The organism is Nocardiopsis baichengensis YIM 90130 (assembly GCF_000341205.1).
Taxonomy (GTDB): Bacteria; Actinomycetota; Actinomycetes; order Streptosporangiales; family Streptosporangiaceae; genus Nocardiopsis_A; species Nocardiopsis_A halophila.
The window spans coordinates 1-57,447 of record NZ_ANAS01000006.1; the positions used below are offsets into that span (position 1 = coordinate 1).

Consider the following 57,447-nt stretch of genomic DNA (forward strand, 5'->3'; position numbering starts at 1 on the left):
GAACAACAAGCGCTCCGGCTGGCCGCTTGACATAGAAGCGTCAACGGCAAGAAGGAGGGGGTGCGCGCCCGGGGCGGGGTCGCCGATCGCGCCGCAGCGGTCGCACCGCTCACAAGGACGCGGCCGAAGGTTCCACCACGCCAGCGGACACGACCCCGGAGGAGGCGGCCACGGCCCTGACCGGCCGCTGCGCCGTCTTCACGCAGCCGGGCCCGGACGGCGCTCACCGCGCCGCGACGGTCGCCCCGAGCGACCGGCCCCGCAGCGCGGTCGGCTCCCTGGTGCGGCCGGTCGCAGGACAGAGGCCCGCGAACCGGCCGAGACCTCAGGAGCCGGCCGGCTCCTTGGCCTCCTTGGCCGCCGCCGGCTGGAACAGGGCCGTGACCAGCTCGCTGCACCACGCCAGCAGCTCCAGGTCCCGCAGCGGCCGGCCGCCCAGACCGCCCGACTTGGGCACCGGGACCAGCAGCGTCTCCGTGGCCTCCTTGAACACCGCCTTGGGGTAGAGCCGGCGCATCCGCAGCATCTGCGACTCGCGCATCCGCGCCGGGGCGAACCGGATCTGGCTGCCCTGCAGTACCACGTCGGTGAGCCCCGCCGACTTGGCCAGCACCCGGAACCGGGCCACCTGGAGCAGGTTGTCCACCGGCCGGGGCGGCGGGCCGTACCGGTCCACCAGCTCCTCGCGGGCGGCGGCGATGTCGTCCTCGCCCACGACCCCCGCGATCCGCTTGTAGGCCTGCAGCCGCAGCCGCTCGCCCGGGATGTAGTCGTGCGGGATGTGCGCGTCGACCGGCAGCTCGACCTTGGTCTCGACCTCCTCGGCCGCCGCCCCGTCGCCCTTGAGCTCGCGCACCGCCTCGCCGACCATGCGCACGTACAGGTCGAAGCCGACCCCGGCGATGCTGCCGGACTGCTCGGCCCCCAGGATGTTCCCGGCCCCCCGGATCTCCAGGTCCTTCATGGCCACGTACATCCCCGCGCCGGTCTCGGTGTGCTGGGCCACCGTGGACAGCCGCTCGTAGGCGGTCTCGGACAGCGGCCGCTCCGGCGGGTACAGGAAGTAGGCGTAGGCCCGCTCCCGGCCCCGGCCCACCCGGCCGCGCAGCTGGTGCAGCTGGGACAGCCCGTAGGTGTCGGCCCGGTCCACGATCAGCGTGTTGGCGTTGGGCACGTCCAGGCCCGACTCGACGATGGTCGTGGAGACCAGCACGTCGAAGTTCTTCTCCCAGAAGTCCACCATGACGCGTTCGAGCTGCTGCTCGTTCATCTGTCCGTGCGCGTAGGCCACCCGCGCCTCGGGGACCAGCCGGCTCAGCGTCGCCGCGACCTTCTCGATCGAGGCCACCCGGTTGTGCACGAAGAACACCTGTCCCTCGCGCATCAGCTCGCGCCGGATCGCCGCGGCGATCTGCTTCTCCTCGTAGGGCCCGACGAAGGTGAGCACCGGGTGCCGCTCCTCCGGCGGGGTGAGGATGGTGGTCATCTCCCGGATGCCGGTCAGCCCCATCTCCAGGGTGCGCGGGATCGGCGTGGCCGACATCGCCAGCACGTCCACCTGGGTGCGGAGCTTCTTCAGCTCCTCCTTGTGCTCGACGCCGAAGCGCTGCTCCTCGTCGATGATGACCAGCCCCAGGTTCTTGAACCGGGTCTCGCCGGACAGCAGCCGGTGCGTGCCGATGACGATGTCGATCTCGCCGGTGCGCAGCCCTTCCCGGGCCGCCTCCACCTCGGCCTCGGTCTGGAACCGCGACAGCGGCCTGACCGTGATCGGGAACGAGGCGTAGCGCTCGGTGAAGGTCGACAGGTGCTGCTGCACCAGCAGCGTGGTGGGCACCAGCAGCGCCACCTGCTTGCCGTCCTGCACCGCCTTGAACGCGGCGCGCACCGCCACCTCGGTCTTGCCGTAGCCCACGTCGCCGCAGATCAGCCGGTCCATCGGGACCGACTTCTCCATGTCCTGCTTGACCTCCTCGATCGCCGCCAGCTGGTCGGGGGTCTCGGCGTAGGGGAAGGCGTCCTCCAGCTCCCGCTGCCAGGGGGTGTCCGGCGCGAAGGCGTGCCCGGGGGAGGCCTGGCGGGCCGAGTACAGCCGGATCAGGTCCCCGGCGATCTCCCGGACGACCTTGCGCGCCTTGCTCTTGGTCTTGGCCCAGTCCGAGCCGCCCATCTTCGACAGCGTGGGCGCCTCCCCGCCGACGTAGCGGGTGACCTCCTCCAGCTGGTCGGTGGGGACGAACAGGCGGTCCCCGGGCTGGCCGCGCTTGGAGGCCGCGTACTCGATGACCAGGTAGTCGCGGGTGGCGCCCTGGATCTTGCGGCTGACCATCTCGATGTAGCGCCCCACGCCGTGCTGCTCGTGCACCACGTAGTCGCCGGACTTGAGCTGGAGCGGGTCGACGGCGCCGCGCCGCCGGCTGGGCATCTTGCGCATGTCGCGGGTGGACGCGCGCTGCCCGGCCAGGTCGGTCTCGGTGAGCACCACGGTCTGCACCGACCGCCACACGAAGCCCTGCTGCAGCAGCCCGGTGGCCACCGTGGCCAGCGACGGCTCCGGCGGCCCGTCCAGGTCGGCGCTGAGCCGGGTGCCCAGACCCGCGCCGCGCAGCATCGCCGCCAGCCGCTCGGCCGGGCCGTGCCCCTGGGTGACCATCACCACGCGCCAGCCGTCGTGCAGCCAGCCCTTGACGTCGGCCAGGGCGCGCTCGGTGTCGCCGCGGTAGGCGTCGGCGTCGGAGGCCCCCACCACGAGCGTGTCCTCGTCCTCGTCCCCGGACTCGAACGGCGACAGCGTCCACCAGGGCAGCCCCAGCTCCGCGGCCTCGGAGCGCACCTGGGCGATGGACATGTACGCCGAGGCGCCCAGGTCGATCGGGGCCTCTCCGCCGGAGGCGGCGTTGATCCAGGACGCCTCCAGGAACTCCTTGCTGGTGGCCTCCAGCTCCAGTGCGCGGGTGCGGATGCGCTCGGGGTCGCAGGCCACGACCTGGGAGCCCGCGGGCAGGTGGTCGAAGAGCGGGTGCAGCCGGTCGGCCAGCACCGGGGCGAAGGCCTCCATGCCCTCCACGGCCACGCCCTCGGCCAGCTTGCCCAGCACGTCGGCCAGCTGCGGGTGGTCGGCGGCCAGCGCCGCGGCGCGCTCGCGTACCTCGGGGGTGAGCAGCAGCTCCCGGCACGGCGGGGCGAACAGGCCCTCGGCGGCGCGGCCGTCGCCGCCCTCGGGCAGCGAGCGCTGGTCGGCCACCTGGAAGTAGCGGACCTCCTCGACCTGGTCGCCCCAGAACTCCAGGCGCAGCGGGTGCTCCTCGGTGGGCGGGAACACGTCGACGATGCCGCCGCGCACCGCCACGTCGCCGCGCTTCTCCACCAGGTCCACCCGCGCGTAGCCGGCGTCGACCAGGCGGGTGACGACGTCCTCCAGCTCGACCTCGTCGCCGGGGCGCACCCGGACCGGCACCAGCTCGCCCAGCCCGGCCACCAGCGGCTGCAGCACGCTGCGCACCGGGGCCACCACGACCTTCAGCGGCGCGGTCAGCGGGTCGGAGGGGTCGGGGTGGGCCAGCCGGCGCAGGACGGCCAGGCGCTGGCCGACCGTGTCGGAGCGGGGCGAGAGGCGCTCGTGCGGCAGCGTCTCCCAGGCGGGGAACAGCGCCACGGAGTCGGCGGGCAGCAGCGAGCCCAGCGCCTCGGACAGGTCGAAGGCCTCGCGCTCGGTGGCGGTCACCGCCAGCACGGGCCGCCCGGCCCCGGCCGGGGCGTCCGCGGCCAGCGCGCCGACCAGCAGGGGGCGCACGGCGCCGGGCGCGACCAGGTCCAGGCCGGGACCGCCCCCGGTGCGGGCGGTCTCGACGGCCCGGGTGAGCGCCGGGTCGCCGGCGACGGTGGCGAGAAGTCCAGAAAGGCTCATGGCACCAATCAGGGGCGTGTGACGACAGGTCCGATCGCGCGGCGTGCTCGCGGCGCTCTGTACGGTGGCGACAGGGGCCGGGCGGCCGCGGCGGTCCGCGGCCACGGGACGCGGCCCGCGGTCGGCGGGCTCCCCCGTGCCAAGACTACTGCCGCCCCGGGACGGAAGGCAGGCGGGCCGTCGAGCCCGGCCGGGTGCGGCCGCGGCGCGTTCCGCACACTCCGACCAACACCTCACCGGCCCCCTGTGTTCCCGCCGCGGACCCGTCGCCCCCTACGCTGTCCTGCGACGGGACACCGACGGGACACCGAGACGCCCACGGGCGCGGCGCGAGCGGAGGTCGCAGTGCACACGGGCACCGACAACGGAGGAGGGGCGCCGGTCTTCACGCCGGATCCGGTCGCCCTGGCCCACCTGGAGCTGATCCTCAGCGGGGGCTACCCGCTGCCCGGGTTCATGGGCGCCGCCGAGGCGGAGGCCGCCGCCGGCGGGGGCGCCCTGCCGGACGGCACGCCGTGGCCGATCCCGGTCACCCTGCCGGTCCCCGAGGAGCTGGCCGGCGCCCGCACCGTGCTGCTGGCCGACCCGGAGGGGGCGCCGCTGGCCGAGCTCCACGTGCACGAGGCCTGGCGGGCCGGGCCGCAGGCGCCCGACGGCCGCGGCCCCGGCCCCCGCCTGGCGGGGGAGGTCCGGCTGGTCGGGCCGCCCGCCTACGGGGCCCTGCGCCACCTGCGGCTGGCCCCGGCCGAGCTGCGCGCCCGGCGCGAGGCCCAGGGGGGCGGCGGCCCGCTGCTGGCGGTGGCGGCCCGCGGTCCGCTGCACCACCGGGCGCTGGCCCGGGTCCGGGCGGCCGCCGAGCGGCTGGGCGGCGACGCCCCGGCCGAGGTGCTGCTGCTGGTCGACGCCCCGCTGGAGGCCCAGGGCCAGGCCCCCGCCGTGCTGGCCGCCGAGCCGCTGCTGCCGCCGCGCACCTGGACCGCGGCCCTGACGCTGCCGCCCGGCGCCGAGGGCGACCTGGTCGCCCCCTACGTCGCCCGCGCGTTCGGCGCCACCCACGTGCTGGCCGAGGGCGGCGGGGAGCCGGCGGGCGGCCCGCTGCCGGTGGTCGACCCGGGGCCGTGGCGCTACGACACCGCCAAGGGCGCCTGGCGCCCCGCCGCGGAGGTCGAGGAGGCCGACGCCGCCGACGAGCCCTCCGCCGAGGAGGTGGAGGAGATGCTGGCGCGCGGCCGCACCCTCCCGGCCTGGTTCACCCCCGCGCGGGTGGCGGCCGAGCTGGCGCGGCTGCGCCCGGCCCGCACCCGCCGCGGGCTCACCGTCCTGTTCACCGGCCTGTCCGGGTCGGGCAAGTCCACCGTCGCGCGCGCCGTGGCCGAGGGAATCCGCCGCTCGGGCCGGACGTTGACCCTGCTGGACGGCGACGTGGTGCGGCGCATGCTCTCCAAGGGGCTGACGTTCTCGCGGGAGGACCGCGACATGAACGTGCGCCGGATCGGCTACGTCGCCTCCGAGATCACCCGCCACGGCGGCGTGGCCGTGTGCGCCCCGATCGCGCCGTACGTCTCCACCCGGGCCGAGGTGCGCTCCATGGTCGAGGAGAACGGCGACTTCTTCCTCGTCCACGTGGCCACCCCGCTGGAGGAGTGCGAGCGGCGGGACCGCAAGGGGCTGTACGCCAAGGCCCGCGCCGGAGAGATCCCGGCCTTCACCGGGATCTCCGACCCCTACGAGGAGCCCGACGACGCCGACCTGGTGCTGGACACCACCGGGCAGGACCCGGCCGAATCCGCGGCCGAGGTGCTCACCGCGCTGCGCGCCGGCGGGTGGCTGCCCGGACCGCCGGAGTCCGGCGGCGGGCACGCCTGAGTGCGCCGACGGGGGAGCGCCACCGGGGCACGGCGCGCCCGGGGCCGCCGGCTGCCGGTGACCGCCGGTGACCGGCGGCCGTCCGGCCAGGGGCCCTTCGTGCCTGCGGCCGATGCGGAGGCCTCCCAGTGGTGATCTGCGAGCGGCCCTTTCGGAACCGGGCGTGTTGTGGAGGGCCGGACGGCGGCGCCCCCGGAGTACCCCGCCCCGGCAGATGGCCGGGAACGAACACCTCGGAAGAGTGAGGAGCCCATGAGCACCGAGTCCCCCCGAACCGGGTCAGCGGACCCGCAGGCCCCGGACGGCCCGGACGGCCCGAGCGGCCCGGACGGCCCGGAGCCGCCCGCGGCCCCGGGCCACCGGGTGCAGGAGCTGGTCGCGGTCATGGACGAGCTGCGGCGGCGCTGCCCCTGGGACGCCGAGCAGACCCACGAATCGCTGGCCAAGTACCTCATCGAGGAGGCCTACGAGGCGCTGGAGACCATCGAGCGGGGCGACTACGCCACCCTGCGCGAGGAGCTGGGCGACGTCCTGCTCCAGGTCGTCTTCCACGCCCGGGTCGCCGAGGAGCGCGGCGCGGACGGCTTCACCGTCGACGACGTGGCCGAGGGCATCATCGACAAGCTGACCCGCCGCCACCCGCACGTGTTCTCCGGGACGGCGGTCGAGGGCGCCGAGGAGGTCCGCGGGAACTGGGAGCGGATCAAGGCGGCCGAGCGCGCGGGCAAGGGGGAGCACGACGCCTCGGTGCTGGAGGGCGTGCCCTTCGCCCAGCCCGCCGCGCTGCTCGCCTACGAGCTGCAGAAGCGCGCCGTGCGCAACGGGGTGCCCGAGGACCTGGTGGGCGACGACGGCGGGAGCGGCGGGGCGCTGTTCGCCGCCGTGGACGCCGCTCGGCGGGAGGGGGCCGACCCCGAGATGGACCTGCGCTCGGCCGCCCGCCGTTTCGACGCCCGGGTGCGGGCCGCCGAGGCCAAGGCCCGCGCCGACGGCCGCGACCCGCGCGGCCTCACCGCCGAGGAGTGGCGCGGCTACTGGGACTGACGCCGTCGTCGGCGCCGCCTTCGGCGTCGGCGCCGCGGCGGGCACCCCGGGCGCCGCCGGGCAGCGCGATCAGGTCGGTGGCCTCATGGCCCGACCCGGGCTCCGGGTCGGGCGGGGGCCGTCGGCAGGCGTCGCTCACCCGCAGCCAGAGGCCGATCACCAGCCAGCTGGACACCAGCGACGACCCGCCCGCGGCCAGGAACGGCGTGGTCATCCCGGTGAGCGGGATGAGCCGGGTGACGCCGCCGGCCACCACGAGCACCTGGAAGGCGAAGAGCATCGCGAACCCGGTCACCAGCAGCTTGGTGAACACCTCGCGGGCCGCCAGCGCGGTCCGCGCCGCCCGCTCGACCAGCAGGTACAGCAGCAGCAGGACCGCCATCAGCCCGGTCAGGCCGAGCTTCTCGCCGATGCTGACCAGGATCAGGTCGCTGTCGGCGGCGAAGATCTCCCCGGCCCGGCCGGAGCCGAACCCGGTGCCCCACAGGCCGCCGTCGGCCAGCGAGAACAGCCCCTCCACCAGCTGGTAGCTGCCGCCCACCGCCGCACCGTAGACCTGCGGGTCGAAGGCGTTGAGCCAGATGTCGACCCGCTGGCGCACGTGCGGGAAGAGCCACCAGGCGGCGCTCGCCCCCGCGCCGAACATCACCAGCCCGATGCCCACCCAGGACTTGCGCCCGGTGGCGGCGTAGAGCATGGCCAGGAAGACCAGGTACATCAACAGCGAGGTGCCCAGGTCCTTGGTGCCCACCAGCACCAGGATCGCCAGCCCCCACGCCACGGTCATCGGCCCCAGGTGGCGCATGCGCGGCACGCTGAACACCTTCACGCCGCGTACCCGGATCTGCCGCTCGGCCGCCGCGAGCACCTCGCGCTTCTGCCCCAGGTAGGCCGCCAGGAACACGATGAGCGGCAGCTTGGCGAACTCGGAGGGCTGGACGGTGTACCCCGAGACCGCCACCCAGCGCCGCGCACCGTACAGCTCGATGCCCAGCCCGGGCACCATCGGCAGCAGGAGCAGGAACAGCCCGGCGGCGGCCAGCAGGTAGGGGTAGCGCTGGAGCCGGCGCGGGCGGGCCAGCAGCAGCACCGTCCCCAGGCACGTGCCCGCCCCGATGACCGCCCACATGAGCTGGCGCCAGGCCTCGGCGTGCGCGGCCCCGTCCGGGCCGCCCAGGCCCCAGATCGTGGTCAGCCCGACCCCCGTGAGGGCGGTGGCCAGGGGCAGCATGAGCGGGTCGGCGTAGGGGGCGAGGAAGCGCACCCCCATGTGGAGGGCGGCGACCGCGCCGCCGAACAGGGCCGAGTAGAGGGCGAGCCGCTCGGGCGGGGCGCCGGAGGTCTGCACTCCGGCCGTGTACATCCCCAGAACGAACAGCCCCAGGGCGGCGGCGAGCAGCCATGCCTCCGTGCGGCGCGGTCTGTGTGCAACTGCTCCGCGTCTGGCCATTCCGCCTCGCTGGGGTCCGGTCTCGCTTGCTTCCGGCGAGGGGAGCCGGACTCGGGGGCGCATCCAACTGTTCGAAACTATAGACAGGCGGTCCCGGTGTTCCCCGCAGGCGCGGCCGAAAACGGGACGGTCGGCGCCTTAGGAGACCGGCCGGTCGGTGGTCGCCTGCACCGGATGGTCCTTCAGCTCGATCGCGTTCGCCGCCCTGTGGATCCTCCCGGTGAGCCGGTTCACGGCCGGGACGTAGGGCCCGACCCGGACCGCGAGAGGCCCGGCGGCCGACGAGCAGGTCAGGGGAATCACCCGGCGTCGGTCACCGGATTCTTCTCGTCTGCGCTCGATCTGTGAGGGGCGGTCCCGAGGGCGCTCCCGAGGCCGGTCCGGGCCGCGCTCGTCAGTGCTCGGCGGGAACGGGGCCGTCTTCGGCCTCCGAGGAGGCGTGGTCGTCCCGGCTTCTGTCCCGGCTCCCGTCCCGGTGCTCGGCGCGGCGCTCGCTGAAGTGCAGCCGCCAGCAGTGCGCCACCGCGGCCGCCCACGCCAGCAGGATCCCGGCGTAGAGCGCGTAGGTGGGCAGCGGCGGGAGCTGGGCCCACTCCGCGCTCAGCACCACCCGGGTGTTGGTCAGCACGATCAGCCCGCCGACCATGGACCCCAGCGGGCGCGCCGGCACCATCCGGGCCAGCCACGCCGCCACGGGGGCGGCGAGCAGCCCGCCAAGCAGCATCACCCCCACCCACGCCAGGTCGATGCCCTCCAGCCCCAGGCCGACGGCGAAGCCGAGGCTGCCCGCGACGACCACGGCGAACTCGCCCGCGCTGATCGAGCCGATCACCTTGCGCGGCTCCAGGCGGCCGGTGGCCAGCAGCGCGGTCGTGCCGACCGGCCCCCAGCCCCCGCCGCCGGTGGAGTTCATGAACCCGGCCACCAGGCCGAGCGGGGCGAGGAAGGCCGTGCGCAGCGGCCGCGCGCCGGTGGGGCGCGGCATGTCCCGCAGGGTGAAGCGCAGCAGCAGGTACAGCCCCAGCGCCAGCAGGATGGAGGACATCAGCGGGCCCGCGGCCTCCGAGGAGAGCCGGCTCAGCAGCAGCGCCCCGGCGAACGCCCCCACCGCGCCGGGGGCGGCGATGCGCACCACCACGCGCCGGTCGACGTTGCCGAACCGCCAGTGCGCGAACCCCGAGGCCAGCTGCGAGCCCACCTGGGAGAGGTTGACCGTGGCCGAGGCCGCCGCCGGGCCGGTGCCCAGCATGAGCAGCATCGTGGTGGAGGTGGCCCCGTACCCCATGCCGAGGCTGCCGTTGATCAGCTGGGCGGCAAGTCCGACGAGTCCGAGGAGGATCAGGGTCTGCATCGCGCGCCTTCGGTGACGGTGTTCGGGGGCGGCCGCCGCGGGACGCCGCAGCCTCTTTCTCCTACTTAGTTAGTGGGAATAGTAGGCACATGGGGTGCGGCGGGGCAAGGGGCGACACGCCGGACACCGCTCCCGGGGGAGGTCGGGGCGGTTCCGGGCCGCCGTCGCGCCCGGGGCCGCACGGGGTCGCGCGGGGTCGCTAGGCTCGGAGTCGGTCCGCGGCGGCAACGCCGACCCGCGCCGCTCCCCGCGGGCCCGGTCGCCAGTCGAGCGTGAACGAAGAAGGAGGACGACCCGTGTCGTCGATCGAGGCAGTACAGGCGCGAGAGATCCTTGACTCCCGCGGGAATCCGACGGTCGAGGTCGAGGTCCTCCTCGACGACGGGACGACCGCCCGCGCAGCCGTTCCCAGCGGCGCCTCCACCGGGCAGTTCGAGGCGGTTGAGCTGCGCGACGGGGGCGAGCGCTACGGCGGCAAGGGCGTGGACAAGGCCGTCACGGCCGTCAACGACGAGGTCGCCGACGAGCTGCTCGGGTTCGCCCCCGAAGAGCAGCGCCTGATCGACCGGGCGCTCACCGACCTGGACGGCACCCCCAACAAGGCCCGCATCGGGGCCAACGCCATCCTCGGCTCCTCACTGGCGGTCGCCCACGCCGCCGCCGAGACCGCGGGCCTGCCGCTCTTCCGCTACCTGGGCGGCCCCAACGCGCACGTGCTCCCGGTGCCGATGATGAACATCCTCAACGGCGGGGCGCACGCCGACACCAACGTCGACATCCAGGAGTTCATGATCGCGCCGATCGGCGCGGCGAGCTTCCGCGAGGCCGTGCGCTGGGGCGCCGAGGTCTACCACGCCCTGAAGTCGGTGCTCAAGGAGCACGGCCTGGCCACCGGGGTGGGCGACGAGGGCGGCTTCGCCCCGAACCTGGACAGCAACCGCGCCGCCCTCGACCTGATCGTCGAGGCGATCGGCAAGGCCGGCTACACCCCCGGCAGCGACATCGCCCTGGCCCTGGACGTGGCCGCCTCGGAGTTCTTCGAGGACGGCGTCTACCGCTTCGAGGGCACCGAGCGCAGCGCCGAGGACATGGCCGCCTACTACGCCGAGCTGGTCGACGCCTACCCGCTGGTGTCCATCGAGGACCCGCTGGACGAGGACGACTGGAAGGGGTGGGCCACCCTCACCGCGTCGCTGGGGGCCAAGGTGCAGCTGGTCGGCGACGACCTGTTCGTCACCAACCCCGAGCGGCTGCAGCGCGGCATCACCGACGGCGCCGCCAACTCGCTGCTGGTCAAGGTCAACCAGATCGGCACGCTCACCGAGACCCTGGACGCGGTCGCCTTGGCCCAGCGCAGCGGCTACACCGCGATGATCTCCCACCGCTCCGGCGAGACCGAGGACACCACCATCGCCGACATCGCGGTGGCCACCAACGCCGGCCAGATCAAGACCGGCGCCCCGGCCCGCAGCGAGCGCGTGGCCAAGTACAACCAGCTGCTGCGCATCGAGGAGGAGCTGGACGAGGCCGCGGTGTACGCGGGCGCGTCGGCCTTCCCGCGCTTCAAGGCCCAGGGCTAGGCTGCCGCACCATGCCCGAGGAGCCGGAGAAGCCGAAGCGGCCGTCCGCCGCGCGCGACGCCGCGTCGCGGCGCGCGGACGGCCAGGGACCCCGTTCCGCCGGGGGCGCACGCGCCCGCGGCGGTGCGAAGGCGGGGTCCGGGGACTCCGGTGCCCGTGGACGGGCGGCCCAGGGCAAGGGCCGCCCGTCCGGCAGCTCCACCGGGTCGGCCGCATCGGCCGCGTCCTCCGAGTCCGCCAAGAAATCCGCCGACAAGTCCGCCAAGCCTGCCGGTCCCGCCAAGGCGTCGGCCGCCAAGGCGGGCACCGGGTCGGGCGGGAAGGGTGCGGAGCCGAAGGGCGGGGCCAAGAGCGGCGCCAAGGGGTCCGCGACGGGCGCTGCGAAGGGCACGGGCTCTGCGAAGAGCACGGCGAAGGGCGCGACGAAGGGCACGGGGAAGCCCACCGCGAAAAGCTCGGGCGGTGGGGGCGGCTCCGGCTCCGGCGGCGGTAAGCGCACGGCCCCGGGCGGCTCGGGCAAGGGGCCGGGCAAGGCCCCCGCGAAGGGCGGCGGCCGCCGCGGACTGCGCCCCGCGCTGACGAGCCGCGCCGCGATCCTCGCCCTGGTGGTGTGCGCCATCGCGCTCAGCCTGGCCTACCCGCTGCGCGAGTACGTGGCCCAGCGCTCCGAGATCGCCCAGCTCCGCGACGAACTCGCCCAGCGCAAGGACGAGGTGGAGGAGCTGGAGCAGCGCAAGGAGCGGCTCAACGACCCCGACTACATCGAGCGCGAGGCCCGCACCCGGCTGCACTACCAGTACCCGGGGGAGAAGGCCTACGTCGTCGTCTCCGGTGACGACCCCGAGTACGGGGAGCCGGACGGCGACGGGCCCCAGGACCCCTGGTTCACCCGGCTGTGGAAGTCGGTCAAGGCCGCCGACGACCCGGACGCCGGCCGGGAGGAGATCCCCGACGCCGAGCCCCCGGGCCGGTGAGCGCGGCTCCGCACCCGCGCACCGGCTAACCTGAGACCGCCATGAATTCCGCAGACCACACCACCGGCGGCCCCGGTGCCGCGCCCGCCGCGCCCGACCGCCCCGCAGACGTCTCCCCGGAGGACGCCCGGGCCGTCGAGCGCCAGCTGGGCCGCCCCCCGCGGGGCCTGCGCGCCGTCGCCCACCGGTGCCCGTGCGGCCTCCCCGACGTGGTGCGCACCGCGCCGCGCCTGGAGGACGGCTCGCCCTTCCCCACGCTGTACTACCTGACCTGCCCGCGCGCGAACTCGGCGATCGGCTCCCTGGAAGGCGGCGGCGACATGCGCCGCATGCAGGAGCGGCTGGCCGAGGAGCCGGAGCTGCGCGCCGCCTACGAGAAGGCGCACGACTCCTACATCGCCGAGCGGGACGCCCAGGCCGCGGCCGACGGCCTGGAGCCGCTGCCGCGCGGCATGCAGAGCGCGGGCGGGATGCCCGAGCGCGTCAAGTGCCTGCACGCGCTGGCCGCCCACGAGCTGGCCGAGCCCGGGACCAACCCGATCGGCCGGGAGGCGCTGGACGCCCTCCCGGACTGGTGGGAGAAGGGGCCGTGCGTGTGCGCCGGCCCGGAGGACGACGACGAGACCCCTGGGGGAGGCCGACCGTGACCACCGTGGCCGCCATCGACTGCGGGACCAACTCCATCCGGCTGCTGATCAGCGACGTGGCCGTGCAGGACGGCGACGAGGTCGGGCTGATCGACCTGGAGCGCCGGATGGAGATCGTGCGCCTGGGCCAGGGGGTGGACCGCACCGGCTCCTTCGCCCCTGAGGCCCTGGAGCGCACCTTCGAAGCGCTGCGCTCCTACGCCAAGCTGATGCACGAGCACGGGGTGCCCTTCGACCCCGACCACGTGCGCATGGTGGCCACCAGCGCCACCCGGGACGCCGCCAACCGCGACGTGTTCACCGCCGGCGTGCGGGAGATCATCGGCGTGGAGCCCGAGGTGATCACCGGCGACGAGGAGGCCGAGCTGTCCTTCGTCGGCGCCACCGCCGAGCTGGAGGCCGAGGGGGAGGACGGCGGCCACCCGCGCCCTTACCTGGTCGTGGACATCGGCGGCGGCTCCACCGAGTTCGTGCTGGGCCACCCCGGGGGCGCCGAGGGGGAGGGCGCCGAGGGCGTGGTGCGCGCCGCGCGCTCGGTGGACATCGGCTGCGTGCGGATGACCGAGCGCCACCTGGCCGACGACCCGCCCACCGCGGGGCAGGTCGCCGCGGCCACCGCCGACATCGACGCCGCGCTGGAGGAGGCGGCGGCGTCGGTGCCGCTGGAGGAGGCGGCGACCGTGGTGTGCGTGGCCGGAACGGCGACCACCGTGGCGGGCATCGCGCTGGACCTGCCCGAGTACGACTCCGAGCGGATCCACCTGACCCGCCTCAGCGCCGAGCGCACCGGGGAGATCGCGCGCGAGCTGCTGGCGATGCCGCACGGGCGGCGCGCGGAGCTGGGCGTGATGCACCCCGGGCGGGTGGACGTGATCGGTGCGGGCGCGCTCATCCTGGACCGGGTGCTCGCGCGCACCGGCGCCGACGCCTTCTACGCGGGCGAGCACGACATCCTCGACGGCATCGTTTGGGGACTGTGCCTGGGCGCCTTCGAGGCGTGACCGGCACCGACGCAGGGTGAGGCCGACGTCGCACACGGTCGGGCGGGTGAGCCGCGTCACCCGCCTGACCTGTGTGAAAGCCGTAACATGCGGCCTGACCAGGGGCGACGGGCCTGACGTCGGCTTTATGATGGTCTAAACCTTTCACGACCGGCGCTTCCCTGTCGGGAACCGCTTGTGAAAGAATGCACAAGCAGGCGGTGAGGGAGGGCGAGCTCCACACCGCAGCAACGAAGGCGAACTTTCCGGTCGGAAGTCGACTACGAATATGCCAGTCAACGAAGACTTACCGATCTTCGCTGCCCTGGGCAGGGGCGGGGAACGGGACTTTAGGGCGGATATGCGATGACCGAGAGCAGGAACTACCGGCTGGTCCACGGCGGCGACGGCGAGGAGCGGATCCCGCACATCCTCATCGTCGGCGGCGGCTACCTGGGCATGTACACCGCGGTGCGGCTGGAGAAGAAGCTCGGCGCCGGTGAGGCGCGCATCACGGTGATCGACCCCAACTCCTACATGACCTACCAGCCCTTCCTCCCGGAGACCGCGGCCGGCAGCATCTCTCCGCGCAACGTGGTGGTGCCGCTGCGCAAGGTCTTCAAGCGGACGAAGGTGCTCACCGGCCATGTGGTCCGCATCGACCACGCCGCGCGCACGGTCGGCTTCGAGCCCGAGGTGGGCGAGCCCCGCGAGATCTCCTACGACTACCTGGTCATGGCGGCCGGCGCGGTCTCGCGCACCCTGCCCATCCCCGGCCTGGCCGAGTGGGGCATCGGCATCAAGACCGTCGAAGAGGCGGCCTACCTGCGCAACCACGTGCTCGAGCAGCTCAACATCGCCGACTCCACCGACGACGAGGCGGTCCGGCGCAAGGCGCTGAACTTCGTCTTCGTCGGCGGCGGGTTCGCCGGGGCCGAGGCCATCGCCGAGCTCGAGGACATGGCCCGCGACGCCACCCGCATCTACCCCTCGATCAGCGTCGACGACCTGCGCTTCTACCTGATCGAGGCGGCCGACAAGATCCTGCCCGAGGTCGGACCCGACGTCGGCACCAAGGCGCTGAACCAGCTCAAGCGCCGCGGCGTGGACGTGCGGCTGCAGACCTTCCTGGAGTCGGCCGAGAAGCAGGTCGTCAAGCTCAGCGACGGCGCCGAGTTCGAGGCCGGCACCCTGGTGTGGACCGCCGGCGTCAAGCCCAACCCGGTGGTCTCGGCGAGCGACCTGCCGCTGGGCCCCAAGGGCCACGTCGACACCAGCGAGTACCTGACGGTCAACGGTGCGGACGGCGTCTTCGCCGGCGGCGACAACGCCCAGGTGCCCGACGGCAAGGGCGGCTTCTACCCGCCCAACGCCCAGAACGCGGTCCGCCAGGCCCCGGTGCTGGCCGACAACGTCATCGCCACGCTGCGCGGCAAGAGCCTGACCGCCTACAAGCACGACAACCTGGGCGCGGTGGCCGGGCTCGGCCTGCACAAGGGCGCCGCCCAGCTGTTCGGCAAGGTCAAGCTGACCGGCCGGATGGCCTGGTACGCCCACCGCGCCTACCACCTGTTCGCGGTGCCGACCTTCAACCGCAAGATGCGGGTGCTGGCCGACTGGACGCTGGGCCTGTTCCTGCGCCGCGACTACGCGGCCCTGCCCGAGATGGTCGAGCCGCGCCAGGCCTTCGAGGAGGCCGCTCAGCCGCAGCCGGTCGAGAACGGCCGCCTGCTGCGCCGGGTGAGCTGAGCCTCCGGCCCCGAGCAGGCCCCAGCAGGCCCGTACCGGCCCGCGTCCGCGACACGGCGGACGCGGGCCGGAGGCCTTTCCCGGCGGCACTCCCGGGCGGCGCCCCTGGGCGGTGCTGTCGAGCGGTGGCGCGGGACCGGTGCCCCGGGCCCCGAGGTGCGCGGCCGGTTTCGGACGTCCGGGTCCGGAAGCGGTGGGAATCCTGCGGATTCGCCCTCCACCGGTATGATGGTCGCGCCCTCGTAGCCCAATGGAAGAGGCAGGCCCCCTAAAAGGGTCACAAGTGTCGGTTCGAGTCCGACCGGGGGCACTGGGCCTCCCAGCGGCTCACCGCTCGCGCTCCATCAGGAGCTGCAGGTGGGTGAAGAGCCGCTGGTCGGGGTCGCCCAGGTCGATCCCGCTGACGGCCTCGGCCCGGCGCACCCGGTAGCGCAGCGTGTTGGGGTGGATGTGCAGCCGCTCGGCGGCGGCCCGCACGTCCCCGAACGCCTCCAGGTAGGCCAGCAGCGAGCGCACCAGGTCCGAGTCGCTCTGGGCGTCGTGCCGGATGAGCGCCTCCACCCGGGGGTCGCGCAGGCCCGGGGTGGCGCGCAGGTGCGCCAGCGTCTCGCTGACCAGCACCCGTGCCCGCACGTCGCCGATGGTGGCCACGTCGCTCTCCAGGTCGCGGGACATGGCGTCGAGCACCCGGTCGGCCTCCTGCCGGGAGAGCGGGACCGCGTCGGGCGCGTCCACCGTCGATCCCACCGCCGCCTGCACGCCCGAGCCGATCAGGCCGCGCGCCGCCTCCACCGACTTGCGGGCCAGCGCCAGCACCGAGGCCTCGGCCGAGCGCGCCCCCACGTCGGGCACCAGCACGTAGATCCGCCCGCCCAACACCGTGACCAGGGCGTTCTTGCGGTAGGCGGCGGTGTGCACGGCGATCAGGTCGGCCATCCGGCGGCGCTGCAGCTCCAGGCCGGACCGGTTGCGCTCCTCCCGCCGGCCGCCCGCGCCCAGCGAGAAGGCGGCCACCAGCGCCGGCCGCTCGGGCGAGACCTCCACCGAGTCCGAGAGCGCCGCCGCCTCGATCCGACCCTCCAGCAGCCCGGCCAGCAGGTCCTCGCGCAGCCGCAGCCCCGCGGTCACCTCGGTGCGGTGGCGCAGCATGTGCAGCGCGGTGATGCGGGCCGCGCCCAGCAGCGCCTCCTCGGCGCCCTCGGCGAAGGGGTGGGCGCCCTTCTGCACCCAGATCGTGCCCAGCGGCTGGTCCCCGGCGTGCACCCCCACCGCCATGCGGGGGCGGATGCCCAGCTCGGGGTGCTCGGCCACGTGCACCACCTCGTCGCCGGCCCGCAGCCGGGAGAAGACCCCCCACTCGCGCAGCAGCGCCAGGTACTGCTCGGGGCCCTGCCGGCCGAGCACGCTGAGCCGGCGCAGCTCGTCGACCTCCTCGCCGCTGGAGTAGGCCAGCACCCGGCTGGCGGCGTCCTCGATCGCCACCATCCCGCCGGTGAGCGTGGCGAGCGTCTGGGCCAGCGAGAACAGGTCCCCGGCCGACTCGCCCAGGTCGGTCTCGCCGGTGAGCCGGGCGTCGTCGACCACGCTGCGGCACAGCGCCTGCAGCTGGTCCCAGCGCACGTCGGGGCGGACCGCCAGCAGCGCCACCCCCGCCTCGCGGGCGGCGGTGCGCAGCAGGCCCACCTCGTCGGCGGCGGGGCGGGCCGGTGCGGGCGCGCCCCACCCCTGCGGAGGCGGGTAGCTGGGCTCCTCGGCCTGGGCCCGGGCGGCGGCGTTGACCTTGACCGCCACCCCGGCGGCGCCGCGCCGCGCGGCGGCCCGCACCAGCTGCCGGGCGGCCGCTCCGCGGGCCCCGATCAGCAGGACCAGGTCGCCGGTGAAGGCGTCCACCTCGTCTTCGGGATCGGCGATGATGACATTGTCCACTCGCACATCCAGCCCGGTGGGGGCGGCGAGCACGTCGACCAGCGGGTCGCCGACCGCTAGCAGGAGCTGACGGAGCGGCACACCAGGTGTTTCGTTCCCTTCGTCAGGGTTCTGTGTTATATGGGGCTGCTGGGGTGTTCCGGGATCGGTGAAGTCCATGGCCCTTTCAGTTTGTCGTATCGGCCAAGCCCGCGCGACAAAAAGTGGCCGCGCCCACAACGCCGGATCATGTCTGGTTCGCTTACGTTTGACCGGTTCGATGGAGATGACGACGCCGTCCCGACGGAGGTGCCCATGGATGCGGTGACGAACGTCCCCGTGCCGGCCAATGAGCCCGTGCTGACCTACGCACCCGGCAGCCCCGAGCGGGCCGAGCTGGAGACCCGCCTGTCCGAGCTGGGCAAGGAGCCGGTCGAGCTGCCGATGACCATCGGCGGGGAGCGCCGGATGGGCGGCGGGCAGCGCATCGACGCGGTCCAGCCGCACCGCCACTCCGCCGTGCTGGGCACCATGGGCAACGCCACCCACGACGACGCCCGCGCCGCGGTCGCCGCCGCCAAGGGCGCCGCCGAGGACTGGCGGAACATGCCCTTCGACGAGCGCGCCGCGATCATCCTGCGCGCCGCCGACCTTCTCGCCGGCCCCTGGCGCCAGACGATCAACGCGGCCACCATGCTCGGCCAGTCCAAGACCGCGATCCAGGCCGAGATCGACGCCGCCTGCGAGCTCATCGACTTCTGGCGGTTCAACGTCGCCTACGCCCGCCAGCTGATGGAGCAGCAGCCCTACAGCCCGGCCGGCCAGTGGAACCGCCTGGAGCAGCGGCCGCTGGAGGGCTTCGTCTACGCGATCACGCCCTTCAACTTCACCGCCATCGCCGGCAACCTGCCCACCGCCCCGGCGCTGATGGGCAACGTCGTGGTCTGGAAGCCCTCGCCCACCCAGCAGTTCGCCGCGGACCTGACCATGCGGCTGCTGGAGGAGGCGGGCATGCCCCCCGGCGTCATCAACATGGTCACCGGCGACGGCCTGGCCGTCTCCGACGTCGCGCTGGCCGACCCCGAGCTGGCCGGCATCCACTTCACCGGCTCCACCGCCACCTTCCAGCACCTGTGGCGCTCGGTCGGCGAGAACATCGCCAACTACCGGTCCTACCCGCGCATCGTCGGCGAGACCGGCGGCAAGGACTTCATCGTCGCCCACTCCTCGGCGAACCCGGACACGGTCCGTACCGCAATCGTCCGCGGCGCCTTCGAGTTCCAGGGCCAGAAGTGCTCGGCCGCCTCGCGCGCCTTCGTCGCCCGCTCGGTCTGGGAGCGCATGCGCGACGACCTGGTCGCCGAGACCGAGGCCCTGTCCATGGGCGACGTCACCGACCTGAGCAACTTCATGGGCGCGGTCATCGACCGCCGCTCCTTCGACCGCCTCTCCGGCGTGCTGGAGCGGGTCAAGGCCGACCCGACCCTGACGGTCCTGGCCGGCGGCACCGCCGACGACTCCGAGGGCTACTTCGTGCGCCCCACCATCGTCGAGGGCACCGACCCGGCCAACGACGTCTTCCGCACCGAGTACTTCGGCCCCTTCGTGGCGGTGCACGTCTACGAGGACGGCGACTACGACCGCATCCTCAAGGTCGTCGACGAGGGCTCGGACTACGCCCTGACCGGCGCCGTCATCGCCGACGACCGCGCCGCGGTGCAGAAGGCCCACCAGGCCCTGCGGTTCACCGCCGGCAACTTCTACGTCAACGACAAGCCGACCGGCTCGGTCGTGGGCCAGCAGCCCTTCGGCGGCGCCCGCGCCTCCGGGACCAACGACAAGGCCGGCTCCGCGCAGAACCTGGCGCGCTGGGCCAGCCCGCGCTCCATCAAGGAGACCTTCGTTCCGCCGAAGACCTCCGCCCACCCGCACCAGGGCTGATCGGCCCGGGCTCACCCCCCGGCCCCGGGCGGCGCCCGGGGCGGTCACCACCACGTCGGTCCCGCGGCGCAGCGTGCGGCCGGGCCCCGCTCGGGGCCCGGCCGCACCCGCCCTGGGAAGGAAATGCGAGGTCATCCATGCTTCGTACGCCACTGCTGGCCGCGGCGCGCTCCACCGCGTGCCGCCGGCTCGTCGAGCGCGCCCCCGTGACCCGGGGGCTGGTGGACCGGTTCGTCGCCGGGTCCACCCAGGAGCAGGCGCTCCCCAAGGTCGCCGAGCTCACCCGGGACCGCTACGTCACCCTGGACCACCTGGGGGAGGACACCACCGACGCCGAGCAGGCCCAGGACACGGTGGACGCCTACACCCGGCTGCTGGCCGCGCTGGGCGAGGCGGGCCTGGCCGGCCGGGCCGAGGTGTCGGTGAAACTGTCGGCCGTGGGGCAGTTCCTGCCGGCCGACGGCGAGAAGATCGCGCTGGACAACGCCCGCGAGATCTGCCGGGCGGCCCAGGAGGCGGGCACCACCGTCACCCTGGACATGGAGGACCACACGACGGTCGACTCCACCCTGTCCATCCTGCGCCAGCTGCGGGTGGACTTCCCCTGGGTGGGCGCCGTGCTCCAGGCCTACCTGCACCGCACCGAGGCCGACTGCCGCGACCTGAGCGGGGAGGGCTCGCGGGTGCGGCTGTGCAAGGGCGCCTACGACGAGCCCGCCTCGGTCGCCTACAAGGACAAGGCCGAGGTGGACCGGGCCTACGTGCGCTGCCTGAAGATCCTCATGGCGGGCGAGGGCTACCCGATGGTGGCCTCGCACGACCCGCGCATGGTGGCGATCGCCCAGAAGCTCGCGGCCACCGCGGGCCGCTCGGAGGACGAGTACGAGCACCAGATGCTCTACGGCATCCGCGACAACGAGCAGGTGCGCCTGGCCGCCGAGGGCAAGCGCATGCGCGTCTACGTCCCCTACGGCGACGAGTGGTACGGCTACTTCATGCGCCGCCTGGCCGAGCGCCCGGCGAACATGGTGTTCTTCGCCCGCTCCCTGATCACCCGCGGCTGACCCCGCCGCGGCCCGCCCCCGGGCCCGGCTCCGCGGCCGATCCCGCGGACACCCGGACCCGGGCGCGCCTTCCCTCCTCCCTTGTTGATCTCGGGTAAGTCGGGGTTATACCGGCCGGTACAAGGCCGACTTCCCCGAGATCAACAACGCGGTCCGCCCACCGCCGCCCCCGCGGCGGCCACGAACGCGGCGATCGCCGGGTGCGCACCTCCGCCCGCGCGGAAGGCCACCTTCGAGCGGCGGAACAGCGGCAGCGCGGTCAGCACCACGCCCTCGGCGGGCGGGGCGGTGGCCGTCTCGGGGACGAACCCCACCCCCTGCCCGATGGCGGCCAGGGACAGCACCGTGCGGAAGTCGTTGACCTGGTGGCGGATCCTCGGCTGGAACCCGGCCGCCTGACAGGCGCGCACGACCATCGCGTGGCCGGTCGTGCCGTCCCGCGCGGTGATCCACGGGGCCTCGGAGCAGGGGCCGAGCAGCTCCGCCAGGGTGCCGTCCCCGGAGGCCCCCACCGCGGCGGCCCCGCCCGCGGCACCCGTGGCCAGGTACATCGGCTCCTCCAGCAGGGAGACCTCCTCGACCGTGGCGTCCGGCGGCGCGGGGACGAAGTCGTAGTCGTGCACGAGCGCCACGTCGAGGTCGCCGGCGCGCAGGGCGTCGGAGACCCGCGCCGAGTCGATCTCCTGGAGCATCGGCTCCAGCCCGGGGTGCCTCCGGGCCAGCTCGGCCAGGGCGGCGGGGACGATGGTGTGCCCGCCGGAGGGGAAGGTCCCGATGCGCAGCGACCCGCCGATGCCCTCCCGGGCGCCGGCGAGCTCGGCGGCGGCCAGCTCCAGGCGCTCCAGCACGGCGTCGGCGTGGGCGACCAGGGTCCGGCCCGCGGGGGTGAGGACCACGCGCCTGCCACTGCGCTCCAGCAGGGCCACGCCCGCCTCGCGCTCCAGCGCGTTCAGCTGCTGGGAGACGGCGGACGCGGTGAAGGTCAGCGCCTCGGCCACGGCCGTGATCGTGCCCCGCCGGTCCAGCTCGCGGAGCAGGTGGAGGCGGCGAACATCAAGCATAAGTTCAGCTTAGGTGTTCCGGTAGAAATCAGAAATGGACCTACAGGGTCAGCGGGGGCAGGCTGGGACCCATGACGCCCGATCCGATCTTCACCGGCCTGTACGTCCCGTTGGTGACCCCGTTCACCGACGACCTGCGCCTGGCCCCCGACGCGCTGGCCCGCCTCGCCGACGAGGCGTTGTCGGCCGGCGCCTCCGGGCTCGTCGCGCTCGGCACCACCGCGGAGGCGGCCACGCTGACCGCGGAGGAGAAGCGGACCGTCGTGCGCGTGTGCGCAGCGGCCTGCCGGGAGCACGGCGCCCCGCTGATCGTCGGGGTCGGCACCAATGACACCGCGGCCGCCGTCGAGACGCTGCGGGAACTGGCGGCCGCCGGCGACGCGGCCGCGGCGCTGGTCCCCGCCCCGCCCTACATCCGGCCCGGCCAGGCGGGCACGCTGGCGCACTTCAGCGCGCTGTCCGATCAGGGCGGCCTTCCGCTGATCGTGTACGACATCCCCTACCGGACCGGGCAGGCCCTCACCCCCGAGACGCTCGCCGCTCTCGGCCGCCTCCCCAGGGTCGTCGGGGTCAAGCACGCGACCGGCGCGATCGACGCGGCCGCGGTCGAGCTGCTCGCCGACCCGCCGGAGGGCTTCTCCGTGCTCGGCGGCGACGACGCCGTCCTCTCGCCGCTTCTCGCGGCCGGCGCCCACGGCGCGATCGCCGCCTCGTCCAACCTGCGCACCGCCGACTTCGCCGAACTGGTCTCCCTGTGGCGCAGCGGCGCCGGCGGGCCCGCCCGAAGGCTGGGCGCCGAACTGTCCCGGCTGTCCGCCGCGCTTTTCGCCGAGCCGAACCCGACGGTGATCAAGGGCGTCCTGCAGGCCCAGGGGCGCATCCCCTGCCCGGCCGTCCGGATGCCGCTGCTCGCCGCCTCCGCCGAGTCGGTCCGCAGGGCCCTGCCCTTGGCGGGTCCCCGCGCACGCCGCGGGTCCCTGGCCCCGGCCTGACAGCCCCTTCGTTGTCGATCTCGGGGAAGTCGGCCTTAAGAGCTCCCTCATAAGGCCGACTTCCCCGAGATCGCCTCGGAGGAAGCGGACCCCGGCCCGCACGGTGCGGGCCGGGGCCGGTCGGCTTCCTCAGTCGTCCTCAGTACGGGCGGTCGCCCACGATGGCGACGCGCTCGGCGACGCGCGGGTGGGGGTGGTAGTCGTTGACCGCGTAGTGCTGGGTGGCGCGGTTGTCCCAGAACGCGATCGAGTTCTTCTCCCACCGGAACCGCACCTGGTACTCGGGCACGTGCGCCTGCTGGAAGAGGTAGCGCAGCAGCGCGTCGCTCTCCTCGCGCTCCATGCCCAGGATGCGGGTGGTGAAGGAGACGTTCACGAACAGCGTCTTGCGGCCGGTCTCGGGGTGGGTGCGCACCACGGGGTGGTGCACCGGCGGGAAGCGGTCCTGCCACTCCAGCAGGCGCTCGCGGTCCAGGAAGCGCGCGAAGCCCGGGATCACGTCGTGCTCGGCGACGGCCCCGTCGATGCGGGCCTTGACCTCCTCAGGGAGGTTGTCGTAGGCGGCGGCCATGTCCGCCCACATCGTGTCCCCGCCCTGCGGCGGAACCTCGACCAGGCGCAGGATCGCCCCCAGGGCCGGCTCGCGCCGCCAGGTCACGTCGGTGTGCCAGACGTTCTCGTAGCTCGGCGGCATCTTCCCCTTGGCGAAGCGCGCAATGACGGCGTCGTCGCCCTGGTCGATGAAGGGGTTGGTCTCCAGGTCGCCCCACATGCGGGCGATCTCCTGCTGCCGCTCGGAGGTGATCGGCTGGTCGCGGAAGAAGACCACCTTGAACTCCAGCAGCGCGCGGTGGATCTCGGCGCGCAGCTCCTCGGAGATCTCCTCGCGCAGGTCCACGCCGTGGATCTCCGCGCCGATCACGGGGCCGAGGGGGCGGACGTCGATGAGGCGGTACGGCGCGGACTCCTGGGTGTCGGCGAGGCGGCGCAGGGAGCGCGGCCCCTCCACGACGGCGTCGTCGACGGTGCGCGCCTCGCGCAGCGCGGCGGTCGGGTTCTCGGTGACGGTCATACGGTCCGTACCTCTCTTCTCGGTTCTTCTTTCGGGGGTACTGGCTTCGGGGGGACGCCGATCGCGGATCGCCTCACGGATCACCGGGTCGGGGTCGGACGGGAGGCGGGGCGACGAAGCGTCGTACTGGGAATGCCGTGAGTGATGGTCGTCGGGTGGCCGAACGCGGGTCCGTCCTGCCGGGGGCATGCGAGGGCGGGCCGCGACAAGCTCAGGGCTCAGGCGGGTCCGCGCCGGAACGGCGGCTAGGACGGGGTCGTCAGGGAGGCAGGGATAGGGGAGTGCTCAGGGAACGAGCGCGACAGACCGGGTGAGGCGGGGCGACGGGCGCGGAACGGGACGCGGAACACGTCCGGTCGTCCAGGCGGTCGCCCGAGGCGGCGCGGTGGGCGCGCAAAAGCGCGCGACGGAGCGCCGGCCTAGGCGGTGAAAGGAGGAGACCCCAGGCGGCCGCGGAGGAGGATCACCCCGGCGGCCCCACGGCGACGGGCGCCGCGGTCGCGTCGACTCGGACGAAGCGTCCGGAGGAGGCGGGGGTCTGTGGTCATGGCGCCGAGCATGGGGGCCGCGCCCCGTTCCTGTCAAGGCGAGGGGCCGCCGGGACACCTCCCGGGCGCCGCCTCCGGGGCCCTATGGAGCCGAACGAGTCCGAGACGTGATGGATGCCGGGGAACCCGGTGAGGAGGCCGCACGTTACGTTGAAGGCAGTAGACCCACGGCCCTGGAAAGGCTTGCACAGACATGCGGATGAGGAGTTCCAATCCCGTCCTGAAGCGGGCGATGCAGTCCGGTCAGGGCGGCGGGTACGGCGGACAGGCCTACGGCTATCAGCAGCCCTACGGCCAGCCCGGCTACGCACAGCCCGGACAGCCCCAGCCGGGGTACGGGCAGGACGCCTACGGCTACCCCCAGCCGGGCGCCTACGGCCAGCCCCCCATGGCGCCCGCCCAGGGACGGCTGACCATCGACGACGTGGTCGTCAAGACCGGCCTGACGCTCGGCATGGTCCTCGTCACGGCGGTCATCAACTACTTCATCGGCTGGATGGGCGGGGACTCGGGCGCCGGCCTGGCGATGACCCTCACCTTCGTCGGTGCCATCGGCGGCCTGATCCTGGGCCTGGTCATCGCGTTCAAGGGCTCCACCAACCCGGCCCTGATCCTCACCTACGCCGCCCTTGAGGGCCTGTTCGTCGGCGGGTTCAGCTACATCCTCGAGGTGCAGCTCTTCAGGCAGGGGGTGGCCGACGCCACCACCGGCTCGCTGGCGGTGCCGGCGATCTTCGGCACGCTCTTCGTCGCCGGGACCATGCTGGCCCTGTACAAGTTCAAGGTCATCCGGGTCACCAACACCTTCGTCAAGGTGGTCTCGGCCGCGGCCATCGGCTTCTTCGTGCTGATCCTGGCCAACTTCCTGCTGGGCTTCTTCATCGACGGCGGCCTGGGCCTGCGCACCGCCAGCCCGCTGGGCCTGCTCGTCAGCGCGGTCGCGGTCGTGCTGGCCGCCGCGGTCCTGGCGATCGAGTTCAAGAACGTCGACGACGCCCTGGAGATGGGCCTGCCGGAGAAGTTCTCCTGGCAGCTCGCCTTCGGCCTGACCGTGACCCTGGTCTGGCTCTACATCGAGATCCTGCGAATGATCTGGATCCTGAAGTCGATGTTCGCCGAATAACCGGTCCACCGGTGCGGCCCCCTCAGGCCCGCACCGGCCGCACGGGCACCCGCCTCACGGGAAAGGCGCCGCACCCCGAACGGGGAGCGGCGCCTTTCCTGCGCCGGGGACGCCTCAGGAACGCTGCCGCGGAATGGGCTGGTGGCTCCGGTGCCGGCGCATGTACTCCTGCACGATGGCGTGCGCGTACCCGCGACTGAGCGCGTACTCGTCGGCGAGCCACGCGCTGCGCTCGGAGCAGCGGGTCAGTGACGGACCTTTGTCGAGGGTCTCGAACCACTCGGGGAGTTCGCGGCCGGTAACGGACGGGATGCGGGCGAGCAGCTGGGCGTGGATCTCCGGCGAGTGGGTCACCGCCATGGGTGGCACCTCCGATGATGAGCGGCACTTACCAGCGACCTTGCATCAGGATGAAGGCTCGGACAAGCCCCGGTGACCGGGTTTTACCTTCGGTTTCGCCCACCGGGGCGCCCCGATGGCCCGGGACGCCCCGATTCCTCCGCATCCTCGGAATCCTCCGGATCCTCGGAGCGGGGTCAGCTCAGCCGCTCGAAGACGGCCGCCATGCCCTGGCCGCCGCCCACGCACATGGTCTCCAGGCCGAAGGTCTTGTCGTGGAAGCTCAGCCCGTTGAGCAGCGTGCCGGTGATGCGCGCGCCGGTCATGCCGAAGGGGTGGCCCACGGCGATCGCCCCGCCGTTGACGTTGAGCTGGCTCTCGATGTCGATGCCCAGGTCGTCGGCGGAGGGCAGCACCTGCGCGGCGAAGGCCTCGTTGATCTCGACCAGGTCGATGTCGGAGATGGTCATGTTGGCCCGGGCCAGCGCCTGCCGGGAGGCCTCCACCGGGCCCAGCCCCATGATCTCCGGGGACAGCGCGCTCACCCCGGTGGACACGATCCGCGCCAGCGGGGTCAGGCCGAGCTGCGCCGCCTTGGCGTCGCTCATGATCACCACGGCGGCGGCGCCGTCGTTGAGCGGGCAGCAGTTGCCGGCGGTGACCGTGCCGTCCGGCCGGAAGACCGGCTTGAGCTCGGAGACCTTCTCGTAGGTCGTGCCCGGCCGGGGGCCGTCGTCGGTGTCGGCGACCGAGCCGTCGGGCAGCGTGACCGGGCTGATCTCCCGGGACCAGAACCCGTTCTCGATCGCCTGCTCGGCGCGGTTCTGCGAGCGCACCCCGAACGCGTCCTGGCGCTCCCGGGAGATGCCGCGCATCTGGGCGACGTTCTCGGCGGTCTGGCCCATGGTGATGTAGACGTCCGGCAGCTCCCCGTCCTCGCGCGGGTCGCTCCAGGTGTCGGCGCCGCCCTCGGCGCGGCGGGCCGTGCGCTCCTCGGCGCCGGCGAAGAGCGGGTTCTTGGTGTCGGGCAGGGTGTCGCTGTTGCCCTTGGCGTACCGGCTGACCATCTCCACCCCGGCCGAGACGAACACGTCGCCCTCCCCGGCCTTGATGGCGTGGTAGGCCATCCGGGTCGTCTGGAGGCTGGAGGAGCAGTACCGGGTCAGGGTGGCGCCGGGCACCGTGTCCCAGCCGAGCTGCACCGCGACCACGCGGGCCAGGTTGTGGCCCTGCTCGCCGCCGGGCAGACCGCAGCCCAGCAGCAGGTCGTCGATGTCCTTCGGGTCCAGCTGCGGCACCTTGGCCAGCGCCGCCGTGATGATCTGTGCGGTGATGTCGTCGGGCCTCAGGTCCTTCAGAGACCCCTTGAAGGCGCGCCCGATGGGGGAGCGCGCGGTCGCGACGATGACGGCTTCAGGCATGCTCGCGGCCCTTCTCGCGATGGTCCGTACGTTCTGCGGGTCTGCGGTGGTAGATCCCGTTATTACCAGCAAGTTAACCTGTCGGCCGCCGGACGCCGAGCGCCGGGGTGCCGGATGTGCGCGCCCGCGGGCGCGCTCAGGCGCGCGAGTGCGCGGCGTCCTGCGCCCCGCCGCCCTGCTCCGGGGGCCCACCGCCCTCCTGTTCCTGCGGGCGCTCCCGGGCCGCCCGGTGCAGCAGGGCCGCCCACCGGCCTCGCGGGCCGCGCTCGCGCCCGGCCACCCGCACGCCGGTGACCTCGGTGCCCGCCTCCTCGGCGGCCTCGACCGCGGCCCGGTCCACCGGCAGGACGCCTTCGCCGGCGCGCCGGTCCAGCGGCACCTCCAGCTCGGGCAGCAGCCCCAGCGCGGCGCACGCCGAGGGCAGGACCGCGATCGCCGCATGGGCGTACCCGCGCGCGGAGGGGTGGAACCGGTCCGGCCCGAAGAGCTCGTCGGGGCGGGCGACGAAGTCGTCGGCGAGCAGGTCGGTCAGCGAGACCGTGCGCCCGCCCTCCTCCACCACCGCGATGGTCTGGGCGGCGGCCAGCTGGCGCGAGGCGCGCCGGGCGACGGTCCGCAGGGGCTGTCCGATCGGGCGCACGCTGCCCAGGTCGGGGCAGGTGGCCACGACCACCGCGGTGCCGTCGGCGTGCAGGGCGCGCACCACGCTCTGCAGGTGGTGCACGGCGTCGGCGGGGCGCACCCGGTGGATGACGTCGTTGGCGCCGATGAACACCACCGCCAGGTCGGGCACCTCGCCCTCCAGCAGCCCGGCCTGGCGCACCAGGTCGGCCGAGGTGGCGCCGACCTTGGCGGTGCTGCGCAGCCGCACCGGCCGCCCGGCGACCTCGGCGATCCCGGCGGCCAGCAGCGCGCCGGGGGTCTGCGGCCCCTCGGTCAGCGCGAACCCGGCGGCGGTGGAGTCGCCCATGACGGCGAAGGAGACCGGCGGCCCCGCGCCGCGGCCGTAGACGCCCTCCACCTCCGGGGGCGTCCACGAGGTGAACCCGATGGCCCGGTGGGCCAGGCGCGCCTGCAGGTACAGCAGCGCCATGGTGCCCGCCCCGAGAAGGGTGAGCCCGCCCCCGCCGAACGCGGTGGCGGTCGCGATCCTCCTGGCCCGTGCGGCGCGCAGCATGGCCCCCTCCTCCTGCACCTTCGCTACCGGCGGCCCCCTTGGGTCCGCTATGAGGATGCCCCCCGCGCGCCCGCCGTACGCACCGGTAGCCTCGCGTCCCGGACCCGGGCGGGGACCGCGGCGCCCTTGTAGTGTCGGTGCCACCAGGGGAGAGGGCCCCCACCAGGGGCGCCGATCCCGGACAATGGCGTTCAGAAGGGGAGCCCCGATGCGGGTGCACCAGTCGTTGATCGATCTCGTCGGAGACACCCCGCTGCTGCGGCTGAACAAGGTGACCGAAGGCCTGGCGCCGACCGTGCTGGCCAAGGTGGAGTACTTCAACCCCGGCGGATCCGTGAAGGACCGCATCGCGCTCCGGATGATCGAGCAGGCCGAGAAGGACGGCCTGATCGGTCCCGGCGGCACCATCGTCGAGCCGACCTCCGGCAACACCGGGGTGGGGCTGGCGATCGTCGCCGCCCAGCGCGGGTACCGCTGCGTGTTCGTCTGCCCCGACAAGGTGGGCAACGACAAGCTCGCCGTCCTGCGGGCCTACGGCGCCGAGGTGGTGGTGTGCCCGACCACGGTCGCCCCCGACCACCCCGATTCCTACTACTCGGTCTCGGACCGCCTGGCCGAGTCCATCCCGGGGGCCTGGAAGCCGGACCAGTACGCCAACCGGAACAACCCCGAGTCGCACTACCGCTCCACCGGCCCGGAGATCTGGGAGCAGACCGAGGGGCGCATCACCCACTTCGTGGCCGGGATCGGCACCGGCGGCACCATCACCGGCGCCGGGCGCTACCTCAAGGAGGTCTCGGAGGGGCGGGTCAAGGTCATCGGCGCCGACCCGGAGGGCTCGGTCTACTCCGGCGGCAGCGGCCGGCCCTACCTGGTGGAGGGCGTCGGCGAGGACATCTGGCCCGAGACCTACGACCCGCAGATCTGCGACGACGTCGTCGCGGTCAGCGACAAGGACTCCTTCCTCATGACGCGCCGCCTGGCCAAGGAGGAGACGCTGCTGGTGGGCGGCTCCTGCGGCACGGCGGTGGAGGCGGCGCTGCGGGTGGCCGCCACGGCCTCCCCCGACGACGTGATCGTGGTGCTGCTGCCCGACGGCGGCCGCGGGTACCTGGGCAAGATCTTCAACGACGAGTGGATGGCCGACTACGGCTTCCTGTCCGCCCAGACCGAGGAGCCCACCGCCGGGGACGTGCTCGCCGGGAAGGGGCCCACGCTGCCCGAGTTCGTGCACGTCCACCCGCACGAGACGGTGGGCACCGCGGTCGACGTCATGCGCGAGTACGGGGTGAGCCAGCTCCCGGTGATGAAGGAGGAGCCGCCGGTCATGGCGGCCGAGGTGGTCGGCTCCATCGCCGAGCGCGACGTGCTGGACGCGCTGTTCGCCTCGCGGGCGCGCCTGCAGGACACGGTCGCCGACCACATGAGCGCGCCGCTGCCGGTGGTCGGCGGCGGCGAGCCGGTCAGCCGGTGCGTGGAGCTGCTGCGCGGCGCCGGCGCGCTGGTGGTGCTGCGCGACGGCAAGCCGGCCGGGGTGCTCACCCGCCAGGACCTGCTGGCCCACATGGCCGGCTGACCCGGGGGCGGGACGGCGCGGTCCCCGCCGGGCGGGGGCCGCACGCACCGGACCGGCGGGCGCCTATTACAGTGCACCACGTCATTACCCGTCGGTAGATTCGAGGCTGCAGGTGGCACGGCTGATGTCCTGGGTCGCGCGCGGGCTGTGGTCCTGGGCCCGCCGCCACGCCGACGTGCGCGCGGGCACCCGCGCGGCCCGCCGGTTCGCCGCCTACGGGCCGGGAACCTCGATCGCCTTCCCCACCGCCACCGTCTTCGGCGAGCCCTGGATCACTCTGGGAGCGCACACCCTCATCGGCGCCGACATCACCCTGACCGCGGGCATGCTGCCCGGCATGGAGCTGGGGCCCGAACCGCTGCTGCGGATCGGCGACGGCTGCACCATCGGGCGCGGCTCGCACGTGGTGGCGCACTGCTCCGTCGAGATCGGCGACCACGTGTTCACCGGCCCCTACGTCTACATCACCGACCAGAACCACGTGTACAGCGACCCGCACACCCCGGTCGGGCTGCAGTGGCCCCAGGACGCCCCGGTGCGGATCGGCTCGGGCACCTGGATCGGCGCCAACGCGGTGGTGCTGCCCGGCGCGCGCCTGGGCCGCAACTGCGTGGTGGCGGCCGGCACCGTGGTGCGGCCCGGCTCCTACGCCGACCACAGCGTGATCGCGGGGGTGCCGGGCAAGGTGGTGCGCCGCTTCGAGGAGGAGGCGGGCTGGACCCCGCCGCTGCGCCCGGCCGAGCAGAGCGGCGCCCACCCGGCCCGCCGCGGCTGCTCCGGCACCGCCCCGGCCGAGGAGTAGGGCCGCGCGGGGCCGTGCGGACTAGTGTGGGCCCATGACGTTCGACGGGTTTGAGACGCTGGCGATCCACGCCGGTCAGGAGGCCGACACCGAGACCGGTGCGGTCGTCGTCCCCATCTACCAGACCAGCACCTACGCCCAGGACGGCGTGGGCGGGCTGCGCGGCGGCTACGAGTACTCGCGCACCGCCAACCCCACCCGCAAGGCGCTGGAGGAGTGCCTGGCCGCGCTCGAGTCCGGCGCGCGGGGCCTGGCCTTCGCCTCGGGCATGGCGGCCGAGGACACCCTGCTGCGCACCGTCGCGGGCCCGGGCGACCACGTGATCATCCCCGGCGACGCCTACGGCGGCACCTTCCGGCTCTTCTCCAAGGTGCTGGAGCGCTGGGGGGTGGCCTGGGAGGCGGTGCCGCAGACCGACCCCGAGGCGGTGCGGGCCGCGATCCGGCCGGAGACCGTGGCGATCTGGACCGAGACGCCGACCAACCCGCTGCTCAACATCACCGACATCGAGGCCCTGGCCGGGATCGCGCACGACGCCGGCGCGCTGTTCGTGGTGGACAACACCTTCGCCTCGCCCTACCTGCAGCGGCCGCTGGCCCTGGGTGCCGACGTGGTGGTGCACTCGACCACCAAGTACCTGGGCGGCCACTCCGACGTGGTCGGCGGCGCGCTGGTGGTCGCCGACCCGGAGCTGGGCGAGCGCCTGGCCTTCCACCAGAACACCATGGGCGCGGTCGCCGGGCCCTTCGACGCCTGGCTCGCCCTGCGCGGGGCCAAGACGCTGGGCGTGCGCATGGACCGGCACTGCGCCAACGCCGAGCGGGTCGCCGAGGCGCTGCGCCACCACCCGGGGGTGTCCGAGGTGATCTACCCGGGCCTGGCCGAGCACCCCGGGCACAAGGTCGCGGCCCGGCAGATGCGCGCCTTCGGCGGGATGCTCTCCTTCCGGCTGCGCGACGGGGAGAAGGCCGCGCTGCGGGTGTGCGAGCGCACCCAGGTGTTCACCCTGGGCGAGTCGCTGGGCGGGGTGGAGTCGCTCATCGAGCACCCGGCGCGGATGACGCACGCCTCGACGGCCGGTTCCCCGCTGGAGGTGCCGGGCGACCTGGTGCGGCTCTCGGTCGGCATCGAGTCCGGCGACGACCTGGTGGCCGACCTGCTCGCGGCGCTGGACTGAGCCGCCGCCCGCGACGCCCCCTTCTGCGGCCCCTCCCGCCGCCGGCGCCCCGCGCGCCCGCACCGGGGAGGGGCCGCGGGCCTCACACCCGGGCGCGGTAGGCGGCCAGGCGGGCGTCCAGGCCGTCCCCGTAGTCCCGGAAGGACCGGTGCACCGGGCGCTCGGCGGTGCCCGGCTCGGTCCCGGCGATGACCGCGCGCACCGCGCGGGCCACCGCCCCGGGCTCGGGGAGCAGGCCCAGCGGCAGGTAGCGGGTGCGGTCGAGGGCGACCCAGCCGTCGGCGTCCATCCGTCCGAAGCGCCAGCCGCTCTCCTCGTCCCAGACGAAGCGCAGTCGCCCGCCGTCGGCGGCGCGGGTGACCACCGTGGCGTCGCGGGGGTCCATCGGGTCGTTCCAGTGGTCGAGCACCTCGGTCCCGCCGCCGGTCAGCGCGGCGGCGACCGCGTCCACGTAGGGCTGGGGCAGCAGCACCCACTCCGGGGAGTAGGGCGCGGGCATCAGGCCGTTTCCGTTCACGGCGCGTTCCTTGTCTAGGACAGTGCGAAATGGGTGGAGAGGGAAGAAGGCCGCGATCTCGGCCGCGACCTGGGGCGGGTGTGAGCGCCGTTCCGTTCCGGCCGTGTCCCGGTGGAGGAATGGACGGGTGCTCGGTCCGCTGGGGCCGAAGTTAAGCGGTGCTCGGCGGTGGTGCCAGTGGGCCGCGCGTGCGTTGTCAAGACGTGATGCTCTTTTCCGCTCCCGCGTCCGCCCTGTTCGCCGAACGGTGGTGTCCGCGTCTTTTCCGTCCACCTGGTGTCGTTCGATGTCCGATTTTCATCCGGGAATCCGATTTCCTGGTGCTCTGTTCCCGGTTCATCCGGTGCTCCGTTCCCGGTCGTGCGTGTCCGGCGCGGGCCGGACACGCGCCTCCTCGCGGGGAGGCCGGTACCCGGGACGATCCGCGGCCGCTGCGGCACGCGGCCCGACGGCCCTTCAGAGCAGGGCGCCGGTCCGGTCGCTGCGGCCGTCGCCGGCGTGCCCGTCCTCGCGGGCGCGGCGGTAGGCGGTCTCCTCGCCCAGGCTCTCGGGGAAGCAGAGCCCGGACAGGGTGCGGCCGGCGCCGGAGAACGACCGGTTGTCGCCTCCGTCGCGCAGCGCGCGGTAGCGGCCGCGGTCGTTGCGCTTGATCCCGATGGAGGCGGCGATCAGCAGCCCCAGCAGGGTGCTGAAGAAGACCACGAGGACCAGCAGCAGGATCCCGATGACCAGGGGCATCTTTCGTCCTCCTTTCGAACCGCGTGCGCCCCGCGGGGCCCACGCGACCCCGGGCGATCCCCGGGGGAGGAATGCGGGCCGAGTCGGCCGGGAGGAGAATGATCGACTTTTCCGCGCTCTCCTGTTCAGCTTCATCGGATTCATTCCTATGATTATCACCATCGGTGTTCGGCGACGTTGCGTCAAGACCGTTGAGTAGAATTATTGGTACGAATCGGCGAACGGGAGCGCGCAATGGAGCCTCGGCACCTGGAGATCGCCCAGGACCTCATGGAGGACATCGACCAGGGGCGCTACGCCCCGGGCGCGCCGCTCCCCACCGAGGACCGGCTGATGGAGCTCTACGGCACCTCCCGCAACACCGTGCGCCGCGCGATGCAGGAGCTCACCAACCGCGGCAGGATCGACATCAAGCAGGGCAGCGGCAGCACCGTGCGCCGCTACCGGCCCACCACCCACCTGGCCAGCTCGGCCGAGGGCGAGGCCGACGACGAGCGCTACGCGGCCTACGTCCGGCGGATGCGCACCGAGCAGGGCATCGAGCCCAACCAGCGGCTCCGGGTCATCGTCGAGGCCGCGGGGCCGCCCGTGGCCGACCTGCTGGAGCTGGGCCCCGGCGAGGAGGACCGGTACGTGGTGATCCGCCGGTGCGACCGCTACCTGGCCGGGCGGCTGTGGCAGCGCCAGCTCTCCTACTACCCGCGCCGCCTGGCCCTGGACTCCGACAAGGGCGCCGAGCTGATGACGCCCGAGGACATCCAGCGCGGGACCAGGACGCTGCTCGCGGAGATGGGCTACCCCCAGACCCGCTCCTGGGACGTGGTGGGGGCCAAGATGCCCTCGCTGAAGGACTCCACGCTGTTCGGGATCGGCCCGGGGATCCCGCTGATCGTGCACGACCGGCTCGCCTACTCGGGAGGCGAGCCGATCCGGTTCACCAAGACGCTGATGCCGGCCGACCGCCACCAGCTCATGTACTTCGAGGGCGAGATGACCCCCGACCAGCTGCGCGCCGGTACCGACCTGAACATCTACGACCACTGAGGGGCGGCCGCAGGGGTACGGCCGCGGGGGCGCCCTAGCGCAGCCCCGCCGACGGCCGGGCCCCGTCGCGGAAGGCGAGTCCGACCACGCGGCGGCCGGATACCGACAGGGGGCCTTGTTCGGGGTCGTCGCGCAGGGAGCGGTAGCCGCCCTTGCGGTCGCGGCTGCGGATGCCGAGGGAGACGGCGAGCAGGAACCCCAGGGCGAGGCCGGTGACCACCAGCCCCGCGACCACCAGAAGGACCGCCATGGGGCGCCCTCCTTCCCGGTCTCGGGCCCGCCAGGGGGTGGAAGGCGGGGGAGTCGGTGCCGGGATCGGCGTCGATCCACGGAGTATCGTCGGTGGTCCCACCCATGGATGAGGTGGGATCAAGATAGCGGTTTGGACTTGTTGGTACAGGCTGCATACCCATCGAGGAACCCTTCATGCGCGAGGAGAGCAGATATCGGAGGATCGCCCGGATCCTCCGCCGGGAGATCCAGAGCGGCGGGCTCGCTCCGGGGGACCGGCTGGACTCGGAGAAGGAGCTGGAAGAGCGCTTCGAGGCCTCGCGCAACACCGTGCGCCTGGCCCTGGGGATGCTGCGCAACCAGGGCCTGGTGGTGAGCCACCCGGGGCGGGGGCACTTCGTCCACGACGTGCTTCCGGTGACCTATTACGCCAACCGCACCGCCCAGCAGACCGGCTCGGGGATCGAGTTCGCGGCCTTCGGGGCCGGTGCGCGCGTGGCCGAGCTGCTCATCGAGAGCGCCTCGGCCGAGGTCGGCAGCCGGCTGCGGATCTCCGAGGGCGAGCGGGTGGTGGTGCGCCGCACCTACGGGTACGTGGACGGCCGCTGCACCATGCGCCGCACCTCCTACTACCCGATGGACATCGCCGAGGGCAGCCCGCTGATGCACCCTGCCGACCTGCCCGAGGGGGCGGGGGCGGTGCTGGCGGGGCTCGGCCACCCCCAGGTGGGGCACGTGGACGAGCTGCAGACCCGCATGCCCACCCCCGAGGAGGGCGAGGAGCTGTCGATCGGGCAGGGCGTCCCGGTCCTGGAGCTGTACCGGACCGGGTACTCCGAAGCCCGGCCGGTCGTGCTCGAATGGGTGGTGTTCGCCGGGAACGGGGCCCGGTTCCAGTACGAGATCGACGACGTCGGGGCCTACCGGAGGGACTGACCCGCCGGGCGGACGAGCAGGGAGAGCGAAACAGCGATGAACGCGTCCAAGAGGACGGTCGTGGCCGACCACCTGCGCCAGGCCCTGCTGCGGGGCGACTACCAGCCGGGGGAGCGCCTGCCCCACGAGGAGGAGCTGGCCCGGCGCTTCGGGGTGTCCCGGGGGACGGTGCGCTCGGCGCTGCGCGCCCTGCAGGAGGAGGGGCGGCTGAGCATTCTGCCGGGGCGGGGCGCGGAGGTGCGCGAGTACAGCCCGATCGTCCACCTGGCCACCGAGGTGCGCGGGGAGCGGGACTCCGAGCGCTTCGAGACGGGGTACGCCCCGCACCTGAGGGCCAAGGGCCACGACTCGGTGGTCGAGGAGATCAAGGTCGTCATCGAGGAGGTCCGGCCCAAGGTCGGCAAGCGCCTGGGGCTGCCCGACGCCCCCGTGGACGCCGGGAACGGCGCGCCTTCCTCCCGCGACCGGCTGATCGTGGTCCGCGGCTGCGACCGGTTCGTGGACGGGGTGCTGTGGGAGTCGCAGACCAGCCACATGCCCTACGGCATCGCGGGGGACACCGAGCTGATGTCGCCCCAGCGTATCGGCCGGGGCATCGACCAGGTGCTGTCCGAACTGGGGTACCCCCGCGCGTGGTCCTGGGACGTGGTGGGGGCGCGCATGCCCAGCCCTGCCGAGACCGACGCCTTCGGCCTGCGCCCCGGGGTCGCCCTGCTCGTCCAGGAACGCGTCACCTACGCGGGCGAGCGGGCGGTCCGCTTCACCGAAACGGTGATGCCGGCCGACCGCCACCAACTCCTCTACGCCGACGGCGAGGCCCCGGAAGAGCTGCTCCTCCTCGCCTCGGACGTGAGCATCTTCGAGATCTGAGCGGATCCGAGCCGACACGTGACCGGCCGGGGCCCACCAGCCGCCCCTTCCCACAGGGGTGGTGCCCCGGTCGGCCGGCCCTCGAGCTCCTGCGCCCCGCGGGGGCGGCGACGGCGCAGCAGGTGCCCCGCTCGGGGCTGCTTGCCGGGTGGCGGGTCGCGGGGGTGACAGGGGGAGGGGCGGCGACGACGAGGAGGGGCGGTTCCCCGGGGCCTCCGGTCGGCAGCCGGGTCTCTCGCGGTCCGGGAACAGCGGCGACGGCCAAGCGGATACCCCGCTCGCGCCCGTCGGCCGGGCGGCGGGCCGCCGGGGTGCAGGGAGATGGGCAGCGACGAGAAGGGGCCCGTTCCTCAGGGGCGGCGGTCGGCAGCCGGGCCTCTGGTGGTCCGGGCCGGGCTCGCGGTCGGGGCCGGTCGCTTCCCGCCCGCGCCCGCGGCGCCCCGCCCGGCCCGCACCGGGCACCCTCTGACCAGTAGACCCCTTGTGACCTGCGGGAATACGCACCGTCATAGGGCGAGGCGGGCGGAGGCGCGCTGATCGACGCCCTAGGGCGGCCCATGGGTGCGATCCCGGCCAGACCAGAACGGGATTCGGTACCGCCGTGCCCGTATTGCCCCTGTTCGTCCGCCCCCCGAGGGGAGCGGGGGCAGCCGAGGAGGGGAAGGGGGCCCGGTCGCTCCGGGCCTGGTGTCGGCGTCGCCCCCTTGTTGGCTACGCGGAGCGACCGAGGGTGCTCTAATCGGGTTCGGTGTGCCGGTAGAGGGGGTGTCGGGTACCGAATCCCGTTCTGGTCTGGCCGCCACCGCACGCCCGCCCGGCCCCGGGGGCCGCGCCGGGGGCGCGTGAGGCCCGAACCCTCCTTGCGATCCGGGCAAACGGGACGCCCGGCGGGCCGTGTCCGCCGGAGACCGGACCGGAAGGGCGTGTTCTCCATCGTGAGTGGTGGTATCGCCACGCGATTGCACATTTCGTGGCGATACCACCACTCACGATGCCCAGCCGCCGCCTGGTGCGCCCGGTATGCCCGGAACGCGAAAAGGAAGGGGCCCGCCAGAGCCGAAGACGGCAGACCCCCGGCGGCCGACCGGCAACCCCGGGGAGCCGCCCCGCTTCGTCGTCGCCGCCTTCCCCCCTTTCGCCCCGGCGGCCCGGCACCCGGCCGGCAGGCGTGAGCGGGGTACCTGCTGTCCTGTCGTTGCCGCTGCTGTTGCCGGACCGCGAGTGGCCCGGCGGCCGACGGGCGGCCCCGGGGAACCGGCCTGCCTTCTCGTTGCCGCCCCTCCCCTGCGCCGAAGGGCCCCGCCGCCCGGCAAGCAGCCGTGAGCGGGGTACCTGCCGTCCCGTCGCCGCCCATCTCCCCGCACTCCGGCGGCCCGGCACCCGGCCGGGGCCCATGAGCGGGGTACCAGCCTGCGCCGTCGTCGCTGTTCACCGCCCGTACCGCAGGGGCCCCGCCGCCCGGCCGGGGACCGTGAGCGCGGGACCACCTGCCCCGTCGCCGCCGCTTGCTTGAACATTTGCACGCCCGGCACCCGACGACAGCCCTACCCCGCGGATCCCGCCCGGCTTCGCCGTTCCCACCCCGCCCTCTCAGGCCGGAGGCCAGCGCACCGCGCGCGGGTGGGAACGCGCCCGTGACGACAGCCAGGTCAGCGGTAGGCGCCGATGACGGCGGGGCCCAGGTCTCGGCCGTCGATGCGCAGGACGCGGCCTCCCCGGGCGGCGACCTCCCCGGCGAAGGACCGGGCCGCCTCCCCGCCCCCGGGGACGACCAGGGTCACAGCCGCCCGGGCCGCCGCCAGCGCGTCCAGCTCGGCGCGGGTCCGCTCCGCCGTCTCAGGGCGGGGCGGCCAGGCGAACTCCGGGTCACCGTCGCGGCCCAGGTGGGCCGTCGGCTCCCCGTCGGTCACCAGCACCACTGCCGGGGCCATCCCCCGGTGCCGGGCGAAGTGCTCCCGGGCCAGGCGCAGCGCGTGCTGCACGTTGCTGCCCTGGACCCGGGGCCCGGCCGGGGCCACCAGGTCCGTCGGCGACAGCCACCGCGCCGAGGAGTCGAAGCCCGCCACCCGCACGGCGTCCTGCGGGTACCTGCGGCGGGCCAGTGTGTACAGCGCCATGGCCGCCTCCCGCGCCGGGCCGAACAGGCCGCCGCGCACCATCGAGGAGGACAGGTCCACCAGCAGGCACACCGCGGCCGCGACCCGGTCCTCGCCCTCCACCACCCGCAGGTCCTCGGGGGACAGCGGCGCCGGCGGCGGTGACGACGGCGCGGCCGCCCGGCGCGCGGCTGCGGCCCGGACCGTGGCCACCGCGTCCAGGGGCGCCTGGGTCCCCGGCTCCCACGGCGCCGTGCCGATCGGTTCGGCGTCCGGCCGGAGCGCGTGGCCGCGGGCGGGACCGTGCCCGCCGCCCCCGCGCGGTCGGCGGGCGGAGGCCGAACCGCGCAGCGCCGCCTCGCCGAGCCGGTGCACCGCCCGGGGGGTCAGCCCGGGCCGCGACCGGCCGCCCGCCAACAGGCCCTCCGCGCGCAGGCGCGGCTCGATCCCCGCCAGCCGGTCGACCGCCTCGGCGGCCCTGGGGCCCAGCGCCCGCTCCACCAGGGCGCGAGCGGGCCCGTCCACCGGGAGCCCGCCGCCCTGCGCGGCGCGGTCCAGCAGCCCCTCCAACTCCTCCAGGTCCTCGGCCCCGACGGCCCCGACGGTGTCGGCGGTCCCGGAGGGCCACGCCGGGTCCGCGGCCAGGCCGACCGCCTCGGCGAACGCCGGGCCGCCGGGCCCGTCCGGGCCGGTCGGCACCGTCAGCCCGCGGACCAGGTCGGGGCGGCGCCGCAGCAGGGCCGCGGCCAACCGGTCGAGGGAGGCGGCCAGGCCGCCCTCCCGGGCCGCCAGGTCCAGCAGCCCGTCCGGCCCGGCGCGCCCGGACTCCGCGAACTCAGCGGACTCCGCGAACTCAGTGGACTCAGCGGACGCCTCGGGGCCCTGCGCGGCCGCCGCCCTCCGGGCCAGCACCTCGACCAGCTCGTCCAGGTCGCGCGGCCCCTCCGGGAAGAAGGCGCCGTGCTCGGCCATGAAACCTGCGAAGTCGGCCCGCTCGCCCCGGGCCTCGGCTTCCAGCAGCCCGCTCAGCGCGTCGGCCATGGCCGCGATCCGCTCCGGGGCCGGAAGGGCGGCGGCGCGCCACAGATCCTGCAGAAGGCTCTCGACCGTCCGCCGCGCCTCGTCCGACCTCCAGGGGTAGGGCTCGGCCATCAGGTGGCGCAGGGCGGCGGCGGTGTCCTCGGGCAGGGAGGCCAGCTCGCTCTCCCGGATCCGCGCCGTATCGGAGGGGTCGTCGGCCAGCTCCCGGAGTTCGAGGCCGATCGCCCGGTCCAGTTCGCCGCGGGCCCGGCGCAGCGCCCGCACCTGCTCCAGAAGCCGGTCCAGGCCCGGAACCCCCTGCGCGCCCTCCCGCAGCATCGTCCGCAGGGCCTCGTGCGGCCGCTTCCCGGCGAACACCTCCCGCCCGAGGTCGCGCAGGGCGCGCGCGGTGTCGAACGGCGGCGCGAGCGGATCGGGCCCGGGCCGGTAGGCGCGGTAGCGGACCCACTCGTCCCCGTGCCCGGCGTCGGCCTCACCTGTCACCGCGCCCACCCCTCGTCCTCAGCGAAGCCGAACGGCGCCCGCCCGCCCGGCAGCGGTCGGCACGCCTGGGAACAGGGCGAACCCGGCCGGACCGCCTGTGCCGGACCGCCTGTGCCGGGCCGACGGTGGTCCGGGAGGCGCGCCCTGGCCGGTCCCGCCTCACGTCCGGTACACCGACCGCTCTTCCGGACCGTCCTGTCCGGCGGCCTCGTCCTTGGACAGCCTCCGGGTCAGGTACAGCCCCTCCATGGCCAGCTCCAGCGCCGCCGCCGTCACCCCCGCGGCCGCCTCCGCGCCCTCCGGCGCACCGTCGGTCCCGTGCAGGTCGCCGTCCCGCCCGGCGGCGCGCTCGGTCAGCGCCCCCAGGCCCTCCAGCGGGCCCACCGAGGCGAGCAGGTCCGCCGCCGGCACCCCGGAACCCGCCTCGGCGGTCCCCCCGGAGGCGAAGTGCGCCTTCAGCGGCTCCAGGTCCTCCTCGCCGAACCGCTCCCGGAACACCTCCGCCGTCGCGCGCCGCAGCAGGTGCTCCAGCACCTCGGCCTCGCGCCCCTCCTCACCGGGCGCGAACTCGGCCTTGCCGCGCAGCGCCGGGACCGCCGGGGCCAGGTCGGCCACCCGGGCCACCGCGGCCTTCTCCCCGGCCAGCGCCGCCCGCCGCTCGGCCGACGCGGCGGCCGCCTCGACCGCGGCGAGCGCGAACCGGGCCGAGACCCCCGACCGGGCGTCCACCGACGGCGAGGCCCGCACCAGCCGGGCGAACCGCGCCACCGCCGCCACCAGGTGCCCGGGCACCAGGACCCGGCCCGCCGGGGCGGCCTCCTGGCGCACCAGCGCCTCCTCGTCGTCGACCGTCAGCGGGTAGTGGGTGCGCACCTCCGCGCCGAAGCGGTCCTTGAGCGGGGTGACGATCCGCCCCCGGTCGGTGTAGTCCTCCGGGTTGGCGGTGGCCACCACCAGCAGGTCCAGCGGGAGCCGGAGGGTGTACCCGCGCACCTGCACCTCCCGCTCCTCCAGCACCCCGAACAGCGCCACCTGTACCCGGGCGGCCAGGTCGGGCAGCTCGTCCAGGCCCAGCACGCCGCGGTTGGCCCGCGGCACCAGCCCGTAGTGCATCGACGCCGGGTCGTCCAGGCCCGCGCCCTGCGCCAGCCGCACCGGGTCGACGTCCCCGATCAGGTCGGCCACGGAGGTGTCGGGGGTGGCGAGCTTCTCCCGGTACCGCTCGCCCCGGTGGCGCCAGACCACCGGGAGGTCCGCGCCCAGGCGCCCCGCCGTCTCCCGGCAGCGCGGGCACACCGGCGCGAACGGGTCGTCGTTGACCGGGCACCCCTCCACCGCCGGCGACCAGTCGTCCAGCAGCGCGGCGACAGCGCGCTGCAGCCGCGTCTTGCCCTGCCCGCGCTCGCCCAGCAGCACGATGTCGTGGCGGGCCAGCAGCGCCCGTTCCACCTGTGGCAGCACGGTGGAACCGAACCCGACCAGCCCGGGAAGGCGGGGCCGTCCGGCGCGCATGCGATCCAGCAGCGCGCGGCGGACCTCCTCCTTGACGGGCAGCGGCACGCGGCCGGAGTCCCGCAGGGCGCCCAGGGTGGCGGGCAGTGCCTCGGGGGGCGTGCCGGCCGGTGCGCCGGTCGGTGGTGTGCTCGATGCGTCGGGGGGTGTGAGGGCGGACACGCAGGCGAGTCTATTAGCGGGGCGCCGGGTGTGCGGGATCGCCCTCATCGGCGGCGTTCGGTGAAATAAGGAGGCTCGGGGGAAGGTTTCACGTCCAGGGGCTGCAAGGATGGTCCCCCGGGCCGGCGCCCCGGCCCCGGAACGGACCGACGAACGATATGGGGTGCGACCAGTGGCCAGGTTCGGTGATGCGCTTGCGTCGGGCGCCGATCTGGTGAGCGCGGCCGAGAGAGCGGTGCAGGAGGCGGTGCGGTCGCTCGACGGCCCCCCGGACCTGATCTTCTTCTCGGTGTGCGGCACCGACACCGAGGAGGTCGTCCTCGCCGGTGAACGCGTGATGGGCATGGCGCCCGGCTCGGTGAGCATCGGATGCACCTCGGGCGGGGTGATCGGCGGCGGCCGCGGCGTGGAGGAGCAGGGCGCGGTGAGCGTGTGGGCGGCGCGCCTGCCCGACGTCGAGATGACCCCCTTCCAGCTGGACGTGGTCCCCGAGGGCGACCACCTGGCGGTCATCGGCATGCGCGAGCCCTCCGACGCGGACCGGGCGGCCCTGCTGCTCGCCGACCCCTACCGCTTCCCCGCCCAGTCGTTCGTGGAGCGCTCCACCGACGCGCTGGGCGGCCTGCCGCTGGTCGGCGGGCTGGCCGACGGCATGGGCGGGCAGGGCTCGGTGCGGCTGTTCTTCGAGGGCGAGGTGGTCGACGCCGGCGCCATCGGCCTGCTGCTGGGCGGCGAGGGCGTCGTGGGCACCATGGTCAGCCAGGGCTGCCGTCCGGTGGGCCCGGCTATGGCGGTCACCGGCTCCGAGGGCAACGTGGTCACCGGGCTGGCCGGGGTGCCCGCCTACGACCGGCTGGAGCAGCTCATCAACGCCCTGCCGCCGGAGGAGCAGGAGCTGGCGGCCGGGGGCGGCCTGCACATCGGCATCGCCATGGACGAGTACGCCGACCGGCACGAGCAGGGCGACTTCCTGATCCGCTCGGTGGTGGGCGCCGACCCCGACGAGAACAGTCTGACCATCGGCGACACCGTGGACGTGGGCCAGACCGTGCGGTTCCAGGTCCGCGACCGCGACACCGCCGACACCGACCTGCTGGAGCGGCTGGGCGTGTTCGGCGAGGACACCGGAGGCCGCTCGGCGGGCGTGCTGCTCTTCTCCTGCAACGGGCGGGGCGCCTCCATGTTCGGCACCGCCGACCACGACGTGCGCGCGGTCCGCCGGGCGCTCGGGGTGGAGGCGGTGACCGGGTTCTTCGCCGCCGGTGAGGTCGGCCCGGTCGCCGGCCGCAATCACGTGCACAGCTTCACGGCCTGCCTGCTGGCCTTCGGCGCCTGAGCACGGCCCGGCTCCGGCCCCGAGTCTTGTGCGGGGCCGGGGCCGGGGCCGGGCCGCCCCTCCGCGCCTCTCCGGCGCCCGTGCGGACGGCGGGGCATTCTCCCGGGTCCGACTCCGCATCGGCGCGGCGGCCGTGTCTGCGCATGTCGGCGTCCACGGGCCTGGACAGGCCCCGTCGACGATCCAAGCCCCCGTCGGACCTCCGAAGACCTCAGGAAGCGCGCCTCCGGAACGCGCGCGGAACTTGGACCGGTGAAAGGGACGCGGCCGCCGACCGCCTCGCCGTCGATGCTCCTCGCCCTGCTGGGCGCTTCCGGTGCGGAGGTCCGGCTCCCGGGGCTGTCCCGCCCTGTGGCCCCGAGGGCCGCGGGGCCCGTCCCAGCTCTCGTTCCCGACCGTGACCTGTGGTGGGGACGGCGGCCTCTCGGCGCAGGGGCCGGCAACGGAGCCGTGCCCGGAGTCGGGCATCGTTTCCCGTCTGCCGTCCAGGGAGGGGCGGTCAAGGATGCGGCAGGGCCGTCTCGGCCGTGTCCGCCGGCGTGGTGGAACTCTCGGCCGCGTCCTTGTGAGCGGTGCCCCCTCCTTGCCGTTGATCTCGGGAGAGTCGGGGTAATCCCGGCGAGTATTCCCCCGCCTCTCCCGAGATCAACGGGGGAGTCGACGCGGGCGGCAGACAGTGCCCCCGGGGGCGGCCGGGGCCCGCAGAGTTCCACCACGCCGGCGGACACGACCGGCATCTCCGACCGCTGAGCGCACCGACCGGGGCAGGGCACGCGTCCCTTCGGGCGGCCTACGGCCGCTCGGCGAGAGCGGTCGCGGCCGCGGCACGTTGCAGTGCGCCGGCGGAGGTGCCCCCCCGTTCCGGTGGATGCGACCCATCGCGGCTGTCCGGCGGTGTGCCGGGAGGACGGCCGGGCGGGTCCTCCCGCGGCCCGCCCCCGCAGGCCGGGCCCCATCGGCCTGGAGCTGCCGGCCGCATGCCGCCGACCGCAGGCGACCCTCCGCATGCCGAAGGCCGACGGGGCCGGTCCGACAAGGCCGACAATGTCCGCCCCTTATCCACGCGAAGGGTTCGTATGGGGCGAATGGGGTGGGTGAGGAATTCATCCGCTCCGGCGGAATTCGTTCCTTGTCCTCCTTTTACCCCCGCGCCTTCTCCGTTCGGCGCGCCGCTTTTGTTGCCACCTGTCATTGATTGCTTACTTGTGGGATCCCCGGTGTTTCCGGGCGCCCGCGGTCCACGGCGCGCCTTCCGGGGGCCGACCGAGATGGGGGAGACATGCCGCGTATCTGGTTACGCACCGGGGCCCTCGCCGCCGCGGGGCTCCTCGGCGCGTCCCTGCTGCCCGCCGCCCACGCCGAGGCGGCGCCGCGACCGGCCGCCCAGGGGTGGATCGAGGAGGACCCCTCAGCCGCCGAGCTCTCCGGAGCCGGCCACCAGGGCGCGGGCCTGCGTGTGGACACCGGCGCCCACCAGGCGCCGCTCGGCGCCTCGGTGGAGCCCGGGGCCGACGAGGGCCCGGTGGCCCTGGCCACCTTCCCGGCCCGCGACCTCGACCGCCCGGTGGAGGAGATCGACGTCGCCGTCGCCGTCTCCGGACCGGCCGAGGGCCTGCTGGTCGAGGTGCGCGGCGAGCGCGCCGAAGGGGTCTGGGGCGAGTGGGCGCCGGTCGCGGGCTCCTCGCCCGCCGCCGTCACCGGGGACCAGGGCGTGCGCGTGCGCCTGCCCCACCCGTCCGACCGCGTGCAGGTGCGGGTCGGCCTGGACGGCGGGGCGGCCGAGGGCGGGACGGTCCTGGAGGAGGTGCGCCTGCGCCCGGTCGGCACGGCCGAGGCCGACGGGGAGCCCCTGCCGGGGGACCCGTTCTCCGCGCGCCTGTTCGCCACCCGGATCGGCCTGGTCGGCGCGACCACCGCCAACGGCCACACCGTCCGCCGCGAGGACCACTTCGTGGCGCTGCCGTCCCGGCGCGCGCTCGCGCCGCGCGGCACGGGCGACTACACGGTGCGGGTGTGCACCGAGTCCGAGTCGCGCCGCTGCGCCTACGCCCCGGTCTGGGACGTGGGCCCGTGGAACATCAAGGACGACCACTGGAACACCGACCGGCAGATGTGGCGGGACCTGCCGCACGGCACCCCGCAGGCGCAGGCCGCCTACACCGACGGCTACAACGGCGGCCGGGACGGCTTCGGCCGGACCGTGCGCAACCCGGCCGGCATCGACCTGGCCGACGGCACCTTCCGGGAGGCGCTGAAGCTGCCCACCAACGCCTGGGTCCAGGTGGACTACCTGTGGACGGGCGACCGGCGGGTGCGGGCCCAGGTGGCCACCGCGGACCGCGGCGACCCGGTGATCGTGCGGTCCGGCCCCGGGCTGGACCACCCCGTGACCGGGATGGCGGCCGACCAAGCGAGGGTGCCGGTCCAGTGCCGCGCCGCCGGGGACCGGGTCGCCGGCCCCTCGGGCGAAGCCCGGGAGTGGCTGCGCATCGGCGCGGGGGACTTCCTGCCGGCGGCCTTCGCCGAAGGAGGGGCGAGCGCCCCCGAGTGCGCCCTGCAGTAAGGGGGCCGGCGCAGGGGGGCGTGGACGCGGGGACTCTGCGCGAGGCCCTGCACACGGGGCGCGGCCGCTGAGGCGGTTCCGCGTCTCGCGGCCACGACGGCCTTCTGCTGGCGCCGCCCCGGCGGACACGGCCCTGCACACGGGGTGCGGAACGGCGGTCCCGGACGACAGGCCCCACAAAGCGGAAGGGGTGGCTCTCGGCCACCCCTTCCGCAATGTCCGCGGGAGGCTAGGCTCCGCCGTAGGGGACGGCGTCGATGATCTCCACCGAGAGGCTCTTGCCGTTGGGGAGCGTGTAGCTCACCGTCTCGCCGATCCGCTTGCCGTTGATCGCGGCGCCCAGCGGGGACTTGGGGGAGTACACGTCGATCGGTGCGCCGCTCTCCTCTCGGGAGGCGAGGAGGAAGGTGACCTCCTCGTCGTCGCCCTCGAACTTGATGGTGACGGTCATACCGGGACCGACCTCGCCCTCCTTGAGCGGGGCGCTGCCGACGCGCGCGTTGCGGAGGATGCCCTGGAGCTGGGAGATGCGGGCCTCGATCTTGCCCTGCTCCTCCTTGGCGGCGTGGTAGCCGCCGTTCTCCTTCAGGTCGCCCTCCTCGCGGGCGGCTTCGATCTTGTCGGCGATCTCGATGCGACCAGGCCCCGAAAGGTGCTCCAGCTCCGCCTTGAGCCGGTCATACGCCTCCTGGGTCAGCCAGGTGACGTTGTCATCGCGGGTCTCGGTCACGGGAACTCCCTTGGTGCGTCTCAACTACTGCGGTCCACCATCGGCCGCAGCTGAACTTACGAGGTTATCACCGCGTGATCATCGTGGAAGAACCGCTGAATCCCGCCGTTTGTGCACCGTAAGGCGGATGCCGGACAACGGTGCTCAGGAATGGGCGGGAAGGGCTCGGGCGATGGGCGGCGGTGCCTTCCGGCGGGGCCGAGGGCTCGTAGGGGCGGGCAGGGCGGTCATGGCGTTCACTTTGCCGTTCCTTGTTCCCTGCAGGACGCCACTTCTACCATCGCCGCACGACGAACCGTCTCGATCGTCGCGGTCGACTCCTGGGTCCCCGCCTCCACCTCGACACTGCGCTGGCCCACCTCCACGTGCTGGGCGTCGGTGGCGCGCACCACGCACACCGCGGGCCCGCCGCTGTTGGTCTCGAAGGTGATGGTGGCCTCGTCGCCGGAGTCGATGCTCCAGGCGATGGTCTGGTTGGCCACGCCGGTGTGGTCCCCGTAGCTCATCAGGGCGAAACCCCACCCGACGGTGAACACGCCCGCGGCGATGAGGCCGAGGACGAAGAAGACGGGCCGGGCGCCGTGCCGCTTCCCGAACGCGCGCGGGGCGCCGTAGCCGCCGCTGTCGCCGCCGTCGTCGCCGCGGGCGGCGCCGCTGTTCTCGGCGCCGTCGGGCGTGAGGTCAGAGGGGCTCTCGGGCATGCGGGAATCTCCGAACGTAAGGTCTGCGTTGTCTAAGATAGCCCCGCCCGATGGGGCCCCCGTTCCACCCCCGCCCCCGCATGTCCCCGTACGGGCAGCGCGGTGGGCCCCCGGCCGGACGACGCCGTCGGCCGGGGCTTTTCGAGGAAGCTTCCGCGACTACCCGAGGGGTAACTCCGTTGTCCGAGCGTTTGCGGCTGATGGCCGTGCATGCCCACCCCGACGACGAATCCAGCAAGGGCGCCGCCACCATGGCGCGCTATGTGGCCGAGGGCGCAGAAGTGCTGGTCGTCACACTCACCGGTGGCGAGCGCGGCTCCATCCTGAACCCGGCCATGGACCGGCCCGAGGTCCGCGAGAACATCGGCGAGGTCCGCCGCAAGGAGATGGCCGAGGCCCGCCGGATCCTGGGCGTGCACCAGGAGTTCTCCGGCTTCGTCGACTCCGGCCTGCCCGAGGGCGACCCGCTGCCGCCGCTGCCCGAGGGGTGCTTCGCGGTGCAGCCGCTGGAGACCGCCTCCGAGCCGCTGGTGCGGTCGGTGCGCTCCTTCCGCCCGCACGTGATCCTCACCTACGACGACGAGGGCGGCTACCCCCACCCCGACCACATCATGACCAACCGGGTCTCGGTCGAGGCCTTCGAGGCCGCGGGGGACCCGGAGCGCTACCCGGGCACGGGCGACCCCTGGCAGCCGCTCAAGCTCTACTACCACGTCTCCTTCCCGCGCACCCGGTTCGAGGCCATCTCCGCCGCCCTTGAGGAGCGCGGGCTGGACAACCCCTACGCCGACTGGATCAAGCGCCTCGAGGAGCGGGAGCGCAAGGAGTGGGAGATCACCACTCAGATCACCTGTGACGAGCACTTCGAGACGCGCGACCGCGCCCTCATCGCGCACGCCACCCAGATCGACCCGAACAGCTTCTGGTTCGCGGTTCCGATGGACGTCCAGCGCGCGGCCTGGCCCTGGGAGGACTACCACCTGGCCCGCTCGCTGGTCGACACCGAGATGCCGGAGACGGACCTGTTCGCGGGCGTCCGCGAGACGGTGGGAACATGAGCGGTATGCAGACCGTACTCATGCTGGCTCAGCAGACCGAGGTCGACAAGTACACCATCACCCCCGGTGTCCTGGGCTTCCTCGTGGTCGCCGCGATCGGCGGCGTCCTCTACTTCCTCATGCGCAGCATGAAGGACAAACTGGCGCACGTGCGCGAGGGAGGCTTCGACCAGGCGGTCGAGGCGGGTCCCGACGCCCCCGCCGACACCGACGGGGGCCGGGCGGAGCAGGCGCCCGGGGACTGACGCCCGGACCGCGGCGCCCCGCGCCGCGGTCCGCGGCTCGCCCGCGCAGGCGGCTCTGCCTGCCCGGCCGCCGGTCAGGGCGGAAGCCGGCGGAGGGTCTCCCCGGGAGGCCGCCCGTAGGCGCGGCGGTAGGCGGCGGCGAACCGGCCGGGGTGGAGGAACCCCCACCGGGCCGCGGTGGCGGTCACGGTGGCACCGCTCCCGGGAACGGCGGCCACCAGGTCGGCATGGGCGTGGGCGAGGCGGACGCGGCGCAGGTAGTTGACGGGCGTGCTGCCCAGGTGGCGCCGGAACGTGTGCTGGAGGGCGCGGAGGCTCACGCGGGCCGCGGCGGCGATCTCGGCGGCGCTGATGTCGGTGTCGGCGTGGTCCTCGATGTAGGCGACGGCGCGCCGCAGCGTGGCCGGGTGGGCGTCGCGGCCCTCCTGGACCCCGAGGTCGGTGAGCGCGTTGTTGGGGAAGGTGTTCAGCACGCTCGCCGCCAGCAGGTCGGAGGCGGCGGAGGCGATCAGCGGGGCGTCGCGCACCGCCGGTTCCGCCAGCACGTGGTCGCGGAGGTGGGCGATGGTGCGCTTCAGGTGCCGGGCGGCGCCCGGGGAGACGGGGCGGTCGCCGGTCAACCGGAGCTCGGTGGGCCCGTGGCCGGGCAGCGCGGTGGCCACCCGGTTCAGCACGAGCGGGTCGAGCAGGACGATGGTGAACCGGGAGCGTTGGATGACCCCCTTGTAGGGGCGGTCGTGCGGGGCGTACAGGAACGCGTCCCCGGGCCCGAAGACGCCCTGGGCTCCGCCCCCGTACCGGCGCACGATGGAGCCGGACTGCACGGTGCACAGACAGACCTTGCCGATCGGCCGCGCGTCGTGGTGCATGTCGTAGTCGAACACGAGCCTGTCCACACAGGTGGATCCCACGCTCTTCCGCCAGATCTGCGTCTTGGGGCGTTCGGGGGAGCCGCTGATCTTCACCTTCGTGTAGGCCTTGCTGAGGAACTCCTCTGTGTGGTCGAGGTCGTCGCTTTCGAATGTCAGTGTGTCCATGCTGGCCGCGTTCCTAGGGGGCGGTGGCCGGCGGCATCTCCGGAAGGGGGCGCGGGTCCGGCGCGCACGCTCGCACGGGGGTCGCGGCGGAGCACAGGGAAGCCGTCGACGCGCATCCTGCCGGCCGCGTGGTGCGACTCGAATGCCACGGTCCCGGCGTTGTCGGCGGGAGAGGCCCATCCCGCCCGCAGTGATGGTCCGGGCGGGACGCATCCGGGGTCGGCTCGCAGGGGGGCCGGTGCCCGGTCCGCCTGATGAACGTTGCCATGAACGCTCCTCGCGGAGATCGGCCTTCCTGCCGCCGATGGTTCCTTGCGTTCATCGTACTGCGCGGGCCGGACGGTACGCCGGGACGATCGCAAAGCCGTCGGCCGCGATCGGGGACGGCCCCGGTCGTCGTCGTGTGCGGCCGAGCCGCCCGTAGGCGGGGTGAGGCTTCGCCTCTCGGACGTCCTCCGTCCGGAGCTGGGCGTTGACGGCTTCGCCCGGAGTGCTGACAAGCGGTTCGCCCGTGGAGGAAGGTCGAATCGGCTGCAAAGGGAGCAGTCGGTCACCTGGGCGGAATGGTCCAGTCCCCGCTGGAGTGCCCGGGAAGAAGGGGCTCCGGGAAGTGTGCGCCCGGAGCCCCGCCGGTCGGGGCGCACGGTCCGGTGCGCATCCCCGCCATGGGCACCGGCACGAAGACAGGGTCGTCTCCCGCGGTCGGCTGGGCCGGGTGCTCCGGCCCGTGCGACGATGCCCGTATGAACCGCTTGGCCGACGCCACCAGCCCCTACCTGCTGCAGCACGCCGACAACCCCGTGGACTGGCGTCCCTGGGGTGAGGAGGCCTTCGCCGAGGCGCGTCGGCGCGATGTGCCGGTGCTGCTGTCGGTGGGCTACGCCGCCTGCCACTGGTGCCACGTCATGGCGCACGAGTCCTTCGAGGACCCTGCCACGGCCGAACGGATGAACGCCGGCTTCGTCAACGTCAAGGTCGACCGCGAGGAGCGGCCCGACGTCGACACCGTCTACATGGAGGCGACCCAGGCCATGACCGGCCAGGGCGGCTGGCCGATGACCGCCTTCCTCACCCCCGACGGGGCGCCGTTCTACTGCGGCACCTACTTCCCGCGCGAGCACTTCAACCGGCTGCTCGACGGTGTGTCCCGGGCCTGGCGCGAGGAGCGCGACGGCGTCCTCGACCAGGGCCGCCGGGTGGTCGACGCGCTGGCGGCCCCGCGCACCCTCGGCGAGGGCGCGCTGCCGGGCGCCGATGAGGCGGCGGCCGCCGTGGAGGGCCTGGCCCGCGACTTCGACGCCCGCCGCGGCGGGTTCGGCGGCGCCCCCAAGTTCCCGCCGTCCATGCTGTTCACCTTCCTGCTGGCGCACCACCGCCGCACCGGCGACGAGCGGGCGCTGCTGATGGCCCGCACCACCGCCGAGGCCATGGCCCGCGGCGGCATCCACGACCAGATCGGCGGCGGGTTCGCCCGCTACTCCGTCGACGCCTCGTGGACCGTGCCGCACTTCGAGAAGATGCTCTACGACAACGCCCTGCTGCTGCGGGCCTACCTGCGGCTGTGGCGCGAGACCGGCGACCCCCTGGCCCGGCGCACCGCCCTGGGCACCGCCGACTGGATGGTCGCCGGCCTGCTCACCCCCGAAGGCGGCTTCGCCTCCGCCCTGGACGCCGACAGCGAGGGCGAGGAGGGCCGCTACTACGTGTGGACCCCCGCCGAACTGGAGCGCGTGCTGGGCCCCGAGGACGGGGCGTGGGCCGCGGGGCTCTTCGGCGTCACCCCCGAAGGCACCTTCGAGCACGGCACCTCGGTGCTGCGCCTGCCCGAGGACCCCGACGACCCCGAGCGGTTCGAACGGGTGCGCACGGCGCTGCTGGCCGAGCGCGCGCGGCGGGTGCCCCCGGCCCGCGACGACAAGGTGGTGGCCGCCTGGAACGGGCTGGCGGTGGCCGCGCTCGCCGAGGCCGGGGCCCTGCTGGACCGGCCCGACCTGGTGGAGCGGGCCCGCACGGCCGCCCGGCTGCTGGTGGAGGTGCACATGGACGGCGGCCGCATCGCCCGCACCTCCCGCGACGGGGCGGCCGGACCGAGCGCCGGCGTGCTGGAGGACTACGCCGACGCGGCCGAGGGGTTCCTCGCGCTGTTCGCGGTCACCGGCGAACCGGAGTGGACCGGGGCGGCCGGGCGGCTGCTCGACACCGTGCTGGACCGGTTCACCGACGCCTCCGGGGCGTTCTACGACACCGCGGACGACGCCGAGGCGCTCATCAACCGCCCCCAGGACCCCACCGACAACGCGGTCCCCTCCGGCCGCTTCGCCGCCGCCGGAGCTCTGCTGACCTATTCCGGCCTCACCGGCTCCGAGCGGCACCGGCGCGCCGCCGAGAGCGCGCTGGGCCCGGTGGTGCCGCTGGCGGACAAGGCCCCGCGCTTCGCCGGGTGGGGGCTGGCGGTCACCGAGACCCTGCTCAGCGGCCCCCTGGAGGTGGCGGTGGTGGGTCCGCAGGGCGGCGAGGACACCCGCGGGCTGCACCGCGAGGCGCTGATGGCCGCCCCGTTCGGCACCGCCGTCGCCCCGGGGGCCGGGGACGCCCCCGACGACCCGGCGCGGGCCGCGGTGCCGCTGCTGGCCGGGCGCCCGCTGATCGAGGGCGGGCCGGCCGCCTACGTGTGCCGCGGGTTCACCTGCGACCTCCCGGTGCGCGACGCGCAGGCGCTGCGCGAGCGGCTGGCCCCCTGAGCGCGCCCGCGCGCGTGACCGGATCCGGCCATCCGCCGCGTCGGGCGGGCGGCCGTGCCGTGACATCGGGCATCCACAGTCGATAGGGGGCCGGTCGGCGGCCCGCCGCGGGGAGGCGCGAGGGGAGCGCGATGGGCGGACGGGGGGTGCGGAGCCGGTGGGCGCCGCGCACCGCCGCGCTGTCGGCCGTGGTGGTGGCAGCGGCGGCGCTGGCCGGGTGCACCGGCCAGGTGCACCTGAGGCCGGGGCCGGCCCGCCCGGCGGCCTCCTCCGACGAGGGGTTCCCGCTGCGCCGGGGCGACGCACTGCACGCGGTCAACGACATCAACCTGGTCCTGCCCGAGGGGTGGCGCGCCCTGGGGTCGGACGGCTGCCTGGCCCCGCCGGCCGCCGCCGAGGACCTGACCGACGGGGTGCCCGGGACGCAGGACGGCGGGGCGCCGGCCTGCCCGCCGTCGGCGGCGCGCCTGCGGTTCAACGTGAGCGAGGGCGACCGGATCACCCGGAAGGACCTGGACGCCGGCGACGGCTGGAAGCGCCCCAACGTGGTCTGCCCGGGGTCGGTGGGCCAGGTGGGCTCGGCCGTGCCCTCCCTGGTGGAGCAGGGGGAGAGGACCTCGTTCCGGCTGGTCAGCGGGGAGACCGTGGAAGAGGCGGCCTGGCGGCTGGAGTGCAAGGACGAGGCCCCCTTCGAGACCCGGCTCTGGCTGGTCCCCGAGGCGGACGTGGCCCTCGACGTCGCGATCGTCGACCCGGGCGCACCGCCCGAGGCCTACGACCGCATCGCCCGCTCCATGGACCTGTCCCGCTACACCCCCTGAGAACGGTGCGCCCTCAGGTCGGGGTACGGGCCCCGGAGATCACCCGGTCGACGATGTCCGGACGCGGCCCCGGCTGGCGCACCTCCAGGTAGAGCACCGGGCCTCCGGCGTGCGGGCGGACCGCCGCGGCCGAGAACGAGGAGCCGTCGGGGCACCGGTCCCACTCCCACACCTCGCCTCCCCAGTGGGGGTCGGAGTAGGCGCGCCGCCGCGGCTCGCCCGCGCACGGCCCGCCGTCGATGATGGCCTCCAGGTCCGGCCCCGGCGCCGAGCGCGTCAGCAGCCCGGCGAACACCCCCACCGGGGCCTGCCCGGCGTCCCGCCAGGCGGCGGTGTCGGTGGCCGCCAGCAGCCCCGGCTCGTGCCCGCCGACCAGCCCCATCTCCCGCGGCGACCACCCGTTGGGCTGCAGCTCGGCGGCCCACACCGCGGGCACCGCCACGCTCACCGACCCGGTGGCGTCGTTCACCCGGGCGAACGTCAGGCCGGGGGAGCCGGCCGCCGCCGGGCTGCACGCGGTCAGCGCCGCGGCCACCAGCGCGGCCCCCGCCGTACGGCGCAGCGCCGCGCCGTGCCGCAGCCGCCACGGCACCCCGGCGGGCAGCTCCCGCTCCATGCGGATGGCGCGCACCCGGTCGGTGAAGGACTGGGCGTCGTCCGGGCGCGCCGACCGGTCCTCGGCCAGGGCCGCCATGATCAGCTCGTCCAGCGCCCGCGGGGTGCCCGGGCGCACCCGGCGCGGCGGCACCCGCACCGGCGGTGCCGGCGGCCGCCGCCCGGTGACCAGCTCGTAGGCGACCGCGCCCAGCGAGTACACGTCGGCGCGCACGTCGATGTCGCCGCTGGGCCGGGACTGCTCCGGCGACATGTAGCCGGGGGTGCCGGCCGCCGCGGTGAACCCCGAGGCCCCGTCGATGCTCTTGGCGAACCCCAGGTCGGCCACGAGCACCCGCTGGCCCACGGGGGAGGACTGCAGCAGCACGTTGGAGGGCTTGATGTCGCGGTGGATGGTGCCGTGCCGGTGCAGGGCGGTCACGCCCTGGCCGATCTCGGTCAGCAGCCGCAGGGCCTCGTCCAGCGGGAGGGGCCCACGGGCCACCAGGTCGGCCACGCTGCCCTGGTCGGCGTAGGTCATGACCATGAACGGCCGCTCGTCGGGCAGCACGTCCAGGTCGTGCACCCGCACCAGCCAGGCCGAATCGGCCTGGCGCAGGATCCGAGCCTCCTCCATGAAGCGCTGGTGCACGTCCAACTGGTGCGCCCAGTTCTCGGCCAGGACCTTCACCGCGACGGGGGTGTCGAGCAGGTCGTCGTGGGCCAGCCACACGGTCGCGAACGAGCCGGAACCCAGTCTGCGAACGACCCGATATCGGCCGAAGGTGTCCGGTTGCGCCACAGCTACTGCCTTACCAGACGGCACCCCGGCAAACCTGGCGCGCCCGGCCCGCTTCGGCGGGATCCGAACCGGGCACCTACGCGTCGGACCCGGATGTGAACCTCTTATCGGGGGGTGCGCGTGTAACGGAGTAGCAGGGGACGGCGCACCGCCCGGAGCGCCGCCTCGGAGCAAGGAGCTGAGAGCCGTGGGGAACACCGACAAGGGCACCGCCCCCAGGCGGAGCGCAGCCAAGGTCGACGACGCCGTCGAGGAGCTGGCCCGCCGCGCCCGCGACGGGGAGGAGGCCGCGCTGGAGGAGCTGCTGCGGCGCATCCAGCCGGAGGTCCTGCGCCGCTGCGCGCGCTTCCTGCCCTACCGCCAGGACGCCGAGGAGGCCTGCCAGGACGCGCTGCTGCGGGTCGCGCGCAACATCTCCGGATTCAAGGGCGACTCGCTCTTCACCACCTGGCTGTACACCGTGGTCTCCAACTCCGCCCGGCAGACCTACCGGTCGATGAAGCGCCGCGCAGGGGAGCTTCCGACCGAGGCCGACCGCATCCCCCACCAGCGGGACCCGCGCACCACCAGCGTCATCGCCGGATCGCGCATCGACCTGCTGGAGGCGCTGGACCGGCTGGAGAAGGAGCGTCCCAACCTGGTGGCGCCGCTGGTCCTGCGGGACCTGTGCCAAATGGACTACAACGAGATCGCCGGCGAGCTCGACATCGCCCTGGGAACCGTCAAGTCCCGGATCCACGAGGGGCGCAAGCACGTGCGCAGGGCGCTCGCTGTGACGTGAGCGGGTAAAGCGCTCTACCCTGGGAGGCAATCCCCCCGCGCACCGGGCCCTGCCCGAAGGCGCCGCCGGTGCCGCGGGGCGTTCTCTCTGCCCGCCTCGTCTGTCCGCGGTGAAAGGTTGCGTCCCATGGGGTTCCGTGATCCCCTCTACTGGCTCTACGAGCGGCGTCTGGAGCGCAAGCTCGGCGACCGCGATACCCCCCGCCACGTCGGCGTCATCCTGGACGGCAACCGCAGGTGGGCCAAGATCAGCAAACTCGGCGACGTCGCGCGCGGCCACGAGGCCGGGGCCGAGAAGATCTTCGAGCTGCTGGGCTGGTGCAGCGAGCGCGGCGTCCAGGTGGTCACCCTGTGGATGCTCTCCACCGACAACCTGGGCCGCGCGCGCGAGGAGCTCGAACCGCTGCTGCGGATCATCGAGGACACGGTGGAGCGCCTGCAGCGCGAGGGGTGGCGGGTCAACCCGCTCGGCGCCCTCGACCTGCTGCCCGATTCGACCGCCCGTGTGATCAAAGAGGCGGGAGCGGCCACATCCGGCAACCACGGCCTGATTGTGAATGTGGCCGTCGGGTATGGAGGGAGGCGTGAGATCGCCGATGCGGTGCGGTCCCTCCTCCACGAGGAGGCCGCCAAGGGCACCACGATCGAGGAGCTCGCCGAGCGACTCGATCTGGACCACATCGCCGAGCATCTCTACACCCGCGGCCAGCCCGACCCGGACCTGCTCATCCGGACCTCGGGAGAGCAGCGCCTCTCCGGCTTCCTGCTCTGGCAGAGCGCGCACTCGGAGTTCTACTTCTGCGAGGTCTTCTGGCCTGCCTTCCGCAGAGTGGACTTCCTGCGCGCGCTCCGCGCCTTCGGCGCGCGGAACCGACGGTTCGGCGGCTGAGCCGGCCCCCGCCCCCACCCCGCCACCGAACGAGGGGAGAAGCCGCTTCACCGGGTGTTCACATGCCGTGCCACCTGGGGGCCTTGCTCTTTGCAGCGCGCCGGGTACCGTCGGAGTCAGCGGACGATGCGCATCCGTCCGCTGCGGGAGGCCCCTGCTGTCCGAGGTCCTGTTCCCACGGGGAGCACACACCGACGCGGGCCGGTCCCGGCCCGGTGCGGGGGTCGGTCCCGGTCCCAGGAATCCCGTGAGAGACGGGCGCCCACGCGGCGCCCAAGGGGAGAACGAGTGGCTAGTTCCTCGACCACCCGCCTCGGTCCCGGCGCCCCTGTCGTCGCCACCGGCGCAGCGGGGGAGCGGCGCACCTACGTGCTCGACACCAGCGTCCTGCTGGCGGACCCCGCGGCGATCACCCGTTTCGCCGAGCACGAAGTGGTGCTTCCCGTCGTGGTGATCTCCGAACTGGAGAGCAAGCGGCACCACCCCGAACTCGGCTACTTCGCCCGCGAGGCCCTGCGCCGCCTGGACGACCTGCGCGTGGAGTACGGCCGGCTGGACACCGACGTCCCGGTCAACGACGCGGGCGGAACCCTGCGTGTGGAGCTCAACCACAGCGACCCGGCGGTGCTCCCGGCCGGGTTCCGGCTCGGCGACAACGACACCCGCATCCTCACCGTGGCCCGCAACCTCGACGAGGAGTCCGGCGCCGCCGGAACCGGGGCCACCGTGCTGGTCAGCAAGGACCTGCCGATGCGGATCAAGGCCTCCTCGATCGGCCTGAGCGCCGACGAGTACCGGGCCGAGCTCGCCATCGAGCACGGCTGGACGGGCATGGCCGAGCTGGAGGTGCCCGGGCACGAGGTCGCCGCGCTCTTCGAGAGCGGGACCGCCGACATCGAGGCCGCCCGCGACCTCCCCTGCCACACGGGCCTGGTCCTGGTCTCCGAGCGCGGCAAGGCGCTGGGCCGGGTGCTGCCCGACAAGTCGGTCAAGGTCGTGCGCGGCGACCGCGAGGTCTTCGGCCTGCACGGGCGCAGCGCCGAGCAGCGCATCGCCCTGGACCTGCTGAGCGACCCCTCGGTGGGCATCGTCTCGCTGGGCGGCCGGGCCGGCACCGGCAAGTCGGCGCTGGCGCTGTGCGCGGGCCTGGAGGCGGTCCTGGAGCGCGGCCAGTACCGCAAGGTCATGGTCTTCCGCCCGGTCTACGCGGTCGGCGGCCAGGAGCTGGGCTACCTGCCCGGGACCGAGAACGAGAAGATGACCCCCTGGGGCCAGGCGGTGCACGACACCCTCTCGGCGGTCACCACCCAGGACGTCGTCGACGAGGTGGCCGACCGCGGCATGCTCGAGGTGCTGCCGCTCACCCACATCCGCGGCCGCTCGCTGCACGATGCGTTCGTGATCGTCGACGAGGCGCAGTCGCTGGAGCGCGGGGTGCTGCTCACCGTGCTCTCCCGGCTGGGGGAGAACTCCCGGGTGGTCCTCACCCACGACATCGGCCAGCGCGACAACCTGCGGGTGGGCCGCTACGACGGCGTGGTCGCGGTGATCGAGAAGCTCAAGGGGCACCCCCTGTTCTCGCACACCACACTGAACCGCTCCGAGCGCTCCCCGATAGCGGCGCTGGTCACCGAGATGCTGGAGGGCTGATCCCGCCCGCCCGTGCCCGCCGGAGCGCCGCTCCGGCGGGCACGGCCGTGTTCACCCCGGCGTTCGCGCGCGTTCGGGCGCGGGACGCGGCGGCCCGGTAGGAACGCCCTTGCCCGTCCCCGAG

Annotated in this window: 44 protein-coding genes and 1 tRNA gene; 27 read left to right on the forward strand and 18 right to left on the reverse strand. The window is 74.2% G+C overall.

Annotated elements, in window-relative coordinates:
• Window positions 1-325: 325 nt before the first annotated feature.
• Window positions 326-3,907, reverse strand: coding sequence for a transcription-repair coupling factor (mfd, locus tag C892_RS0106230; protein WP_017556516.1), 3,582 nt, complete (start codon window positions 3,905-3,907; stop codon window positions 326-328).
• A gap of 345 nt (window positions 3,908-4,252) precedes the next feature.
• On the opposite strand from mfd, the gene cysC reads away from it, so the two are divergent.
• Both cysC and mazG read left to right on the forward strand, forming a co-directional pair.
• Complete coding sequence (gene cysC / locus C892_RS0106235; RefSeq protein ID WP_017556517.1) at window positions 4,253-5,773, forward strand: adenylyl-sulfate kinase; 1,521 nt, start codon at window positions 4,253-4,255, stop codon at window positions 5,771-5,773.
• A gap of 252 nt (window positions 5,774-6,025) precedes the next feature.
• Window positions 6,026-6,817: a nucleoside triphosphate pyrophosphohydrolase gene (gene mazG / locus C892_RS0106240; protein ID WP_017556518.1), complete on the forward strand. Its 792-nt coding sequence runs from the start codon at window positions 6,026-6,028 to the stop codon at window positions 6,815-6,817.
• On the opposite strand, the gene C892_RS0106245 is transcribed toward mazG, so the two are convergent.
• On the reverse strand, window positions 6,783-8,165 hold the full coding sequence (locus tag C892_RS0106245; protein WP_017556519.1) for an FtsW/RodA/SpoVE family cell cycle protein: 1,383 nt from the start codon (window positions 8,163-8,165) through the stop codon (window positions 6,783-6,785). The two genes, mazG and C892_RS0106245, sit on opposite strands and share 35 nt — an antisense overlap.
• Window positions 8,166-8,661: 496 nt before the next feature.
• A complete protein-coding gene (locus tag C892_RS0106255) occupies window positions 8,662-9,618 on the reverse strand; it encodes a sulfite exporter TauE/SafE family protein (protein WP_017556521.1) in 957 nt (318 codons plus the stop codon).
• A gap of 296 nt (window positions 9,619-9,914) precedes the next feature.
• On the opposite strand from C892_RS0106255, the gene eno reads away from it, so the two are divergent.
• The 6 genes from eno to C892_RS0106285 all read left to right on the forward strand — a co-directional run bounded on the left by eno (window position 9,915) and on the right by C892_RS0106285 (window position 15,858).
• On the forward strand, window positions 9,915-11,198 hold the full coding sequence (gene eno / locus C892_RS0106260) for a phosphopyruvate hydratase (protein ID WP_017556522.1): 1,284 nt from the start codon (window positions 9,915-9,917) through the stop codon (window positions 11,196-11,198).
• An 11-nt stretch (window positions 11,199-11,209) separates the two neighbouring features.
• On the forward strand, window positions 11,210-12,172 hold the full coding sequence (locus C892_RS32125; RefSeq protein ID WP_017556523.1) for a septum formation initiator family protein: 963 nt from the start codon (window positions 11,210-11,212) through the stop codon (window positions 12,170-12,172).
• A 41-nt stretch (window positions 12,173-12,213) separates the two neighbouring features.
• On the forward strand, window positions 12,214-12,819 hold the full coding sequence (locus C892_RS0106270) for a DUF501 domain-containing protein (RefSeq protein WP_017556524.1): 606 nt from the start codon (window positions 12,214-12,216) through the stop codon (window positions 12,817-12,819).
• Window positions 12,816-13,820, forward strand: a complete 1,005-nt coding sequence (locus tag C892_RS0106275; RefSeq protein ID WP_017542026.1) for a Ppx/GppA phosphatase family protein — start codon at window positions 12,816-12,818, stop codon at window positions 13,818-13,820. Before C892_RS0106270 ends, C892_RS0106275 begins: the two co-directional genes overlap by 4 nt.
• Before the next feature lie 345 nt (window positions 13,821-14,165).
• Window positions 14,166-15,548 (forward strand): NAD(P)/FAD-dependent oxidoreductase, encoded by a 1,383-nt coding sequence (locus C892_RS0106280; protein WP_017556525.1) that lies wholly within the window; start codon window positions 14,166-14,168, stop codon window positions 15,546-15,548.
• A gap of 236 nt (window positions 15,549-15,784) precedes the next feature.
• Window positions 15,785-15,858 (forward strand) — tRNA-Leu (locus C892_RS0106285).
• 17 nt (window positions 15,859-15,875) lie between these two features.
• On the opposite strand, the gene C892_RS0106290 is transcribed toward C892_RS0106285, so the two are convergent.
• On the reverse strand, window positions 15,876-17,555 hold the full coding sequence (locus C892_RS0106290; RefSeq protein WP_017556526.1) for a PucR family transcriptional regulator: 1,680 nt from the start codon (window positions 17,553-17,555) through the stop codon (window positions 15,876-15,878).
• Window positions 17,556-17,768: 213 nt separating this feature from the next.
• On the opposite strand from C892_RS0106290, the gene pruA reads away from it, so the two are divergent.
• Complete coding sequence (pruA, locus tag C892_RS0106295) at window positions 17,769-19,394, forward strand: L-glutamate gamma-semialdehyde dehydrogenase (protein ID WP_017556527.1); 1,626 nt, start codon at window positions 17,769-17,771, stop codon at window positions 19,392-19,394.
• A 137-nt stretch (window positions 19,395-19,531) separates the two neighbouring features.
• Window positions 19,532-20,458 (forward strand): proline dehydrogenase family protein, encoded by a 927-nt coding sequence (locus C892_RS0106300; protein ID WP_017542030.1) that lies wholly within the window; start codon window positions 19,532-19,534, stop codon window positions 20,456-20,458.
• 140 nt (window positions 20,459-20,598) lie between these two features.
• Here the strand turns inward: C892_RS0106300 and C892_RS0106305 are convergent, their stop codons facing one another.
• Entirely contained in the window at window positions 20,599-21,519 is a 921-nt protein-coding gene (locus C892_RS0106305) for a LysR family transcriptional regulator (protein WP_017556528.1), read from the reverse strand.
• Window positions 21,520-21,590: 71 nt separating this feature from the next.
• Between C892_RS0106305 and dapA the strand changes: the two genes are divergently transcribed.
• Window positions 21,591-22,511, forward strand: a complete 921-nt coding sequence (dapA, locus tag C892_RS0106310; protein WP_017556529.1) for a 4-hydroxy-tetrahydrodipicolinate synthase — start codon at window positions 21,591-21,593, stop codon at window positions 22,509-22,511.
• A gap of 139 nt (window positions 22,512-22,650) precedes the next feature.
• Here the strand turns inward: dapA and C892_RS0106315 are convergent, their stop codons facing one another.
• Window positions 22,651-23,583, reverse strand: a complete 933-nt coding sequence (locus C892_RS0106315; protein ID WP_017556530.1) for a TauD/TfdA dioxygenase family protein — start codon at window positions 23,581-23,583, stop codon at window positions 22,651-22,653.
• Between the two features lie 741 nt (window positions 23,584-24,324).
• Here C892_RS0106315 and C892_RS0106320 point away from each other — a divergent pair.
• A complete protein-coding gene (locus C892_RS0106320; RefSeq protein WP_026124173.1) occupies window positions 24,325-25,254 on the forward strand; it encodes a Bax inhibitor-1/YccA family protein in 930 nt (309 codons plus the stop codon).
• A 114-nt stretch (window positions 25,255-25,368) separates the two neighbouring features.
• On the opposite strand, the gene C892_RS0106325 is transcribed toward C892_RS0106320, so the two are convergent.
• From C892_RS0106325 to C892_RS0106335, 3 genes are all read right to left on the reverse strand, one after another.
• Window positions 25,369-25,614 carry a DUF4287 domain-containing protein gene (locus C892_RS0106325; protein ID WP_017542035.1) on the reverse strand — a complete coding sequence of 82 codons (246 nt, stop codon included), beginning with the start codon at window positions 25,612-25,614 and terminating at the stop codon, window positions 25,369-25,371.
• A 176-nt stretch (window positions 25,615-25,790) separates the two neighbouring features.
• Complete coding sequence (locus C892_RS0106330; protein WP_017556532.1) at window positions 25,791-27,014, reverse strand: acetyl-CoA C-acetyltransferase; 1,224 nt, start codon at window positions 27,012-27,014, stop codon at window positions 25,791-25,793.
• Window positions 27,015-27,150: 136 nt separating this feature from the next.
• Window positions 27,151-28,191 (reverse strand): SGNH/GDSL hydrolase family protein, encoded by a 1,041-nt coding sequence (locus C892_RS0106335; protein ID WP_017556533.1) that lies wholly within the window; start codon window positions 28,189-28,191, stop codon window positions 27,151-27,153.
• Window positions 28,192-28,399: 208 nt separating this feature from the next.
• Between C892_RS0106335 and C892_RS0106340 the strand changes: the two genes are divergently transcribed.
• The 3 genes from C892_RS0106340 to C892_RS0106350 all read left to right on the forward strand — a co-directional run bounded on the left by C892_RS0106340 (window position 28,400) and on the right by C892_RS0106350 (window position 31,746).
• Complete coding sequence (locus tag C892_RS0106340) at window positions 28,400-29,767, forward strand: cystathionine beta-synthase (RefSeq protein WP_017556534.1); 1,368 nt, start codon at window positions 28,400-28,402, stop codon at window positions 29,765-29,767.
• A 124-nt stretch (window positions 29,768-29,891) separates the two neighbouring features.
• Window positions 29,892-30,569, forward strand: a complete 678-nt coding sequence (locus C892_RS0106345; protein ID WP_017542039.1) for an acyltransferase — start codon at window positions 29,892-29,894, stop codon at window positions 30,567-30,569.
• A gap of 34 nt (window positions 30,570-30,603) precedes the next feature.
• Window positions 30,604-31,746: a cystathionine gamma-synthase gene (locus C892_RS0106350; RefSeq protein ID WP_017556535.1), complete on the forward strand. Its 1,143-nt coding sequence runs from the start codon at window positions 30,604-30,606 to the stop codon at window positions 31,744-31,746.
• Between the two features lie 82 nt (window positions 31,747-31,828).
• Here the strand turns inward: C892_RS0106350 and C892_RS0106355 are convergent, their stop codons facing one another.
• Together C892_RS0106355 and C892_RS0106360 are read right to left on the reverse strand one after the other, a co-directional pair.
• Window positions 31,829-32,263, reverse strand: a complete 435-nt coding sequence (locus C892_RS0106355; protein WP_017556536.1) for a DUF6292 family protein — start codon at window positions 32,261-32,263, stop codon at window positions 31,829-31,831.
• A 456-nt stretch (window positions 32,264-32,719) separates the two neighbouring features.
• Window positions 32,720-33,001 (reverse strand): hypothetical protein, encoded by a 282-nt coding sequence (locus tag C892_RS0106360; protein ID WP_017542042.1) that lies wholly within the window; start codon window positions 32,999-33,001, stop codon window positions 32,720-32,722.
• Between the two features lie 234 nt (window positions 33,002-33,235).
• Here C892_RS0106360 and C892_RS0106365 point away from each other — a divergent pair, with 234 nt between their 5' ends.
• Window positions 33,236-34,045, forward strand: a complete 810-nt coding sequence (locus C892_RS0106365; protein ID WP_017556537.1) for a GntR family transcriptional regulator — start codon at window positions 33,236-33,238, stop codon at window positions 34,043-34,045.
• Window positions 34,046-34,079: 34 nt separating this feature from the next.
• On the opposite strand, the gene C892_RS0106370 is transcribed toward C892_RS0106365, so the two are convergent.
• Window positions 34,080-34,295 (reverse strand): hypothetical protein, encoded by a 216-nt coding sequence (locus C892_RS0106370; protein ID WP_017556538.1) that lies wholly within the window; start codon window positions 34,293-34,295, stop codon window positions 34,080-34,082.
• 176 nt (window positions 34,296-34,471) lie between these two features.
• Here C892_RS0106370 and C892_RS0106375 point away from each other — a divergent pair, with 176 nt between their 5' ends.
• Both C892_RS0106375 and C892_RS0106380 read left to right on the forward strand, forming a co-directional pair.
• Complete coding sequence (locus tag C892_RS0106375) at window positions 34,472-35,212, forward strand: GntR family transcriptional regulator (RefSeq protein ID WP_017556539.1); 741 nt, start codon at window positions 34,472-34,474, stop codon at window positions 35,210-35,212.
• A gap of 36 nt (window positions 35,213-35,248) precedes the next feature.
• Window positions 35,249-36,082, forward strand: coding sequence for a GntR family transcriptional regulator (locus tag C892_RS0106380; protein WP_017556540.1), 834 nt, complete (start codon window positions 35,249-35,251; stop codon window positions 36,080-36,082).
• Between the two features lie 1,649 nt (window positions 36,083-37,731).
• On the opposite strand, the gene C892_RS0106385 is transcribed toward C892_RS0106380, so the two are convergent.
• Both C892_RS0106385 and C892_RS0106390 read right to left on the reverse strand, forming a co-directional pair.
• On the reverse strand, window positions 37,732-39,711 hold the full coding sequence (locus tag C892_RS0106385; RefSeq protein WP_017556541.1) for a vWA domain-containing protein: 1,980 nt from the start codon (window positions 39,709-39,711) through the stop codon (window positions 37,732-37,734).
• A 150-nt stretch (window positions 39,712-39,861) separates the two neighbouring features.
• Window positions 39,862-41,376 (reverse strand): sigma 54-interacting transcriptional regulator, encoded by a 1,515-nt coding sequence (locus C892_RS0106390; protein ID WP_017556542.1) that lies wholly within the window; start codon window positions 41,374-41,376, stop codon window positions 39,862-39,864.
• A gap of 172 nt (window positions 41,377-41,548) precedes the next feature.
• On the opposite strand from C892_RS0106390, the gene C892_RS0106395 reads away from it, so the two are divergent.
• Window positions 41,549-42,712 carry an FIST signal transduction protein gene (locus tag C892_RS0106395; RefSeq protein ID WP_026124174.1) on the forward strand — a complete coding sequence of 388 codons (1,164 nt, stop codon included), beginning with the start codon at window positions 41,549-41,551 and terminating at the stop codon, window positions 42,710-42,712.
• A 1,279-nt stretch (window positions 42,713-43,991) separates the two neighbouring features.
• On the forward strand, window positions 43,992-45,275 hold the full coding sequence (locus tag C892_RS0106400; RefSeq protein WP_017556544.1) for a DUF8814 domain-containing protein: 1,284 nt from the start codon (window positions 43,992-43,994) through the stop codon (window positions 45,273-45,275).
• A 229-nt stretch (window positions 45,276-45,504) separates the two neighbouring features.
• Here the strand turns inward: C892_RS0106400 and greA are convergent, their stop codons facing one another.
• Together greA and C892_RS0106410 are read right to left on the reverse strand one after the other, a co-directional pair.
• Entirely contained in the window at window positions 45,505-46,005 is a 501-nt protein-coding gene (gene greA / locus C892_RS0106405; RefSeq protein WP_017540236.1) for a transcription elongation factor GreA, read from the reverse strand.
• A gap of 236 nt (window positions 46,006-46,241) precedes the next feature.
• Window positions 46,242-46,706, reverse strand: coding sequence for a DUF4307 domain-containing protein (locus C892_RS0106410; protein ID WP_017556545.1), 465 nt, complete (start codon window positions 46,704-46,706; stop codon window positions 46,242-46,244).
• A gap of 200 nt (window positions 46,707-46,906) precedes the next feature.
• Here C892_RS0106410 and mca point away from each other — a divergent pair, with 200 nt between their 5' ends.
• Both mca and C892_RS0106420 read left to right on the forward strand, forming a co-directional pair.
• Entirely contained in the window at window positions 46,907-47,764 is an 858-nt protein-coding gene (gene mca, locus C892_RS0106415; protein WP_017556546.1) for a mycothiol conjugate amidase Mca, read from the forward strand.
• A gap of 5 nt (window positions 47,765-47,769) precedes the next feature.
• Window positions 47,770-48,009 carry a hypothetical protein gene (locus C892_RS0106420; RefSeq protein ID WP_017556547.1) on the forward strand — a complete coding sequence of 80 codons (240 nt, stop codon included), beginning with the start codon at window positions 47,770-47,772 and terminating at the stop codon, window positions 48,007-48,009.
• Between the two features lie 74 nt (window positions 48,010-48,083).
• On the opposite strand, the gene C892_RS0106425 is transcribed toward C892_RS0106420, so the two are convergent.
• On the reverse strand, window positions 48,084-49,046 hold the full coding sequence (locus C892_RS0106425) for an AraC family transcriptional regulator (protein ID WP_017556548.1): 963 nt from the start codon (window positions 49,044-49,046) through the stop codon (window positions 48,084-48,086).
• 743 nt (window positions 49,047-49,789) lie between these two features.
• Here C892_RS0106425 and C892_RS0106430 point away from each other — a divergent pair.
• Both C892_RS0106430 and C892_RS0106435 read left to right on the forward strand, forming a co-directional pair.
• Complete coding sequence (locus tag C892_RS0106430; protein ID WP_017556549.1) at window positions 49,790-51,787, forward strand: thioredoxin domain-containing protein; 1,998 nt, start codon at window positions 49,790-49,792, stop codon at window positions 51,785-51,787.
• Between the two features lie 131 nt (window positions 51,788-51,918).
• Window positions 51,919-52,608 (forward strand): hypothetical protein, encoded by a 690-nt coding sequence (locus tag C892_RS0106435; protein ID WP_017556550.1) that lies wholly within the window; start codon window positions 51,919-51,921, stop codon window positions 52,606-52,608.
• 13 nt (window positions 52,609-52,621) lie between these two features.
• Here C892_RS0106435 and C892_RS0106440 read toward each other — a convergent pair whose 3' ends face one another.
• The gene (locus C892_RS0106440) at window positions 52,622-54,004 is read right to left on the reverse strand and encodes a serine/threonine-protein kinase (RefSeq protein ID WP_026124175.1); all 1,383 of its coding nucleotides are present in this window, start codon (window positions 54,002-54,004) and stop codon (window positions 52,622-52,624) included.
• A 187-nt stretch (window positions 54,005-54,191) separates the two neighbouring features.
• On the opposite strand from C892_RS0106440, the gene C892_RS0106445 reads away from it, so the two are divergent.
• The 3 genes from C892_RS0106445 (at window position 54,192) to C892_RS0106455 (ending at window position 57,323) form a co-directional block, all read left to right on the forward strand.
• The gene (locus C892_RS0106445; protein ID WP_017540228.1) at window positions 54,192-54,785 is read left to right on the forward strand and encodes an RNA polymerase sigma factor; all 594 of its coding nucleotides are present in this window, start codon (window positions 54,192-54,194) and stop codon (window positions 54,783-54,785) included.
• A 126-nt stretch (window positions 54,786-54,911) separates the two neighbouring features.
• Window positions 54,912-55,673 carry an isoprenyl transferase gene (locus tag C892_RS0106450; RefSeq protein WP_017540227.1) on the forward strand — a complete coding sequence of 254 codons (762 nt, stop codon included), beginning with the start codon at window positions 54,912-54,914 and terminating at the stop codon, window positions 55,671-55,673.
• 369 nt (window positions 55,674-56,042) lie between these two features.
• Window positions 56,043-57,323: an RNA 5'-3' helicase PhoH2 gene (locus C892_RS0106455; protein WP_017540226.1), complete on the forward strand. Its 1,281-nt coding sequence runs from the start codon at window positions 56,043-56,045 to the stop codon at window positions 57,321-57,323.
• Window positions 57,324-57,447 lie beyond the last annotated feature (124 nt).

Excerpts from the sequence above, each read along its gene's own strand:
- C892_RS0106315 (WP_017556530.1), bottom strand. The coding sequence starts at position 23,583 with ATGACCGTCACCGAGAACCCGACCGCCGCGCTGCGCGAGGCGCGCACC.
- C892_RS0106350 (WP_017556535.1), top strand. The coding sequence starts at position 30,604 with ATGACGTTCGACGGGTTTGAGACGCTGGCGATCCACGCCGGTCAGGAG.
- C892_RS0106360 (WP_017542042.1), bottom strand. The coding sequence starts at position 33,001 with ATGCCCCTGGTCATCGGGATCCTGCTGCTGGTCCTCGTGGTCTTCTTC.
- C892_RS0106435 (WP_017556550.1), top strand. The coding sequence starts at position 51,919 with ATGGGCGGACGGGGGGTGCGGAGCCGGTGGGCGCCGCGCACCGCCGCG.
- C892_RS0106365 (WP_017556537.1), top strand. The coding sequence starts at position 33,236 with ATGGAGCCTCGGCACCTGGAGATCGCCCAGGACCTCATGGAGGACATC.
- C892_RS0106325 (WP_017542035.1), bottom strand. The coding sequence starts at position 25,614 with ATGGCGGTGACCCACTCGCCGGAGATCCACGCCCAGCTGCTCGCCCGC.
- C892_RS0106370 (WP_017556538.1), bottom strand. The coding sequence starts at position 34,295 with ATGGCGGTCCTTCTGGTGGTCGCGGGGCTGGTGGTCACCGGCCTCGCC.
- C892_RS0106270 (WP_017556524.1), top strand. The coding sequence starts at position 12,214 with ATGAATTCCGCAGACCACACCACCGGCGGCCCCGGTGCCGCGCCCGCC.
- C892_RS0106330 (WP_017556532.1), bottom strand. The coding sequence starts at position 27,014 with ATGCCTGAAGCCGTCATCGTCGCGACCGCGCGCTCCCCCATCGGGCGC.
- C892_RS0106430 (WP_017556549.1), top strand. The coding sequence starts at position 49,790 with ATGAACCGCTTGGCCGACGCCACCAGCCCCTACCTGCTGCAGCACGCC.
- C892_RS0106345 (WP_017542039.1), top strand. The coding sequence starts at position 29,892 with ATGTCCTGGGTCGCGCGCGGGCTGTGGTCCTGGGCCCGCCGCCACGCC.
- C892_RS0106380 (WP_017556540.1), top strand. The coding sequence starts at position 35,249 with ATGAACGCGTCCAAGAGGACGGTCGTGGCCGACCACCTGCGCCAGGCC.
- C892_RS0106340 (WP_017556534.1), top strand. The coding sequence starts at position 28,400 with ATGCGGGTGCACCAGTCGTTGATCGATCTCGTCGGAGACACCCCGCTG.
- pruA (WP_017556527.1), top strand. The coding sequence starts at position 17,769 with ATGGATGCGGTGACGAACGTCCCCGTGCCGGCCAATGAGCCCGTGCTG.
- C892_RS0106335 (WP_017556533.1), bottom strand. The coding sequence starts at position 28,191 with ATGCTGCGCGCCGCACGGGCCAGGAGGATCGCGACCGCCACCGCGTTC.
- C892_RS0106410 (WP_017556545.1), bottom strand. The coding sequence starts at position 46,706 with ATGCCCGAGAGCCCCTCTGACCTCACGCCCGACGGCGCCGAGAACAGC.
- C892_RS0106425 (WP_017556548.1), bottom strand. The coding sequence starts at position 49,046 with ATGGACACACTGACATTCGAAAGCGACGACCTCGACCACACAGAGGAG.
- mfd (WP_017556516.1), bottom strand. The coding sequence starts at position 3,907 with ATGAGCCTTTCTGGACTTCTCGCCACCGTCGCCGGCGACCCGGCGCTC.
- C892_RS0106320 (WP_026124173.1), top strand. The coding sequence starts at position 24,325 with ATGCGGATGAGGAGTTCCAATCCCGTCCTGAAGCGGGCGATGCAGTCC.
- mca (WP_017556546.1), top strand. The coding sequence starts at position 46,907 with ATGGCCGTGCATGCCCACCCCGACGACGAATCCAGCAAGGGCGCCGCC.
- dapA (WP_017556529.1), top strand. The coding sequence starts at position 21,591 with ATGACGCCCGATCCGATCTTCACCGGCCTGTACGTCCCGTTGGTGACC.
- C892_RS0106420 (WP_017556547.1), top strand. The coding sequence starts at position 47,770 with ATGCAGACCGTACTCATGCTGGCTCAGCAGACCGAGGTCGACAAGTAC.
- C892_RS0106400 (WP_017556544.1), top strand. The coding sequence starts at position 43,992 with ATGCCGCGTATCTGGTTACGCACCGGGGCCCTCGCCGCCGCGGGGCTC.
- C892_RS0106305 (WP_017556528.1), bottom strand. The coding sequence starts at position 21,519 with ATGCTTGATGTTCGCCGCCTCCACCTGCTCCGCGAGCTGGACCGGCGG.
- C892_RS0106300 (WP_017542030.1), top strand. The coding sequence starts at position 19,532 with ATGCTTCGTACGCCACTGCTGGCCGCGGCGCGCTCCACCGCGTGCCGC.
- C892_RS0106280 (WP_017556525.1), top strand. The coding sequence starts at position 14,166 with ATGACCGAGAGCAGGAACTACCGGCTGGTCCACGGCGGCGACGGCGAG.
- C892_RS32125 (WP_017556523.1), top strand. The coding sequence starts at position 11,210 with ATGCCCGAGGAGCCGGAGAAGCCGAAGCGGCCGTCCGCCGCGCGCGAC.
- mazG (WP_017556518.1), top strand. The coding sequence starts at position 6,026 with ATGAGCACCGAGTCCCCCCGAACCGGGTCAGCGGACCCGCAGGCCCCG.
- C892_RS0106450 (WP_017540227.1), top strand. The coding sequence starts at position 54,912 with ATGGGGTTCCGTGATCCCCTCTACTGGCTCTACGAGCGGCGTCTGGAG.
- C892_RS0106375 (WP_017556539.1), top strand. The coding sequence starts at position 34,472 with ATGCGCGAGGAGAGCAGATATCGGAGGATCGCCCGGATCCTCCGCCGG.
- C892_RS0106255 (WP_017556521.1), bottom strand. The coding sequence starts at position 9,618 with ATGCAGACCCTGATCCTCCTCGGACTCGTCGGACTTGCCGCCCAGCTG.